A 53,568-nucleotide genomic window follows, 5' to 3' on the forward strand; every position below is an offset into this window, starting at 1 on the left:
GGAGCCGGCGTTGCCGGCGATGCGCCGCGCGGGCGGCGCTCGATCTCAAGGGCGCCAGAGAAGCCATGACAAGCCCCTGTCAGTCCTGATGCGATCTACTGACGGACCTTTTCGCGTCGTCAGTCATGCTCCAGCTGCACATACTCCAGCATCTTCTGACTCCCATCGAGAATATCCGCGCAGATGGCCTCACGAGCCGCCGCGCCGTCCTGATTCTTCAGGGCGGCGAGCACATCCCAATGGTGATCGATCGCCATGCGCTCGTTGAAGCTGCTGTAGGCCCGGGCAATCAAGGGGCCCGTGCGCATCCACAGGCCATCCAGCAGGCTCGACAGCACCGGCATGGCCGCAATCTCGGTCAGGGCGTAGTGGAATTCGTGGTTGTGGGTGAGGGCGGCGGCGAGGTTGTTGTCCTGGATCGCCGCGAGATTGTTGCGAATGCAGGCTTCCAGGCGCTCGAGCTGCTGCGGCGTCGCCAGCGATGCCGCCGTCTCGGCCGCCAGGCCTTCCAGGGCCAGGCGGATGCTGCGGATTTCCAGGTACTGCCGGGAGGTCAGCATGGGCACGCGGATGTCCCTGGGCGTCTGCAGCACCAGCGCCTGCTCCTTGGCCAACTGGAGAATGGCGTCGCGCACTGGCGTGACGCTGGTGCCCAGTTGCTCGGCCAGGTCGCGGATGCGCAGCCGGTCGTTAGGCTGAAAGCGGCCGGTGATCAGCGCTTCGCGCAGCAGACCGTAGATGCCACTGCCCAGATATGAGTGCTTCAGGTTCTCGATGGGGTAGTTCATTGCTTGCTCGTGTGCGGCACATGCCCGGCGGGGGGAGGGGATCCTTCCGCGCGGGATTATCGAACAACTCAGACATGTTGCCCACCATTGACGTGGATCTCCGCGCCGTTGACGTACGACGCCCCCTGGGTACAGAGGAAGTGGACCAGGGCGGCGACTTCCTCCGGCTTGCCCATGCGTTTCATGGGGATCTCCCGTTCGACGATCAGTTCGGTCCCGGCAGACAGGATCGAGGTGTCGATCTCGCCAGGGGCGATGGCGTTGACCCGCACCCCATGGGCGCCGAAATCATGGGCCATCTCCCGGGTCAGGGCCGATAGCGCCGCCTTGGAGCAGGCGTAGGCGACGCCGGCGAAAGGGTGGACCCGCGAGCCGGCGATGGAAGTGACGTTGATCACCGAGCCCTTTGCCGCTTTCAACTCCTCGAACAGGCCGCGAGCCAGCAGGGCGGTGGAGAACAGGTTGACGTTGAACACGTTCAGCCAGGTGGCGTAGTCGCTATCGAGCACGCCGAGGCGCTCGCCATCCCGGCCCTTGGGGGAGATCCCGGCGTTGTTCACCAGCGCGTCCAGGCGACCGCCGAGTTTTTCGCGAATTTCGGGAAGCCGGTCGTGCACTGCCTGCACGTTGCCCAGATCGAGATGAATGTGATTGGCCAAGCCTTCGGACCACGGACAGCCTTCGCCCAGATCCTGCCTTGACGCGGTGAACACCCGCCAGCCGGCGGCATTGAAGTGTTTCACGGTGGCGTGGCCAATGCCGCGGCTGGCGCCAGTGAGGAGCAAGGTGCGTTTGTCGGTCATGGTGCGATCCCTTTCATCTGGAGAGTAGAGCATAGCCCTAAAAACATGATGCATCATATCTCGAATGTGTTTAAATGCCCCCACCCCGAAGAGGGTTGACCAGCTTCCGCTCACAGGAAGGGTCAGGTTCGATCTGTTTGCTGCCACTACAACAACACTGCCATCCCTTGAAGCTGCCACTTCCCGTAGCGCACCTGGAGAGACGCATGAACAAGAAAATCGCAGCCGTACTGATGCTTGGAACACTTGCAGGATCGTTGAACGCCGCCGAAAAACTGACCGTGGTTTCCTTCGGTGGCAATAATCGCCAGGCCCAGGAAAAGGCCTTCTACCAACCCTTCACCGAGCAGAAGGCCACAAGCATCACCGCCGATGACTACAACGGCGAAATGGCCAAGATCAAGGTGATGGCCGATACCGGCAAGACCAGTTGGGACGTGGTGGAAGTCGAGTCGCCGGAACTCATTCGCGGCTGCAGCGAGGGGCTGTTCGAGCCGCTGGACTGGAAGCGGATCGGCAACAAGGACGATTTCATTCCCGCCGCCGTCAGTGACTGCGGGGTGGGCATCTTCATCTGGTCGACCGTACTCACCTACGACCCGAAAAAACTCGCCTCGGCCCCGCAAGGCTGGACCGATTTCTGGGATTTGAAGAAATTCCCGGGCAAGCGCGGCCTGCGCCGCGGCGCCAAGTTCACCATGGAATTCGCCCTGCTGGCCGACGGTGTGCCCAACCAGGACCTGTACCAGGTGCTCGGCACCGAAGCGGGGATCCAGCGGGCATTCAAGAAACTCGACGAGATCAAGTCCAGCGTGCAGTGGTGGGATTCCGGAGCACAGCCGCTGCAATGGCTGGCGGCCGGCGATGTGGTGATGACCTCGGCCTACAATGGCCGGGTGACCTCGGCGCAGGAAGAGGGGCAGTCCTTCGCGATGCAATGGAACGGCAGCCTCTACGACCTCGACCATTGGGCGATCGTCAAGGGCAGCAAGAAGAAGGAACTGGCCGAATCCTTTATTGCCTTTGCCAGCGAGCCGCTGCAGCAGAAGAACTTCGTCGAGGCCATTCCCTACGGGCCAAGCAACAAGCAGGCGATGGAACTGGTCGACAAGGCGGTCGGTGCAAAGCTGCCGACAGCGCCCGAAAACCTGAAGAACGCCCGCGCCACCGATGCCGAATTCTGGATCGATCATGGCGAGGACCTGGAAGAGCGTTTCAACGCGTGGGTCAACAAGTGATACCGGGCGCCCGCGCAGACGCGGGCGCCTTCAGCAAGTCTTGAGGAACCTGGCCTATGCCGCACGAAAAATCAGCTATCGACGACAGCCTGCTGGAAGTCGCACCCGCGCAGGTCAGTGACCTGCAGGCGGAGGCGGTGCTCCGGCAGTTCTTTGGTTTGAGCGGCAGGCTCGAAAGGATGGGTGGCGAACGCGACCTCAATTTCCGGGTGGTCCTGCCCGACGCCTCGTCCCGGCTGTTGAAACTGTCCCATCCGCTGGAAACCCCGCAGGTCGTCGACTTCCACAACCAGGCCATGCGCCGGATCGAGGTGCGTGATCCCGGGTTGCCGGTGCAGCGCGTGCATCCGGCGCTGGGCGGCGCCTACACGACCTGGGTCGAGATCGACGGGCAGCGCATGTTGGCCCGGTTGCTGTCCTTTGTAGACGGTCTGCCGCTGTATCGGGTGAAGTCCACCAGCCAGCCGTTGCGCCGGGATATCGGACGCTCCCTGGCCCGTCTCGATCGAGCGCTCGAAGGCTTCGTGCACCCGGCTGCGAGTCATACCCTGCTATGGGACATGCAGCACGCCGAGCGCCTGCGGCCGTTGCTGGTGCATATCGCCGAGGATGAAGGACGCGACCTGGTCGCGCAGGGCCTTGATCGCTTCGAATCGCAAGTGCTGCCAAGCATGCCGCGGCTGCGCAAGCAGGTGATTCATAACGATATGAACCCGCACAACATCATCGTCGATCCCGAGAATCCCGATGTGCTGCGCAATATCCTCGACTTCGGCGACATGGTGCATGCACCGCTGGTCAATGAAGTGGCGGTCGCGGCGTCCTACCATCTGGGGCAGGGCGACGACGTGCTGGAGCCAGCGCTGGACGTGATTGGCGCGTACCACCAGCTCACCCCCCTGGCCCGCGAGGAAATCGAACTGCTGCCGGAGCTGCTGACCACGCGCCTGGCCCTGGCCCTTTGCATCAACTCCTGGCGTGCAGTACTGCACCCGGACAATCGCCAGTACATCCATCGCAACTCCCAGCGTGCCTGGGCCAACCTGAGGGCGATGACCGCTCTTTCTCGATCGGAAATCCAGGACCGGATCACCCTGGCCTGCACCCGGGAGCTGACTGCATGAGCATGATCAATGGTTTCACCGCGCAAGACGCCGCGCGGCTTTCACCCAGCGAACGCCGCCTGATCGAGCGCCGCGAGCGTCTGCTCGGCCCGGCCTATCGGCTGTTCTACGAGCGTCCGCTGCATACCGTGCGCGGCGAGGACGTCTGGCTGTTCGATGAGCAGGGGCGCCGCTACCTGGATGCCTACAACAATGTCGCCTCCATCGGTCATTGCCATCCGCGGGTGGTGGAGGCCATGCATCGCCAGTCGCAGCAGCTCAATACCCATACCCGCTACCTGCAGGAGGGGATTCTCGACTACGCCGAACAGTTGCTGGCGTCCTTCGACGCGGACCTGGACCGGGTCATGTTCACCTGCACCGGCAGTGAAGCCAACGACCTCGCCCTGCGTATCGCCAGGCAGTACACCGGCGGTACCGGGGTGATCATCACCCGCTTCGCCTACCACGGCGTGACCGGGGATATCGCCGAGCTGTCGCCATCCCTCGGCCCGGCCATGGTCCTGCCCGGGCATGTGCGCACCGTGCGTGCACCGGATGCCTATCGCCTGGGCAGCGAGCAGGTGGCGTCGATATTCGCTGCCGATGTCCAGGCGGCGATCGACGACATGAAAGCGCATGGCATCCAGCCGGCGGCGATTCTGCTCGATGGCATCTTCTCCAGTGACGGTGTGTTGCCCGGGCCGGCGGGGTGCATTGCCGAGGGCATCGCCGTGGCCCAGGCAGCGGGCATGCTCTATATCGCCGACGAGGTCCAGCCGGGCTTTGCCCGTACCGGCCTGAATATGTGGGGCTTTGCACGGCACGGCGTGAAACCTGACATCGTCACCCTCGGCAAGCCCATGGGTAACGGCCAGCCCATCGCCGGCATCGTCGGGCGCTCCGAGGTGGTCGATCACTTCGGCAGGAACATGCGCTACTTCAATACCTACGGCGGCAACCCGGTGTCCTGCGCGGCGGGCAAGGCGGTGCTGGATGTGATTCAGGAGGAGAACCTGCAGCAGCGTTCCCATGCTATCGGTGGCTACCTGCTCGACGGCTTGTCCCGGCTGGCCCGGCGCCATGAGCTGATCGGCGATGTCCGGGGGGCTGGCATGTTCCTCGGCGTCGAGCTGGTCAGCGATCGGGCGACCCGCCAGCCGGCAGCCGAACAGGCGCGCACGGTGGTCAATACGATGCGTGAAAACGGCGTGCTGATCAGTGCCGCCGGCCCGCTGGAGAACGTACTGAAGATACGGCCGGTGCTGACCTTCACCGAGGAGCATGCCGATCTGCTGACTCAGGCGGTCGATACGGCGCTCGCTGATATCTGACTGCGATCCCCGCTTCATCCGCTTCGACTTTCCTTTCTCGCCCTCCGGCCACTTTTGTGGCCGGAAACGGGCGCCTGTACACCTCGCCAGCTACTTTTACCCACCCTGAACGGATATCAGATTTGATAAGTCGTGATTATTTCATCTTATATTTCAAGGATTTCATGTTTCATTATTGACTGAATTGGTATGTAAATACACAATACGTACCACATTATGAAATCGCAGGAAAACGCAACATGGCTCGTGGTGGCATCAACAAAGCGGTAGTGCACAAGGCCCGTCAGGCGATCCTGGCCCGGGGCGATCATCCGAGTATCGACGCGGTGCGTATTGAACTCGGAAATACCGGCTCGAAAACCACCATTCATCGCTATCTCAAGGAGCTGGACATCCAGCAGCCGCCGGCCACCACCAGCGTGCCGGACCTCAGCGAGTCCATCAGCGGGCTGGTGCGGCAGTTGGCTGAACAATTGAAGGAAGAAAGCGACAGCAAGATCGACGAGGCGCAGAAGTCCTTCGACCTGGAACTCGCTGCGCTCAAGGCCCAGTTGCAGGACAGCCAGCAGGCGTTGGCGGCAACCCAGCAGCAATTGCAGATCCAGGGCACGGCGCTGGCAGCGGAGTCGGCCGAACTGGCCACCACCCGCAGCACCCTGCAGAGCGAACACACGCGCAATGCAACGCTGAGCCAGGCCGTTGGCGAACTGAACCTGCGCCTGGCCGACAAGGACGAACAGATCGCCTCGCTGGAAGACAAGCACCAGCACGCCCGCGATGCCCTGGAGCACTACCGCGCCGCCAGCCGCGAACAGCGCGAGCAGGACCAGCGCCGTCACGAGGCGCAGGTGCAGCAGTTGCAGGTGGAACTGCGTCAGCTGCAACAGACCCTGATCGTCAAGCAGGACGAAACCACTCGCCTGAACCGCGACAACGAGCGCTTGCTGGTGGAAGCCCGGCATATTCAGCGCGAATCGCAGCAGCTCAAGGACCAGTGCGAGTTGCATGTGCTCGAAGGCCGCACCCTCAGCGCCAACCTGGCGCAGTCCCAGGGCGCGCGGGAAGAGCTGCAACGGCAAGGCCAGGCACTGGCGGCACAACTGGAGCAGGTCAGCGGCGAACGGCAGCAACTGGCCAAGCAGGTGAAGGAGCTGGAAGCGAGCGTCGACGCATTGCGTGCAGCGCAGCAGACTCCGGCGGCGGAGTAACGGCTACAAGACTTTGCCCATGGCGCATCGGTTTGGCAGGCCCAGTGCCTGCTCATGCCGCAGTTGTTCGCCAAGAAAGCGTTCCAGCGCCTGCTCATCCAGACGCTGGAAACCAAGGCGGGCGTAGAAGGGCGCGTTCCATGGCACATCGGCAAAGGTGGTCAGGGTCAGCGCCGTGAAGCCTTCGGCCCGGGCCCACCGCTCGACCTCGGCCAGCAACTTTCGCCCCAGTCCCAGCCCCTGATGGGACCGGGCGACCGACAACTCCTCGATGTGCAAAGCAGTTTCCTGCACGCTGGCGCATAGAAAGCCGCACGGCCGATCGTCGTCATCCAGCACCACCCAGTGCAGCCCGCTGGCGATAAAGCCCAAGTGCTGCTCGATGCTCAGAACATCGTGCCCGGCCAGCCAGGCCAGGTGCTCAATCGCGGCGAACGACTGCGCTGCCGATTGCTCGATGGCAGGCAACAGGGAGGCGTCGGAGGGGCGGGCAGGGCGGATGGTCATCGGTACCTCGGGGGACGTTGCCGGGAGCACACCTTAGCAGCAAGGCCAATGGTATTGGTCTACTCGATTCGGACGTTTCCCCATTCCCCCTTCGCAGTTATTGCTATCCCCCCAATAACCAGCGAGCCCGTCATGCCCGATATCCAGACCCACGAGGACTCCGGCGTCCTCCTTATCACCTTCAACCGTCCGGCCAGGAAAAACGCCATTACCGTCGCCATGTACCGGCAACTGACCGAAGCCTTGCAGCGGGCAGCGAGCGATCCGGATATCGCCGTGGTGCTGTTCCAGGGCGATGAGCAGGCCTTCTGCGCCGGTAACGACCTGAGCGATTTTCTCGCTGAACCGCCCGACGACCTGGATGCTCCGGTCTGGCAGTTCCTGCGGGTGCTGGCGGCGTTTCCCAAGCCGATGGTCGCGGCAGTCTGCGGTGTGGCCGTGGGTATCGGCGCGACCTTGCTGCTGCATTGCGACCTGGTCCTGTGTGGCAGCAATGCACGCTTCAGCCTGCCGTTCGTGAACCTCGGGCTGTGCCCGGAGGCGGGTTCGAGCCTGCTGCTGACTCGCCTTGTCGGTTACCCGCGAGCGGCCGAGATCCTGCTGCTGGGCGAACCCTTCGATGCCGCTGCGGCGGCGCAGGCTGGTTTGGTCAGTCAGGTACTGGAACCACGGGAGGTGCTGGAGCGAGCCCTGGCCCAGGCGCGCAAACTGGCAAGCAAGCCGCTCCAGGCCCTGATGGAGAGCAGGCGCCTGCTGAAAAGCACCGACCAGGCCGCCGTGTTGGCGCGTATAGATGAGGAAGCCCAGGTGTTCATCAGGCTGCTGAACAGTGAGGCGGCTCGCCAGGCAATCGCAGGTTTCGGAGGGAAGCGATAACGCAGCTCCTACCTGGACGGCACCGCATCCTTCACCTGCCGCGAAGTGCGCAACAGCAGTACCACCGCCCCCAGTACCGGCAGGCTGACCAGCAACAGCGCATAACGCAGCGAGTCCTGCCCGGCCAGGGGTAGCAGCAAGTCACTGAGCAGACCGGCCAGCAACGGGCCGACGCCGATGCCAAGCAGGGTGCTGACGATGGTTTGCAAGGCCATCGCGGCACCCCGGCGATTACCCGGTACCAGTTGGCTGACCAGGTTGTACGAAGGCGCTACCCACCACACCGCGAAGAAGCTGTACACGGCGCACCAGAGCATGGCCAGCGGCACCGGCAGGCTGCCGAGGCGAAGCAGCAGGGTATCTGGCCAAAGCAGATAGACGGCGAGGGCGGTCATGGCGGTGAGGTGGCCGATGATCGGGATGGAGAACTGCCAGTGCCCGGCGCGTCGGGCCAGGCGGTCGCTGAGCCAGCCGCTGAACAGCCCGCCGACCCCGGCGGCGCTGCCGCAGATCACCCCGGCCAGTAAACCGGCATGCTGCAGCGACAAGCCGTGGCTGCGGACCAGGAAACTGGTATTCCACATGGCGATGGCATAGGAGCTGAGGGTGGTCAGCCCGCCAGCCAGGATCAGTTGCCGATACGCCGGCAGCGTCCATAAGCCATGGGTTTCCCTGAACAGGCCGGGCGAGGGTGAGGACACCACAGGCGCCAGGTCCCAGCGCCCACGCTGTGGATCGCGGACCATGCAGGCCAGCACCACGGCAAACAGCAAACCCGGCACGCCAAGGGCGACAAAGGCGAAGCGCCAGCCATGCTGCTCGACCACCCAGGCCCCGATGCTCAGGCCGATGATCGAGGAAAAGGTCGGTGCGGCCGTAAAGCAACTGATGGCGAAGGAGCGTCGTTGCGGCGGGTACAGGTCGGCAATCAGCGACAGGGACGCCGAGGTGGTCGGCGATTCGCTGACCGCCACCAGCATCCGCGCCACGGCCAGCGCCACGAAACTGCCGGCGATGCCGCAAGCCATGGTCGCCAGCGCCCAGAGCAGGCAGGACGCCGCCAGCAGCCGGGTGCGCGACAGACGATCGACCAGGCGCCCGGCCGGCAACCCGGCCAGGGCGTAGACCGCAGCGAAGGCCAGCCCGGAAATCAGGCCCATGGCGGTATCGCCGACGCCGAACTCGGCTTTTATCGGCTCGATCATCACCGCGAGGATCTGCCGCCCGACGAAGTTGTCGGCGAACACCAGCGCCAGCAGCAACAACAGGCCATGACCGCGCCAGCCCACCGGGGTGACCGACAGCGCGGGCTCGGCGGCGCTCATCGCGGCGCCCAGAGATCGGGCAGGCCGGGGTCGCTGACCACGATCAGGCGCTTGAGCAGCACTTTCAGCGCCTGGGCATCGGCAGCACCGAGCTTGGCGGTGAGCTCCTGTTCCACCGCCTTGGCCAGGGCCACCTGTTGCAGCGACGTCTCGCGGCCCTTGGCGGTGAGGACGAAGCGCGGGTCGTCATCCTCGCCCTCGATCGCCACCAGTTGCTGGCGTTCGAGGAAGCGCATGCTGGCCAGGGTCACCACATGCCCGGTGTAGCTGACGAAGGTGTTGATCTCGTCGAGCCCGAGATTGTCGCGGATGCACAGCACCGCGAGGATGAAGAAGGCCTGTTCGTCCAGTTGCTGGTTGCACAGCAGTTGGCGCAGCAGATTGAGCACCTGGTAATGGCCGCGGCCCAGCAGGTAGCCGAGCAGATCCTCGGTATAGCTGCATTCCGGCGGTGGCGGGGTGGTCGCCAGGCGCAGTTCGTGACGCGGCTTGCGCGTGGCCAGGGCGTACTGGCCGCTCTGGAAGGCCAGCGGGGCGCGGTCGCTGTGGTCGAAGGCGAGCACCTCGCCGACGAAGATCACATGGTCGCCGCCTTCATACTGGAACGCCGTACGGCACTGGAAGCGGGCGGTACAGTCCTGCAGCAGCGGTGCTTCGCTGATGCCGCGATCCAGCTCGACCTCGGCGAACTTGTCTTCGCCCTGGGTGGCGAAACGCCCGGACAAACGCTCCTGTTCGGTGGACAGCACATGCACGTTCCAGTGCTTGCCATTGCTGAACACCGGCAGGCTGCGTGCCTGCTTGGACAGGCTCCAGAGCACCAGCGGCGGGTTCAGCGATACCGAGTTGAAGCTGTTGGCGGTAATGCCCACCGGCGCGCCGTCCTCGCCCTGGGTGGTGATGATGGTGACGCCGGTGGTGAAGGTGCCGAGCGCCGCGCGGAAGGCCTGGGGGTCGAAACCGAAGTGTGGTGTTGCCATGACTGGCCTCATGCAGTGGTTTTTACATGGGGCCAGTATTGGGCGCGGCATGGCCCGCAGCATCGTCTCAACGGACTAACGCTTTTGCCCGATCCTCGTCCGATCGGACGACGCGCAGCACTCGTTGCGGCGGCAACGTGGCGGCCAGGACACCGTCACTTGCCAGGGGAATCCCGATGAGTTCAGCCGTTTCTTCATTGCTTGCCGCCCAGAAAGCCGCGTTCAACGCCGCCGGCAAGGTCGATGCTGCCACCCGCCGCCAGCGCATCCAGCGGGTGATCGACCTGCTGGTGGCGCACCACGGCGCGTTGACCGAAGCCATGGGCCTGGATTTCGGTGGTCGCCCCGCCGGCTTCTCGCTGATGAACGATGTCCTCGGCGCCCTGGCGTCGCTCAAGCACGCCCGCGATCACCTCGAACAGTGGATGCAGGACGAGCCCCGCGCGCCGTTCCCGCCCTATGACCAACTGGGCGCCGATGCCTGGATCATGTACCAGCCCAAGGGCAGTGTCGGCATCATCGGCACCTGGAACGCGCCGCTGTACACCTTGTTCAGCCCGCTGGCTTCGGTGCTGGCGGCGGGCAACCGGGCCGTGCTCAAACCCTCGGAAGTGACCCCGCGCACCGCCGCCCTGGTGGCCCGGCTGTGCGCCGAACACCTCGACCCGCTGGAGGTGGCGGTGGTGACCGGCGATGCCGAGGTGGCCGCAGCCTTTACCGCGCAACCTTTCGACCACCTGGTGTTCACCGGCAGCACCGCTGTCGGTCAAGCGGTCATGGCCAATGCGGCACAGAACCTGGTGCCGCTGACCCTCGAACTGGGCGGCAAGTCGCCGGTGATCCTGTCGTCCAGCGCCGACCTGGACCAGGCCGCCTTCAGCATCGCCGTGGCCAAGGCCACCAATGGCGGGCAGATCTGCATCAACCCGGATACCGTCCATGTGCCGCGACACCTGCTGGAGCCCTTCGTCGCGGCGCTGCGCAGTGCCTATGCCAGCCTGCACCCGCGCATCGCCGGCAATGCCGATGTGGTGGCGGTGATCAACGAGCGGCATCTGGCCCGGGTCGAGGGCTATATCGATGAGGCACGCCAATTGGGCACGCGGGTCGAGAGTCTGCCGCAAGAGTTGCCGCTCAGCACTGAGGATCGCCGGCGTCCGCTGCGCCTGGTGATCGACCCGCCTGCCAGTAGCCGGATCATGACCGAAGAAATCTTCGGCCCGGCGATGGTGCTGCTCGGTTACGACGATCTCGACGCGGTCATTGCCGGGATCAACGCCGGGCCAAGGCCGCTGGCGCTGTACTGGTTCGGCCAGGATGCCGAAGAGCAGCGTCATGTCCTGCAGCACACCCATTCCGGCGGTGTCACCCTCAACGACGTGATGATGCATGCGGCCATGCATGATGCGCCTTTCGGCGGCATCGGCGCCTCCGGCATGGGTCATTACCATGGGCGCGAAGGCTTCCTCGAATTCAGCCACTTGCGCACGGTGTTCAAGGCCCCGGTCCATGACCCGCGTCGGGAATGGGGCTTGCTGCCGCCGTATGGCGAACACTACCTGGCGGCGATGCTGTCCATGGTCACCTGCGACTGAGCCTGGCGAGGATCTCCTGTGTTCAAGTCGATCACCATCGCCCAGCGCCTGTGGTCATGGGCGCTGCTGGCCACCTTGCTGTTCGTCGCTGCGGTGGGCTTTGGCGTCTACGGCCTGCACCAGGCTCGTGACAGCCTGCGGCGCATCAACGAAGACAACCTGGCGACCCTGCTGGCTTTCGGCGAAATCCAGCATCGCCTCGATGAAGGCCGGCGCCTGGCCTTGCTCGCCGTGCTCCACGACCCGGACGGGCCGCTGATGGCCGCGTTCGATCGTTCGGTGGAAATCACCCTCGGCACCATCGAAGCCAGCAACGCCGAGCTGGACCGGCACTGGCGTGCCTATCGCCAGCGTTCGCTGAGTGCCGAGGAGGAGCAGGTCGCTGACACCTTCGAGGGGCATTACGCGCGCTGGAACGAGGAACTGGCGATCTTGCTGGAGTCCTTGCGCGCCGGGGATTTCCGCCTGCCGGGGATCATCTCCTTCCTGCGCGTGGCCGAACCGGCCGGCAGTGCTGCCGGCGTCGAGTTGGGCAAGTTGCAGGTGCTCCAGCAAGCGGCAGCGGCACAGGCCTACGAGGTGGCGCAGCAACGCTACCGCGCCACGCTGCTGGCGTACCTGTTGCTGGCGGTGGTCGGTGTGCTGGTCGGCAGCGCAACGGCTGTTACCACCCTGACACGCCTGCGCCGCGCCTTCGGCCAGGCCGCCGAAGCCATGCGTGCGATTGCCGCCGGTGATCTGTCGCAGCAGGTACGGGTACAAGGGCGGGACGAATTCGCCCTGATGCTTGCCGACATCGCTGCCATGCGCGACAGCCTGCACGGGCTGATCTCGCAGATGCGCGATCTGGTCCGGCAGGTCGGTTGCGAGGCCACGCACCTGGCGGAGTCGGCGGAACTGGCCTCGCGGGCGAGCCAGCAGCAGGCCGAAGCGGTGCAGGGCATTTCCACTGCGGTGGAACATCTGTCCGGCTCGATCGGCGAGGTGGAGAACCACGTGGGGCTATCGCGGGATATCACCCAGCATTCGGCCGGGCGTTCGGGCCGCAGCGAGGGCTTTATCCGCGATATGGCCCAGGAAATGAACCGTATCAGCGATGTGATCAGCGACACCACCGTGCATATTCACCAGCTCGAAGGCTTCTCCGACGAGATCAGCGCGGTGCTGGGGGTGATCCGCAATATCGCCGAGCAGACCAACCTGCTGGCCCTCAATGCCGCCATCGAAGCGGCCAGGGCAGGGGAGCAGGGCCGGGGCTTTGCCGTGGTCGCCGACGAGGTGCGCCTGCTGGCCCAGCGCACCGGCCGTTCGATCGGCGAAATCGACCTGACCGTGCAGCGTCTCCAGGAAGGTACTCGTGCCGTGGTCGACGGCATGGGCCGGGTTGTGCTGCGGGTTCGCGAAGGCGTCAGCCTGGCCCATGAGGCCGGGGATTCCGTGGCGCAGATTCGCAGCGGCACGGATGATGTGATCCGCAGCGTGGACACCATCGCCACGGTGATCGAACAACAGGTCAGGGTGACCCGGGAGATGGTCGTACGGGTCGAGAATGTCTCGGCGGGCACCGGCGCCTTGTCTGCCAGTGCCGGGCGCAGCGCCATGGCGGCAGCCGACCTGGAGCAACTGGCGCGAGCGCTGGATCAACTGGCAGCGAGGTTCACCATGGCATGACACAGGGGCGGTATCGCGCCTCGAACACCACTCGATAACTATAAGGCTCAATTCCAAATGACCAGCCAATACCCCCGCCGCACCGTACTTAAAGCCACTGCCATTACTGCCGGAATCGGCCTGCTCGGGCGTTTCGCCCAGGCCGGCGAACTGTCCGCCGCCGACTACCAATCCCTCGATGCCTGGGCCATGGCCGAGGCCGTGCGCCGTGGCGAGCTGAGCCCGGAAGCGCTGCTCGATGCCGCGTTGGCGCGCAAGGCCCTGGTCGACCAGCAGGTCGGCTCGGTGAACATGCTCCACGAGGACTACGCCCGCACGCTTCTGGCCCGGCGCCGCGCCGCCGGCCAGCAGGCCATCGGCGCCCTGGCCGGGGTGCCGCTGCTGCTCAAGGATCTCAACACGTCCCTGCAAGGCACGATCACCAGCAATGGCAGCCGTCTGTTCAAGAATGCGCCGCCGGCCAGCCAGACCAGCACCCTGATCGCCCGCTACGAGCGCGCCGGTGCAGTGCCATTCGGCAAAACCACCTGCCCGGAGTTCGGCCTGACCACCACCACCGAATCCCTGGCCTGGGGCCAGACGCGCAATCCGTGGAATACGGCCCACAGCGCCGGCGGCTCCTCGGGCGGTGCGGCGGCGGCCGTGGCGGCAGGCATCGTGCCGGTGGCCCATGCCACCGACGGTGGCGGCTCGATTCGCATTCCGGCGTCCTATTGCGGGCTGGTGGGGCTCAAGCCCGGGCGCTATCGCACCCCTAGCGGCCCGGCACATTTCGAGGGCTGGTTCGGTGCCAGCGTGGGCAATGTGGTGTCCCGCAGCCTACGCGATACCGCCTTGTTCCTCGATGCCGGCCACGGCCACGAACCCGGCAGCGCCTACTGGACCCCGCCACCGGAACGCCCTTACAGCGAAGAGCTGAAGCGCGAACCCGGCAAGCTGCGCATCGCCGTGGTCCGCCAGTCGCTGACCGGAGCGCCCCTGGACCCGGCCATCGCCGCCACCCTGGAAAAGACCATCAAGCAACTCGGTGGCCTCGGTCACGAACTGGAAGAACTGAGTCTGGGCGTCGATCCACGGCAACTGTTCGGCGCCCACGGCATGGTCATCGGCACCGCCTTGCTCAGCCTGGTGCAAGAGCGTGAGCAGGCGTTGGGCCGGCCGGCGGATGCGGGTGACCTGGAACGCATCACCCGGGTGGTGCTGGAGCGCGCCCAGGGCACCAGGGGCCAGGATCTGTACCGAGCGCGACAGTCTTTCGAAAGCATCGGCGCGACCATGGAGCGGCATTTCGAACGCTTCGACCTGATCCTGTCGCCGGTCACCGCCAACCTGACGCCGCCGCTGGGCCTGCTTAGCCTCGACCAGGACTGGGACAGCTATGCCCGCCACGCCATGGGTAGTGCCAGTTTCACCGTGCTGGCCAACGTCAGCGGTCAGCCGGCGATCTCCCTGCCATTGGGCATGAGCGACAGCGGCTTGCCGGTGGGCATGATGTTGACTGCCCGGCTGGGCGGCGAGGGCGTGTTGCTGCGCCTGGCCAGCCAGATCGAGCAGGACACGCCATGGGCGGGAAGGCGGGCACGGATCTGAGTGTCAGCCAGCCTTGCGCAGGGTGAAGTTGATGCGTCGCGGGCCCAGCAGCGGATGGCGACCGTCCTTGAGCGGCAGGATGCCGTGGAAACGCAGACGGTCCTCGCCGCCCCAGACCATCACGTCACCATGCAGCAGGCCGACTTTCTGCGTCGCCTGCGCGCGCTCGTGGCCGCCAAGCAGGAAGGTGGCGGGCAGGCCGAGGGAAACCGAGACGATCGGCTGGCTGAAATCCCGTTCATTGCGATCCTGGTGCAGGGTCAAGCGATTGCCCGGCAGGTAGCTGTTGATCAGGCAGGCGTCCGGGGTGAAGTCCTTGAACCCGGCGGTGTCGGCTGCGGCCCTGGCCAGTTCGAGGAAAACCTCGGGCATGTCTGGCCATGGCAGGCCGCTCAACGGGTCGTTTGGGCTGTAGCGGTAGCCGCGCTGGTCACTGATCCAGCCCAGGTCGCCGCAGTTGGTGACGCGGACGGCAATGGTCCGTCCGCCTGGGGTGGTCATGTTGCGAAAGGGGGCGGCGAGAACGATCTGACGCAGCGCCGGGAGCAACTGCTCGACCCGATCCAGGGCGAAGCCGGGCAGGAGTACGACCTGCTGGCCGAGCCATTGCGCTTCGCGGGGTGCCGCTTGGGAGAAGAGGTCGATTTGCATTCGGGGATATTACCCCTGTTCCTGTGTGGATGCCGATGGCCCTATCGCTGGCAATGCCAGCTCCCACAGGGGGCGCGTCGATCACAAATATTGTGGCTGGGCCAGAACCCTGTGGGAGTCGGCGTTGCCGGCGATGAGGCCCTCGATTCATCCAGGAAAATCCAGGGCGGGCAGCTGCGCGATTAGAAAATCACCCAGCTTCTCTATCCCGGCCTCCCAAGCACTGCCTTGCGGCCACACCAGGTAATAGCCATCCCCGGTGGCCACGGCCTGGCTGAAGGGCAACGCCAGGCGCCCATCCCGCACATGCCTGCCGATCAAGGCCAGGTCACCGATGGAAATGCCATGCCCGGCCATGGCTGCCCCCATGCCCTGGTCCAGGGTGTCGAAACAGATGCCGCGGTTCAGGTCCGCTTCCAGACCACTGCCGTGCAGCCAGCGCTGCCAGTCCCGGCGGTCCGCGGAAGGATGCACCAGCGCTGCATCAGCAAGCTGTGCGGCATCCCAGGGGGCATCGCCCAGTAGCGCCGGGGCGCAGATCGGAATCAGCCACTCCTCGAACAACTTGCGGCACCTGACCTGCTCGCCGAAATGGCCGTTGCCGAGCAATACCGCGCAGTCATAGGGCTCGCTGGAGAAGTCGACACTGTCCTGGTCCATCCAGACGCTGGACAGTTGCACGCTGATCGCTGTCTGGGCCTGGCGAAAATCCTCCAGGCAGCCCAGCAGCCAGTGCATGGTCAAGGTCGAGGGGGCTTTCAGGCGCAGTTGCCGGCCACCGTCGCGAAACGGCTGGCAAGCCTGCTCGATCAGGCTGAAGGCGCCATTCAATTGCCTGGCCAGGCGCTGCCCGACATCGGTCAGGCGCAGGCGCGGGCCATGGCGTTCGAACAGACGACAGCCAAGATGATCTTCCAGGCTGCGGATATGTCGGCTGATGGCGCTCTGGGTCAGGGACAGCTCGTCGGCAGCGCGAGTAAAGGAGCAGGAGCGGGCGGCAACCTCGAAGGCGCGCAAGGCGTAGAGCGGGGGCAGGCGGTCGGCCATGGGCAGGGCTCATCATGAGTTGGAGTCATAGTAGGCCAGCGCATTTTGCGTTTTTCAAGGCGGCACCGGACAGGGACAATCCGCGTATTCAACGTACCGAGAGCCGAACATGAATACGCCGCTGCTGATCGCCTACCTGGGCACCGTTGTCCTGCTGATTGCCACCCCGGGGCCGGTGGTCCTGCTGGTGGTGGAGGCCGCCAGTCGTTCCGGCACGGCTGCTGCAGTACGTACCGCACTGGGCGCCAATGCGGCGTCGCTGGTACTGGTGGCTGCCGCCGCCGCCGTGCTGGCGGGTACCCTGGCCCTGAGCCCGCAGGTGTTGCAGTGGGGCGCGCTGTTCGGTTGCCTGTTCATTGGCTGGCTGGGGTTCAGTGGCTTGCGTGCTGGCGACGCCGGGGAGACTGCCACAAGGAGCAAAGCCAGTGGCTGGTGGCAGGGTTTTCTGATCGGGATTTCCAACCCCAAGGACATCCTGTTCTTCGTCGCCCTGTTTCCCCAGTTCATCCCGGTCACCGAGTCCTTCGGCAGCAGTATCGGGCTGTTGGCAACGCTTTGGCTGGTGGTCGACCTGGGCATCCTGGCCTTGTACATCGGCCTGATGCGCCACGCCCTGGCGCAGCGCTACAGGACGTGGGTGTCGCGGTTGTCGGCGTGGATGCTGTTGCTGCTGGCCGTGGTGGGGGTGGCCTATTGGTGTCGGGTGCTGCTGGCTTGAAGCAGCAGCAGGGTGCGCTCAGCGCGAAGCCACGGCCTTGGTGGTGTTGGTCTGCTGCAGCAGGACGGTCAACTGCGCGACCTGCTCCTGCAGGGCGTCGCGCTCCTGTTTCAGGCGCTGCAGTTCGTCGCGGCGAATCGAGACGTAGAGCGTCTGGGGCGGTGCTGCCGAGATCAGGGTTTGCATAGGGCACCTCACTAATGGCTTGTCACACAACTGAAGCGTAGACGCTTGACCGGGCGCGATTCTGAATTCTTTTTTTCATCGAGGGAACTTTTTTATTGGCTGCTGTCTCGCCGTTCGTCGTGAAACCATCGCTGCCGCGCACTGGACTAACCTTGTGCACTTCTTCCTTCGACTGGAGCATCGGCATGCAACTGGGAATCGTGGGACTGGGCCGCATGGGCGGCAATATTGCAAGACGCCTGATGCGCAACGGTCATCAAGTGGTAGTGAACGACCGCAATCAGGCAGCGATCGATGCACTGGTGGGCGAGGGCGCGCAAGGCGCTGCCGACCTGCCGGCGCTGGTCAGGCAGATGAACGCGCCACGGGCGATCTGGGTGATGCTGCCGGCCGGCGAGGCCACCGAGCAGACCCTGGCCAGGCTGGCCGACCTGCTGGAGCCCGATGATGTACTGATCGATGGCGGCAACAGCTTCTACAAGGACGACATCCGCCGCGCCGGCGAGCTGAAAAAACGCCAACTGCACTATGTCGATGTCGGCACCTCGGGCGGTGTGTGGGGCCTGGAGCGCGGCTACTGCATGATGATCGGCGGCGAGGAAACCGTGATCGAACGGCTCGATCCGCTGTTCGCCAGCCTGGCCCCGGGCGTTGGCAGCATCCCGCGCACCCGTGGCCGCGAAGGCGCGCCAAGCCGCGCCGAACAAGGCTACATCCACGCCGGCCCGGCGGGTTCCGGGCATTTCGTCAAGATGATCCACAACGGTATCGAATACGGCCTGATGCAGGCCTATGCCGAAGGCTTCGACATCCTGCGCGGCAAGGCCGGCGAGGCGCTGCCGGCGGAGCAGCGCTACGAGCTCGATCTGGCGCAGATCGCCGAGGTCTGGCGCCGTGGCAGCGTGGTCACCTCCTGGCTGCTGGACCTGACCGCCGACGCCCTGGCCGCCGACCCGGCGCTCAGCCGCTACAGCGGCGCGGTTGATGACAGTGGCGAAGGCCGCTGGACCATCGATGCCGCCGTGGAACAGGCGGTGCCGGTGCCGGTGTTGAGCAGCGCGCTGTTCGCTCGTTTCCGCTCCAGGGAGCAGCAGGGCACCTACGGCGACAAGCTGCTGTCGGCCATGCGTTTCGGTTTTGGCGGCCATGTCGAGCGTTCCGAATGAACAGATACAACGTCGAAACCGCTCCCCCTTGCACCCTGTTCCTGTTCGGCGCCAGCGGCGACCTGGTCAAGCGTCTGTTGATGCCAGCGCTGTACAACCTCAGCCGCGACGGCCTGCTGGACAACAACCTGCGCATCGTCGGCGTCGATCACAACGCAGCGACCGGCGCCGAGTTCGCCGAGCGCCTGGAAGCCTTCATGCGCGAGCGCGACAAGGGAGCCGCGGAAGGCGCGCAGTGCCTTGATCCGAAGCGCTGGGCACGCCTGGCCAGGCACATCGATTACCTGACCGGGGATTTTCTCGATGCCGCCACTTACCAGGCCATCGGCAAGCACATCGGCAAGTCGCGCAACGGTAATGCGATCTTCTACCTGGCCACCGCGCCACGCTTTTTCGCCGATGTGGTACAGCGCCTCGGCGCCGCCGGACTGCTCGACGAGGGCGAGGGCTTTCGCCGGGTAGTGATCGAGAAGCCGTTCGGCTCCGACCTGGCCAGCGCCGAGATGCTCAACGCCAGCCTGCTGCGGGTGATGAGCGAGAAGCAGATCTATCGGATCGACCATTACCTCGGTAAGGAGACGGTGCAGAACATCCTGGTCAGCCGTTTTTCCAACGGCCTGTTCGAGTCGTTCTGGAACAACCACTACATCGACCATGTGCAGATCACTGCAGCGGAAACCGTCGGGGTCGAGGAGCGCGCAGCGTTCTACGACCATACCGGTGCACTGCGCGACATGGTGCCCAATCACCTGTTCCAGTTGCTGGCGATGGTGGCCATGGAACCGCCGGCGGCCTTCGGCGCCGATGCGGTGCGCAGCGAGAAGGCCAAGGTGATCGGCGCGATCCGGCCCTGGTCCAAGGCCATGGCCCTGAAGAACTCGGTACGCGGCCAGTACACCGAGGGCAAGCAGGGACGGCGCAAGCTCAAGGGTTATCGCCAGGAACCGCGAGTGGCAGCGGACAGCCAGACGGAAACCTATGTGGCGCTCAAGGTGATGATCGACAACTGGCGCTGGGTCGGCGTGCCGTTCTACCTGCGTACCGGCAAGCGCATGAGCGTGCGCGATACCGAGATCGCCATCTGCTTCAAGCCAGCGCCCTACGCGCAGTTCCGCGACAGTGATGCGCAGCGGCCCAAGCCCAACTACCTGAAGATCCAGATCCAGCCCAACGAAGGCATGTGGTTCGACCTGCAGGCCAAGCGCCCCGGACCGGCCCTGGAAATGGAAACCATCGCCCTCGGTTTCGCCTACAAGGACTTCTTCAAGATGCAGCCGGCCACCGGCTACGAGACGTTGATCTACGACTGCCTGACCGGCGACCAGACCCTGTTCCAGCGTGCCGACAACATCGAAAACGGCTGGCGTGCGGTACAGCCGTTCCTCGATGCCTGGCAGGAGGGCGGCGAGGTGCATGAGTACGCCGCCGGGGAGGACGGTCCGGCGGCAGCGGACGAACTGCTCGGCAAGGACAAGCGCAGCTGGCATAGCCTGGGCTGAGCGCCCCACGAGTTTTTTCCTTTCTTGTGCAGGGCCCGTTGCAGACGGGCTTCCTGCCGTTTTCTGGCGCCATTTATTCGCCGCAATGGCATCTGGCTATATTTTTCGGAATGGGGCAATCTTGCGAAAAAACGGACCTGGTTCACATTTCGCGATATTTCATGTGACCTGAGTATTTACTTTTCGCGCAAACCAAAAAGGTCGTCCCATTGAACCGCATCCAGGCAGCGACCTCATCCGTTCGCAGGCGCCCGGCGCACCCGCTGCTGGCCAGGCAGAACAGAGTCCCGGGCTGGACTCGTTGCGCAGTAATCTGGCCTGTGAAGTCACTGACAACATCCTGTGCTGCCTGCCATTGTCCACGCACTACGGTCTGTATCAGATGCTCATGACCGTGGCCGCCGGGACCACCCCGGTAGTGGAGCAGGCTTTCAGCGGGCCTGCCTCTTGCAAGGACAGCATCGAGCGGCATCCGGTTGCCTACGGCACACCGGGATCACGCCGACAGATATCAAGGATGAGCAGCCTGTTTTTCAAATCCCATGCCTTTTCCCTGTACGGCCTGCCCGAAGGTGAGCGCTGCGCTTGCCTGATGGCGGAAAACAGGGCAGCGGCGGCCCATGGCCACCGCGCGATGGAAGTGGTGGATCCCAACCAGCGGACAGCGGATGTCGGCGAGCTGCTGGAGCACTGCCCGGATGGCCTTGCCACCTGGCCGGTCCCGGTGGGAGTCACTGTCAAACCGATGATGCCCGGCACGGGTAGCGGGCGAGTGGATCTCGTCTCGCTACGGGACCTGGCACGCAATGAGCAAGCCGCGGTGGCTGCATGAGCACCGCACGAGAGACGCTTATGGAAGAACCGACCTTCGATTTCGACAGAATGCTGTGCTTCACCCTGTATTCCACCGCCAATGCCATGGTCCGCGACTATGGCGAGCCGCTGCGCCGGCATGGCGTGACCTACCCGCAGTTGCTGGTGCTGATCGGCCTGTGGGGCGAGGACGACATGTCCATCAGCTCCCTCAGCGCAGTGACCCTGTTCGACCTCGGCACCCTGACGCCGATCATCCGCCGCCTGAGTGATGCGGGCTTTATCAGCGTCTACCTCGACCCCGGCGACCGGCGCCGGCGCAAGGTCCTGCTGACCGACAAGGGCAAGGCCCTCAAGCTCGAAGCCGCGCAACTGTTCGACTGCATGAACGGCAAGCTCGGCCTGGAGCCCGGCAATCGCCAGCAGATGCTCGACACCTGCAAGCAGATCCGCTCGCGATTACGTTGAGGTTTACGGATCGAGCGACTCCGGGGTATTGAAATTGGCCAGCCGGGGATCGTCTTCGGCGCACTCCAGCGCCAGCAAGGGCCCGCCACGCAACACCCACGACAGACTGCGTTCGCCACTTTCCCAGGCGGCTGAAAGTGTGGGTGTGAGTGCGCGCGGGACCAGGCTGAACATGGGTTGCCAATGTTGGCCCTGGCGGACCATCACTGGGGTTTGTGGGTCGCTGGCCAGGCTCAGCAACGCCTCGACCAGGGCCTGGTCGACGCGCGGTGCATCGCAGGCCAGGACCAGCAGCCAGTCATGCCGGGCGACCGCCAGGCCGGCGAGCACCCCGGCGAAGGGGCCGGGAAAATCGCCTTCGGCGTCCTGCACCAAGGTATCGGCGTAGGGGCGATAGGCATCCTGGTTGCGATTGCAGGAGATGATCAGGTCGTCGCTCAGAGGCCGCAGCGTCTTGTGCAGATGGGCGACCAGGGGCTCGCCACGCCATTCCAGCAAGCCCTTGTCCCGCCCGCCCATGCGCTGGCCGCGGCCGCCGGCGAGGATGAGGATGGAGCAGGGGGGGAGGTGGGTAGTCATGGGGCGGGGTTCCGGTTCACAAGGCGGTCACCTTCCCATGTGCAGCAGGCAGGTTTCAACTTTGTTGTGTTCAAGTGCCTCATCGCTGGCAAGGCCAGCTCCCACAGTGACCGCGTTCGGCCTGGATCCTGAGGTAAACCGAGATCCTTGTGGGAGTCGGCATTGCCGACGATGAGGCCAGCAAGCCCAACGGATATCCTCAGGAGCTCGCCTCGCCCGCAGGCAAAACAGCTCCGGCTTTCTTTTTCTGATACCCACTCACCCGCATCACCACCACAAAGAACACCGGCACGAACACCACCGCCAGGGTCGCACTGAGCATGCCGCCGACCACCCCGGTGCCGATCGCCTGCTGGCTCGCCGAACTGGCACCGGTGGCGATGGCCAGTGGCACCACGCCGAGGATGAACGCCAGCGAGGTCATCACGATCGGCCGCAAGCGCAGGCGCGCCGCGCGGACCGTGGCGTCGACCAGATCATGCCCGTCGTCCACCAGGCTCTTGGCGAATTCGATGATGAGGATGGCGTTCTTCGCCGACAGGCCGATCAGGGTGATCAAGCCGACCTTGAAGAACACATCGTTGGGCAGCCCACGCAGGGTCACCGCCAGCACCGCGCCGAGAATACCCAGCGGTACCACCAGCAACACCGAGGTCGGAATCGACCAGCTTTCGTACAGCGCCGCCAGGCACAGGAACACCACCAGCAGCGACAGCGCCATCAACAGCGGCGCCTGGCTACCGGACAAACGCTCCTGCAACGACAGCCCGGTCCATTCCAGACCGAAGCCCAGCGGCAGTTCGCTGACCAGGCGCTCGATCTCTGCCATGGCTTCGCCCGAACTGTGCCCCGGTGCCGGTTCGCCGCTAACGGCAATCGCCGGATAACCGTTGTAGCGGGTCAACTGCACCGGCCCGGAGACCCATTGCGCCTTGGCGAATGCGGCCAGGGGCACCATCTTGCCGCTGCTGTTGCGTACATGGATCTGCAGCAGGTCCTCGACCTGGCTGCGGCTGTCGCCCTCAGCCTGCACCACCACCCGCTGCATGCGGCCCTGGTTGGGGAAGTCGTTGACGTAGCTGGAACCCACCGCGGTATTGAGCACCGTGCCGATATCGGCGAAGGACACGCCGAGGGCATTGGCCTGCTTGCGGTCGATTTCCAGCTGTACCTGGGGGCTTTCCGCCAGCGCGCTTTCACGCACGTTGACCAGCACCGGGCTCTTTTCCGCCGCGGCGAGCAACTGGTCGCGGGCCGCCATCAGCCGGGCGTAGCCCAGGCCGCCACGGTCCTGCAGACGGAACTCGAAGCCGGTGGAGGTGCCCAGGCCGTCGATCGGTGGCGGCAATACCGAATAGGCAATGGCGTTCTTGAACTGGCTGAAGGCGATGGTGGCGCGCTCGGCGATGGCCGCCGCAGCGTCATCGGCGGCGCGCTCCGACCAGTCCTTGAGGGTGGTGAACACCAGCGCGGCGTTCTGCCCGTTGCCGGAGAAACTGAAGCCAAGGATCACCGTGGTATTGCCGACGCCCGGCTCGCCGGCATTGTGCGCCTCGATCTGCGCCGCCACCTGTTCGGTGCGCTCGCGACTGGCCCCCGGCGGCAATTGCACGTCAGTGATGGTGTAGCCCTGGTCTTCGGTGGGCAGGAAGGACGACGGCAACTGGCTGAAGCTGAACACCAGGGCGCCGAACAGCAGGGCGTAGACCAGCAGATAGCGCCCGGTACGGGCCAGGGCATGCACCACCCAGCGCTGGTAGCCATTGCTCATGGCGTCGAAGCGCCGGTTGAACCAGCCATACAGGCCGCGTCGTTCATGGTGTTCGCCCTTGGCCACCGGCTTGAGCAGGGTGGCGCACAGGGCCGGGGTCAGGCTCAGGGCAAGGAACGCCGAGAACAGGATCGACACCGCCATGGACATGGAGAACTGCTGGTAGATCACCCCCACCGAACCGCTCATGAAAGCCATCGGCAGGAACACCGCCACCAGCACCACGGTGATGCCGACGATGGCGCCACTGATCTGGCCCATGGCCTTGCGCGTCGCCTCCTTCGGCGGCAGACCTTCTTCCATCATGATCCGTTCGACGTTTTCCACCACGACGATGGCGTCGTCCACCAGGATGCCGATGGCCAGGACCATGCCGAACAGGGTCAGGACGTTGATCGAGAAGCCCAGGGCGAGCATGGCGGCGAACGTACCCATCAGCGCCACCGGCACCACCAGGGTCGGGATCAGGGTGTAGCGGATGTTCTGCAGGAACAGCAGCATCACCAGGAACACCAGGACCATGGCTTCGCCCAGGGTGTGGATCACCTGGGTGATCGAGACCTTGACGAAGGGCGAGGTGTCGTAGGGGATGTCGTACCGGGCGCCCGGCGGGAAGTAGCGCGACAGTTCGTCCATCTTCTCGCGGACCAGGGTCGCGGTCTGCATGGCGTTGGCGCCGGGCGCCAGTTGCACGCTGAAGGCGGTGGCGGGCTTGCCGTTGAGGCGGGTACCGAACTGGTATTCCTGGGCGCCGATCTCGACCCGGGCGACATCGCCGATGGTCACGCTGGAGCCGTCCTGGTTGGCGCGCAGGACGATGGCGGCGAACTCTTCCGGGCTCGACAACTGGCCCTTGACCAGCACGTTGGCGGTGATCTCCTGGCCACGACGGCCGGGCAGGTCGCCGATGCTGCCGGGGGCGACCTGGGCGTTCTGCGCGGCGATGGCGGTGTTGACGTCCTCGGGGGTGAGGTTGAAGGCAATCAGCTTCGCCGGATCGATCCAGATGCGCATGGCCCGCTCGGAACCGTACAGCTGCGCCTTGCCCACACCGGGCAGGCGACGGATCTCGTTCATCACGTTGCGCGCAAGAAAGTCGCTCAGCGCGGTTTCATCGAGACGCGGATCCTCGGCACTGAGGGTCACCAGCAGGAGGAAGCCGGTGGACACCTTTTCCACCTGCAGGCCTTGCTGGGTCACCGCCCGCGGCAGGCGCGACTCGACGATCTTCAGGCGGTTCTGTACATCGACCTGGGCAAGCTCCGGGTTGGTCCCGGGCTCGAAGGTGGCGGTGATGGTGGCGCTGCCCAGGCTGCTCTGGGACTGGAAATACAGCAGGTGGTCGGCGCCGTTGAGCTCCTGTTCGATCAGGCTGACCACGCTGTCGTCCATGGTCTGCGCCGAGGCACCAGGGTAGACCGCGTAGATCTCCACCTGCGGCGGGGCGACGTTGGGGTACTGGGCCACCGGCAGCTTGGGCAGGGCCAGGGCGCCGGCGAGGAGAATGAACAGCGCGACCACCCAGGCGAAAATCGGGCGATCAATGAAAAACCGTGGCATGGATCAGGCCCTCACTGGCCGGAAGTCTGGACGATGGGCTGGCTGGCGATGGCGGCAGGGGTGACCTGCACCTGGTCACCGGCCTTGACGTGTTGCAGGCCTTCGGTGACCACGCGCTCGCCCGGGGTCAGTCCATCGCTGACGATCCAGCGGTTGTTCTGCGCCGCGCCCAGCACCACCGCGCGTTCGACGATGCGCTGCTCGCCATCGACCACCAGCACCCGTGGCTGGCCGGCGCTGTCGCGCAGGATGGCCTGCTGCGGCACGCTGATGCCCTTGGGCTGTACGGCCTGCTCGACGCGCACGCGGATAAAGCTGCCCGGCAGCAGGTCGAGGTCGGGGTTGGGGAACTCGCTGCGCAGGGTGATCTGGCCGGTGCTCTGGTCCACGGCGATATCCGAGAACAGCAGCTTGCCGGGGAGCGGGTAGGGCGTGCCGTCATCCTGGATCAGGGTGACCCGGGCCTGATCCTGGCCGACCTGCTGCAATTCGCCGGCCCGCAGCGAGCGGCGCAGGGCGTTGATTTCGCGGGTCGACTGGGTGACGTCGGCATGGATCGGGTCAAGCTGCTGGATGGTCGCCAGGGCAGTGCTTTCGTTCTGCCCGACCAGCGCGCCCTCGGTGACCAGGGCACGGCCGATACGTCCGGAAATCGGCGCGGTGACCGTGGCATAGCCGAGATTGAGCCTGGCCCGTTCGACCGCCGCCTTGGCTGCGGCCACATCGGCATCCGCCTGCATCGCGGCGGCGCGGGCGTTGTCGTGGTCCTGGCGGCTGACGGCGTTGATGGCGATCAGTTCGGCGTAGCGCTCATCCTGCAACTTCGCCTGGTAGCGGGTCGCCTCGGCCTTGGCCAGAGTCGCCCGGGCGCTGTCGTAGTCGGCCTGGAACGGCGCCGGGTCGATGCGGAACAGCACATCGCCCTGTTTCACGTCGCTGCCTTCGCGGTATTCGCGCTTGAGCACCACACCGGCGACCCGCGCCCGCACTTCGGCGACCCGGGGCGCCTGGATGCGTCCGGACAGTTCGCTGCTGATCGCCAGCGCCTGGACCTGCACGGTTTCCACCGAAACGTTGGGCGTGGGCATTTGCGCTTCTTCGCCGGCTTTTTCATCGCCGCAGGCGGCAAGCAGGAGGAAGGTGGCGGCGAGGGGAAGAAGGCGCAGACGGGCGGGGCTTGAAGGAAACATAGGGATCTTCCATAAATGACCAGCGCATGGTACGCAGGCGCGCCGCCAGCGGCTGTGAAGCTCTGTAGAACGTCTGTTAAAAAGTGTGAAGAAATAACTTCTTACCTTTCCCGGTTCTATATCCTGCCGACTTTTCCTGCCCACCAGATCAAGCCGAGCCATGCCCAACATTCTCCTGGTCGAAGACGACTGCGCCCTGTCCGAGCTGATTGCCAGCTACCTGCAACGCAACGGTTTTACCGTCAGCGTCATCGCCCGTGGCGACCGGGTGCTGGAGCAGGTCAGGCGGGACAAGCCGGACCTGGTGATCCTCGACCTGATGCTGCCCGGCCTCGACGGTCTCCAGGTATGCCGCTTGCTGCGCGGCGAATCGCAGACCCTGCCGATCCTCATGCTCACCGCCCGCGACGACAGCCATGACCAGGTCCTCGGCCTGGAAATGGGCGCCGACGACTATGTCGCCAAGCCCTGCGAACCACGGGTGCTGCTGGCCCGGGTGCGTACCTTGCTGCGCCGCAGCAGCATCGCCGAGCCGCATCTGGAGAGCGACCGCCTGCTGATCGGCGGCCTGTGCATCGACCTGGCCGAGCGCACCGTGACCTGGCGCGGCCTGCCGGTGGAGTTGTCCAGCGGCGAGTTCAACCTGCTGGTGGTGCTGGCACGCAATGCCGGCACGGTGCTCAGCCGCGACCATATCCTCCAGCACCTGCGCGGCATCGAGTTCAACGGCACCGACCGCTCGGTGGACGTGGCGATCTCCAAGCTGCGGCGCAAGTTCGACGACAACGCCGGCGAGGCACGCAAGATCAAGACGGTGTGGGGCAAGGGCTACCTGTTCAGCCGCGTGGAATGGGAGGTCTGAGGCCGGGCCATGCTGAAGATCCTGATTCGCCTGTACCTGCTGACCATCATTGCCTACGCCGGGGGCATCTTCCTGATCCCGGACGCCATCCTGCACCTGTTCTACGACCGCTACATCGCCTACAACCTCGACCAGGCCCGGGGCGTGCAGAGCCTGATCGTCAAGCAGTTCCGCCAGGCGCCCGAGAGCGAGTGGCCGCAGGTAGCACGGGAACTGGCGGCGGATTTCGCACCGCTGTCGATCGAGCTGCGCAGCCGCGACCAGCTTGATCTGGGGGCTGAAGAGCGCAGCCGCCTCGATTCCGGGCAGAACGTGGTGCGCCTGGGCGACTGGGGCTATTACGAAACCGCCATCGCGCCACTGGACGGCAACTGGGTCGTCGCTCTGCGCAACCCGCCGGATCCGTTCGACATCAACCTGCTGTCGTGGGGCATCACCGTGCTGATCGGTGCCACCTTGCTCGGTTGCCTGTTGCTCTGGCTGTGGCCGCACTGGCGCGACCTGCAACGGCTCCAGGCCACCGCGCAGCGGCTCGGTCAGGGGCAGCTCTCCGAACGCACGCTGATTTCCCCGCGCTCGAACATCGGCGCTCTGGCGGCAGTGTTCGACACCATGGCCCAGGACCTGGAGCAACTGCTGACCCAGCAGCGCGAACTGCTCAACGCGGTTTCCCATGAACTGCGTACGCCGCTGACCCGCCTGGACTTCGGCCTGGTGCTGCTCTACGACGAGCTGCCGGCGGCCAGCCGCAAGCGCCTGATGCAACTGGTCGGGCATGTCCGCGAACTGGATGAGCTGGTGCTCGAACTGCTGTCCTATAGCCGTCTGCAGACGCCGGGGCAGCCGGTGGAGCAGGTCGAGGTGTCGCTGCTGGAGTTCGTCGACAGCATTCTCGGCAGCTTTGCCGAAGAGCTGGACAGCCGGGATATCTGCTGGGAAGTGCGGGGTGGGGCCGAGCAACGCTTCGCCCTCGACCCGCGCATGACCGCCCGGGCGATCCAGAACCTGATCCGCAATGCCATGCGCTATTGCCATCGACGCTTGCTGCTGGACCTGAGCCTGGACGAACAGGGCAATTGCCTGATTACCGTGGAGGATGACGGCATCGGTATTCCCGAGCAGGAGCGCGAGCAGATCTTCCAGCCGTTCTATCGCCTCGACCGCAGCCGCGACCGGGCTACCGGCGGCTTCGGCCTGGGTCTGGCGATCAGTCGGCGAGTGATCGAGAGTCAGGGCGGCAGACTCTGGGTGGAGCAATCGCCGCTGGGCGGAGCGCGGTTCAGCATCTTCCTGCCAGGGAATCCGGGCTGAAAGCTGTGTTCTAGACGTATTGACGACCTGGATCAGTGGCTATTGCCACAGGTCCTACTGCCCCTCGGGTAGTCCCGTGCCACCTTTCGGTGCAGTCCGGTGGGAAATTTCCTCGTCTCGCTGGGATATGTCTGATGTAAGCCATTTACCTTGCTGGCGAATAATCCGCCTCGTCCTGCGAGACATCGCACAGTCGACAGAGACTGATCGATGTCGCGCAGGGCATCCGGAATATTTGCCTCCCAACAAGGAAATTGGTCATGAAATACAGCGTTCTCGCCCTCCCACTGGCACTGATGATCGCGGCCGGTACCGCCGTCGCCGCCGACCCGATCGAGAAACAGGTCACCGTAACCGCCACCATCCCCACCGAAAGCTTCTACGTCGAGCCGGTAGGCGGCAACTGGATGAACGAGCCCCAGGACATGGCCTGGAACTCGTTCCAGCAAACCCTGCAACCGATCCGCAAGCAACTTCAGGTACGCAGCACCACCGGACCGATCTCGGCCTACCTGCTCAACCCGGCAACCATTACCAGCGGCGCCGATACCATCGGTCTTGATGTCAGCGTTGCCGGCAAGGCCCTGACCCTGACCTCCGCCGAGGTGATCAGCGAGGAGCAGGCCGCTCCCGGTGCCATCGTCGGCTTCGAAGTGGCGGCCAAGGCCGCAGGTACCGGGGGCTACACCCCGGGCAACTACCTCGGCGTGGTCAACATGATGTTCGAGACCACCACCGAGTAAACCCGGCTCACGTCCGTTCTCCCTTTCCAATCGTCCCCGGGCCGGCGCTCCCCATGTCGGGCCGGGGGTGGTTGGTGTTGCCTCCATCCGCTACGAGCAATCACACATGTCTCTTGCGACATCCATACGAATGGCGGTGGGCTGCTGCGTGGCCGCCGTCTGGCTGACCGACGTCAGCGCCAGGGAAGAGACGGGGAATACCAGTCAGCTTGGCATCCTGCGGCAGGCCGAAGGATTGCCGAAGGAATTCGACGAACACTTTTTCGACGTACCCCTGGCCGTGCGGGTCGACCTTGACGGTCGTCTGCTCGGCGAAGCCATGGTGGTACTCAGCCGTGACGAGCGGGTTCAGTTGCTGGAATTCACCGACACCCACGAAAGCCATGAACCGGAAACCGTGCGCCAGCGCTGGAGCGAGGCGCTGCAGGCCGGACAGGCCCTGGGCAACTGCGTCAAGGCCTGCCCCCTGGACCTGGTGGCCGTGCACTACAGCCTGGTGAACTCGCAGTTATCGATCCTGACCCGCAACGTCGAACGCGACCAGCAGGCCGCCTGGCACCAGTTGCCGGAGCAGGGCAGCCGCGGCGCGCTCCTGCGCAACCAGCTCAACCTCAGCCGTGATGGCCAGGAAACCGTCGGCCGCTACGCCTTGCGTGGGCAGGGCAGCGTCGGCAACTGGACCACCGTGGCCGAAGCCCAGGTCGATCGCAGCAACGAAGACCGCCCGCAAACCCGTCACCGGGTCGACGAACTGTTCGCCGAACAGGTGCACGAGGACACTTTCTTCCGCCTGGGCTATTTCACCCCGGGCGCCCAGGCCATGAGCCGCCAGCCACGCTTGCTGGGCAACAGCCCTGACACCACCCTCGGCCTGATGCTCGGCAGCAGCGACAGCCTGGCAATCGACAACGGCAAGGCCAGCGCCACGCCGATCCATGTCACCCCCAACCGCCCGGGGATCGTCGAGATCTACCGCAACGGCCAGTTGATCAACAGCCAGCCGGTGCAACCCGGCCTGCAAACCGTTGACACTCGGGTGCTGCCAGGCGGCATCTATGAAGTGGAAGTGCGCCTGATCGAGGACGGCCAGGTCACCTCGCGCAACCAGGAATTCATCTACAAGCCCAACAACTGGAGCAACAGCACCTCGCCGTGGCGCTACAACCTGTACCTGGGCAAGCAGAGCGAACTGCTGAGCAACTGGGACGACGAGGAGTACGGTGGCTTTGCCGCCGGGGTCATCACCAACTACCTGCTGCATCCGCGCATGGTGGTCGGCGGGTCGGCGCAGCGCATCGACGGGCAGATGCAGTACGGCACCTCGCTGGACTGGGATGTGATGGACCGCTTCAAGATCTTCGGCAACCTGTTCCATACCGACGAGCAAGGCAATGGCTACGATCTGCAGGGAGTCTGGCACCACGAGTCGGGCAGCGTGGTCGTCAGTCACAACCGCTCCTGGCTGGATTATCCGCGCCAGCGTCGCTTCGACGACTTCGGCTACCCGTATGACCGCGAGCAGCCCCGCACCCGAGAGTTGCGCCAGTCATCGCTGTCCATCAGCCAGCGCGTCACGCGCCGCAGTACCGCGACCCTGCGCCTGAGCCAGAGCGACGGAGGCTACAGCAACAGCGGCATGGCCCTGGACCTGGGCTGGTCGCAATATGGCCAACTGATGGGCTCGGACGCCAACTGGCGCGTCGCGCTGTTCGACCGGCCAGGCAATCCCAGCAGCGGCAACCAACGCAACCGCGGCGTCACCTTCAGCCTGAGCATGAGCCTCGGCGGCCCGGGCAAGCGCATCTCCGGCAGCATCGGCTCGCGCACCTCGCGCGATGGCGGACGTGACCTGACCAGTTCCGTGACCTATCAGCAGGACCTCGACGGCAGCACCCTGCGCAGCGTGGGCGGGACGGTCAACGGCGATCGCTACGGCGCGTCGTTCGCAGCCAATGCGCAATTCGAGAACAGTGCCCTGTATGGCGATGCCTATGTGCAGAATTCCTCGTACAACAACCAGGTCAGCGCCGGCCTCAACCTGGAAAGCACGCTGGCCGTGGGCGGCGGCAAGTTTGCCCTGAGCGGCCAATACGTTCCCTACGATGCCGGGCTGATCGTCGATGTCGAATCGGACTTCCCCGACCTCAAACTGCGCGTCGACGACCTCGACGGCCATGCCAGCGTGCTGCGCCCGGGGCGCAACGTGATTCCGGTAAGCGCCTACAAGTCCGGCAGCGTGCAGCTGGACTTCGAGGACGGCAGCGTGCCCGCGGCGGTGATCCAGCCGTCGTCGCTGACCTATCACCTCAACCGTGGCGGGGTCGATTACCGCGTGCTGCGGGTGATGCGCACGGTGACCGTGCTCGGCCGCCTGCTCGACCACCACGGCCAGCCGTTGCGCGGGGCCATGGTCATCAACCACGCCAGTCGCAGCGTCAGCGAGGCCGACGGTTTCTTCGCCGTGGAAATGAGCGAATCGACGCCGACCCTGGAGATCCGCCAGGGTGGCCAGCGTCTGTGCCTGCTCAGCTTGAACACCGGCATCCAGCGCCAGGACGATGTCCTGCTGGTGGGCGACCAGGTCTGCTCGCCGGATAGCCTGGCTGCTTCTCCCAACCCTGCAAACGGAGGCGAAGCGTGATGCTGCGCAACTCTTATCTGTTCCGCGCGGCATTGGTGGCCCTGGTCCTGTACTGGGCGCCGCCCGTGCAGGCGACGGAGGTGACCATCACCGCCCAGTACCGCAATGGCAACGAATTCACCAACACCACGCCCCAGGCGGCCTTCTGTCGACAATGGCCACACTACTGCAACGGCGTGGAAACCGTCGGGCTACCGATCACCTACGACAAGAAAACCACCCACAGTGCCCCCGATCACCGCGATCTGTTCTACATCAAGGTGCCCGCCCGGCGCACGATCACGGTCAGCCATGAACTGACCGGCGAGTCGTATCAGCTGACGTTCGAAATCTTCGCCATCAGCCAGCACGTCGATGCGCCCAACAACAACCCGGTATTCACTTTGTACGTGAGGGGTGGTTGCGGCTATCTGTTTACCCTGGGAGCCGGTAGCTGGGCTTCCTATCTATGGAGCGTGAGAAACCCGGCAAGTCCGGATTATTGCTACCCGATCGGCAGCCCCGGCTCTCCCGGGCTGGTGCGTAATGTCCAGATTCGCGACTTCGGCGTGGCCTACCGCCTGGTCACCCCGTCGCCGTTGCGCATGAAGCAGGGCCTGTATCGCGGCCAGACCAGCTACCAGGTCGGTCCGGGCGCCGACTTCGACTTTGGCAACGACGTTACCAACCTCAACACCAGCGAACTGACCATCAATTTCGAGCTGGACGTGGTCCATGCCTTCGTCATCGATTTCCCCGCCGGTTCCGACCGGGTGGTGCTGGAGCCACCAGGCGGCTGGACCCGCTGGCTGAACCACAAGCAACTGCCCGAGCGTCTGTACCGCGACCTGCCACTGCGCATCTGGTCGTCCGGACCGTTCACCGTGCACACCCGCTGCGAATACCCATTGGCCGGGCAGTGCGCGATCCGCAACGACGCCAACGACCACCAGGTGCCGGTGCAGGTCGCGCTGACCCTGCCCAACGTGATCCTGCACAACGGCCAGCAGGTCAGCCGCCTGCCGCTACCGGTGGGCGAAGCCACGGCCATCGAGATGGAGGCCACGCAACCGGCGATCAGCCGTGGCGGCAGCCTGCACTTCCAGGTGGACAAGGCGGCGGTCGGCGAAATGACCCGTTACCCCGGCGCGCGATACGAAGGCGATGTCACCGTCGTCTTCGATGCCGATTTCTAGATGTTAAGGAGCTGCACCATGAAAACCCTGCTGTTCTGTGTCTTCCTGACGTTGCTGGCGGGCACCGCGCAGGCCGGCCCGCAGATCAACGTCGGCGGCCTCTACGATTACCTCGACGACGGCTCCAGCACCCTGCTCAAGCGCGTGCGCAACCTCGGTGACACCACGGCCTTCGTCAAGGTCAGCGTGGTCGAACTGGTCTATGACGGGCAGGGCGCGCCGCGCGAGGTGTCCCACGACAACCAGCCGGTGGGCGACCGGCCACTGATCGCCAGCCCGGCCCGGCTGATCGTGCCGGCTGGCGGCATGCAGGCGGTGCGCCTGCTGTACCGCGGCGAACGCGAGCGGGAGCGCTATTTCCGCCTGCGCTTCGTCCCGGTGCTGCCGGAACACGGCGACGGGTTTGCCATCACTGATGAAGAAGCCCAGCGCTACGAGCAGGAGCTCAAGGCCGGGGTGAACATCCTCGCCGGCTACGGCTCGCTACTGTTCATTCGTCCGCAGCAGACCCAATACCGCACCGACATCAGCGAGCTGGACGGCCAGTTCCGGGTCAGCAACCAGGGCAGTGCCACCGTGGTCCTCGACCATTTCAACGACTGCGATCGCAGTGGCAAGCAGTGCGCGGTGGCCACCAAGCACCATATCCGCCCTGGCCTGGAGCGCTCGTTCGCGCGGGTAGCGGGGCGGGTTTATCGCTTCGAACTGATCGAGGGAGGAGAGCGGCGCCGCGTAGAGATCAAGGGCTGAATTGCACGTTCGGAAATTTCCGTCGCTATCGCAGGAATTGTCCGGTGCACATGCACCGGTCTGGCGACCGATACTTCTGCTGCCAAAGGTAGTGGCACTTTGCTGCTATCGAGAGCGTTTGCCATTCAGCCCATGACGGCAGGTATGCCATCGAGAAGTGAGGGATTCATGTACAGAGCCATGATCGTGGATGATCACCCGTTCATTCGCGCCAGCGTCAGGATGCTGTTGCGCCAGGAGCAGTTCGAAATCGTCGCCGAAGCCGACAATGGCGTCGACGCCTTGCGCCTGATCCGCGAGCACGAACCGGACATCGCCATCCTCGACATCTCCATTCCACGCATGGACGGCCTGGAGATCATCACCCGGGTCAAGACGGCGAACATGGCCATGAAGATGCTGGTGCTGACCTCCCAGGTGCCGGGTTATTTCTCCATGCGCTGCATGCGCCTTGGCGCTTCGGGCTTCGTTTCGAAGAACGACGACCTCAACGAACTGCGCAAGGGCATCATGGCGGTGATGTCCGGCTATACCTATTTCCCCGAGGTGTCGCTGAGCTCGGTGAACCGCTACGACTGCCAGGCGACCGAGGTGCAACGCATCGAACGCCTGACCGATCGCGAACTGCTGATTCTCCAGCAACTGGCCCGCGGCCTGAGCAACAAGTCGATCGGCGAGGCCATGCTGCTGAGCAACAAGACCATCAGTACCTACAAGACCCGATTGCTGGAAAAGCTCAGGGTCGACTCCCAGGTGGACCTGGCCGACCTGGCCAGGCGTCATGACCTTATCTGATGACGATAAAACGCCTCGCCGGATTTCTGCTGCTACTCATGTTGTGCCTGTGGCTGGGGGCTGCCCATGGTTGGGGCGAAGCGCCCAGCCTGCTGGCCCGTTCCAGCCTCGATGAGGGCCTGCGCCTGCAACTGGACGACGACGACCGTCATTGGCTGTGGGCACGCCGCACTTTGTGGCTGGGGGTGAGCCGTCCGGACCGGGTGCCGTTCGATATCACTACCACCGGGCGTGACTACGAGGGCCTGACCGCCGACTACGCCGGCCTGCTCGGCGAACTGCTCGGGGTACAGGTGCGCGTGCGTCGCTACGCCACCCGCAGTGGCGCCCTGGATGCGCTCAATCGCGGTGAAATCGACCTGCTCGGCACTGCCAACGCCGACGAGGCGGCACGCAGCGGCTTGCTGCTGTCGCGGCCCTATGCGGAGAATCGCCCGCTGCTGGCCAGCCGCAACGACCGCAGCGTCCCTCCGGACCCGCGGCAACCCGGGGTGCGCCTGGCCCTGCGCAAGGGCTATCTGTCCGAGGAGCATGTGCACCAACTGTTTCCCCATGCCCGGCCGATCTTCTATCCATCGGTGCTCAATGCTCTCGGCGCCGTGGCCTTCGGCCAGGCCGACCTGTTTCTCGGTGACGCCCTGGGCACCCAGTACCTGTTGCACAAGAGCTACCTGACCCAACTGCAGCTGTGGCCCACCGAGCCGTTCCAGGACGGTCACTACGGTTTCGCCCTGAGCCCCGCCAATCGCCGCCTGAAGGCGCTGGTCAACCAGGCGCTGCAGCGCATTCCGGAGCAAACCCGCCTGGATATCCTGCAGCGCTGGAACGCCGGCACCAGCGAATTCGCCGAGCGCCAGCAACTGGACCTGAGCCCGACGGAACAGGACTGGCTGCAGCGCCATCCGCGGGTCAGGGTGGCCATCGACGAGCAGTTCCTGCCCATCAGCTATCGCGACGATCGTGGCGAGTTCCGCGGGATCAGCGCCGACCTTCTGGAACTGATCACCCAGCGCAGCGGCATGGCCTTCGACATCGTCCAGGGCGGCGGATTCGGCGACATGGTACGGCGCCTGGAAGACAACGAGGTCGATCTGCTCTCGGCAGTGCCGTTCAGCCAGCGGCGCCAGCAGCAGGTCGGTTTTACCCGCTCCTGGCTGAGTAACAGCCTGGTGCTGGTCACCCGCGACAACGCCACCGTCGACAGCCTCGATGAACTCGCCGGCAAGCGCCTGGCCCTGGTCGAGGGCAGCGTGCTGGAGGACTATCTGCGCGAGCAGCATCCGCGCATCCGGCCGCTGTGGAGCGATGGTCCGCTGCAGGCGCTGGAGCGGGTCGCCAACGGCGAGGCCCAGGGTGCGGTGGTCAGCCTGATCGGCGCGCGCTACACCATCGCCCGGCATTACCGCGAACAACTGCGCATCAGCTCCGCGCTACCGGTCCCGGCAATGCACTTCGCCTTTGCCAGCCGCCGTGATGCCAGCGAACTGCTGTCGATCATGAACAAGGCGCTGCTGAGCATTACCCCGCAGGAAATGGACGAACTGACCAACCGCTGGCGCAGCGAGGTGATCGTCGCCGACAGCTATTGGCGCAAATACCGCGGCATGATCCTGCAGGGCTTCCTCATGACCGGCGCCTTGTTGTTCTTTGCCGTGTACTGGATTCGCGGCCTGCGCCGCCAGGTGCGCCGGCGCCAGGAGGCGGAAAAGGCCCTGTGCGACCAGGTCGAGTTCATGCGGGTGATGATCGACGGCACGCCGAATCCGATCTATGTGCGCGACCGCAAGGGCCATCTGATCACCTGCAATGTCAGCTACCTGGAAGCCCTCGGCGTGCCGTTCGAGGCGGTGATCGACCAGGCCCTGCCGGAATGGCTGATCGGCGCGGAGCAGGCGCGGCAATGCCGCGAGGCCTATCGCCAGGTCATCGCCCTTGGCGAGGCGGTGGTGGAGGACCGCGAACTGGTCCTGGCCGGGCGTCGGGTCACCATCTACCACTGGATGCTGCCGTACCGCGGCAGCAACGGCGAGGTCAACGGACTGATCGGCGGCTGGCTCGACATCTCCGAACGCCAGCAGTTGTACCAGGCGCTGGAAATGGCCAAGGACGACGCCGAGGCGGCCAACCGGGCCAAGACCAACTTCCTCGCGACCATGAGCCATGAGATCCGCAACCCGCTCAATGCCTTGCTTGGCATGCTCGAACTGGCCTTGCGCAAGTCCGATGAAGGCCTGCTCGACCGCCTGGCCCTGGAGGTCGCGTCCGGCGCGGCGCGGGGGCTGCGCGACCTGGTCGGCGACATTCTCGATATCACCCGCATCGAGTCCGGCCACCTGACCCTGTCGCCGCAGCAGGTCGACCTGCACCGCGAGGTGGAAAGCACGGTGCGCCTGTTCGAGGGCCAGGCGCGGCAAAAGCGCCTGCAACTGAAGCTGGACATGGAGGGCCACGGTCCGGTGCAGGTGCTGCTCGATCCGCTGCGTTTCAAGCAGGTGCTGTCCAACCTGATCAGCAACGCGATCAAGTTCACCGACGAGGGCATGGTCTGCGTGACCCTGGCCCTGGACATCGGCCGCGAGCGGGTCGGCCTGCACCTGTCGGTGGAGGACACCGGGGTGGGTATTCCCGCCGACGAACTGGCGCAGTTGGGTAATCCGTTCCGCCAGGCCAGCAACAATCACCAGGGCGCCCGCAGCGGCGCCGGTCTGGGACTGAGCATCAGCCAGGCGCTGTGCGCGATGATGGGCGGCGACGTCCAGCTGGACAGCATCCTCGGGGTCGGCACCCGCGCCCAGGTGCGCCTGGACCTGCCGCGCCTGACACCCTCCGAGGCGGTGCTGGCCAGCCTGCCGCAGCCAGAAGCGGGTGAGGTGGCCTCGCTGGATATCCTGGTGGTGGACGATTACCCGGCCAATCGCCTGCTGCTTCAGCAGCAACTGAGTTACCTCGGCCATCGCGTGGTCACCGCAGCCAACGGCCATGAAGGTCTGCGCACCTGGGTGCGCCAGCGCTTCGATGTACTGATCACCGACTGCAACATGCCCGGCATGAACGGCTACGACTTGACCCGCGCGGTGCGCGAGGACGAGCGGCGCAAGGGCAAGCCTTCGGTGCTGCTGCTCGGCTGCACCGCCAATGCCCAGCCGGAAGAGCGGGTGCGCTGCCTGCAGGCGGGGATGGACGACTGCCTGTTCAAACCCCTCAATCTCAAGGAACTGGCTGGCAAGCTGGCGCCCTGTGCGCAAGGCCGGCGGGCCGGCGGGCCGGCGAACCGGGTGCCGATGCCGAGCTGGGCGAGGGCCACGATCTGTCCAGCCTGCGTCAGTTGACCGGCGGCGACGGCAAGGCGATCAAGGACCTGTTGCGCGACCTGCTGACCAGCAACCGCGACGACCTGACCCGCCTGGCCCAGCTCGATCCCAATGACCTGCGCGGGCTGGCCGACCTGGCCCACCGGGTCAAGGGCGGCGCACGGATCATCAAGGCGCGCTGGCTGCTGCGGGCGTGTGAAAACCTTGAACAGGCGGTTCACGGGCATCGTTCGGCAGAGCGCATCGATCCGCTGGTGGAAGATCTGCGCCAGGCCATGGCCGCGCTGACCCAGCGCCTGGAGCAGGTCTGCCAGGCCTGAGCGGTGACCGTTGGTACACGTCGGAGATTTCCGCCGTCGGCTGGGAAGCCTCCTGATTCATCTATGGCGAAGCAGTAGCACCATGAGGCTTCGACCTTTGCGAGGGAAGTGGATGTGCCTGCCAAGTCTTTGCGTGTGTTGATCCTTGAAAACCAGTCGTTCCAGCGCGCCATCGCGGTGAAGATCCTCGGTCAGCTCGGCTGTCGGGAGGTCTTCGAGGCCTCCGGCGGCAGCGAGGCGCTGGCCTTGCTCGAACGTATCGGTCCGGTGGACGTAGCGGTGTGCGATGTACGGATGGAGGGCATGGACGGCCTCGAATTCATCCACCGCGCCGCCCAGGCCGCGCTGATCGGCGGCGTTATCGTCAGCAGCGGCCTGCATTCCGAGGTGCGCCGGGCAATCACCCAACTGGTCACGGGCCTGGGCGTCGCCTTTCTAGGCGATGTCGGCAAGCCGCTGCACCTGGACAGCATGCGCCAGGCGCTCGATCGCAGTCGCCAGCCGCTGGTGCTGTCGTTGCCGGCGCCGATGGCCGCGGCGCAGATCACCGAAGCGGATATCCGTCGTGGCCTGTCGTACAAGGAGTTCATTGCCCACTATCTGCCGCGCTGCGACCTCGGCAACGGCGAGATCCGCGGTGTCGATGTGATCGCCCAATGGCAGCACCCGGTGTTCGGTGCCCTCGGGCAAAACCAGTTCATGCCGCTGCTGGCCCGCTGCGGTTTGCTCGACGACATGCTGGTGGTGTTGCTCGAACAGGGGCTGGAGTTGCAGCGCACGCTGATGTCCGCAGGCCAGGTGGTGCGCATGTCCTTTGCCCTGCACCTGGCGCAACTGGGCGGCCGTGGCCTGACCCGGCGGATCAAGTCGCTGATGCAGTTCCATCGCTCGGTGGGGCAGGGCATCGGCTTCGAATTGATCTTCGATGGCCCGGGCGAGCCTTCGGTCATGCACCTGGAAAGCCTGGTGCGCTTGCGCCTGCTCGGCTGCGGGCTGGGCCTTGGCGAGTTCGGTGCCCATGCCGGGTCGTTGCAGCGCCTGTGCCAATTGCCGTTCAACGAGGTCAAGACCTCCGCCCAGTTCATGCACGAGCTGGAAAACCAGCCGCGTCATCGTGCCGTCCTGCGCGCTTGCCTGGGGATTGCCGGCGGGCTCGGCCTGGGCATCACCGTGACCGGGGTGGAAAGCGCCGAACAGCATCTGCTGCTGATGGACATGGGCTGCACTCTGGGCCAGGGGCGCTATTTCGCCTCGCTGCTGAGCCAGGAAGAGCTGGTCAGGCGGCTTGATGCCAATGCACGTAACGGATGAACGGTGCCAACAAGAAGGTTTGCGTACGCGCTATACCGACTACTATCAATGTGCTACAAAATTTGCCTTGTAGTTCAAACCATTACTGCACAAGGAAGTAGATTCATGACTGAAGCCACGCTGATCGAATTCGTCACCGCCGATTCCATGACCACCCTGCTGCAAGATGCAGGCTGCCGCGTCAATCGCATCGAACAGAATCAGGTGGTCCAGCTGCAGACCGCCAGCCAGGGCATTGGCTACGCCGTGCGCTTCGGCAACGCCGCCAAGGAACTGGGCCAATTCCTCGATTTCACCTACAGCTGCACCCTGCGCGTGCAGGGCGACATTCCGGCAAACCTGGTCAACCAGTGGAACATCTCCCGGCGTTTCTCGCGCCTGTCGTCCCAGGGCGAGTTCCTGGTACTGGAGCAGGACGTGGTGGTCGCCGACGGCGTAAGCCAGAAAAACCTGCTGGGCTCGCTGGTGCTGTGGGACCGCGTGCTGCAGGAATTCATCATCTACCTGCGTGACTTCAGCCGTAACCTTGCCGCCGAGCAGGCTGCCGCAGAGGCCCGCGCCTCGTGAGTCGCAAGCTCTGGGCCGGCGCCGGTGCGCTGGCCGTCCTGGCGCTTGCAGTAGGTCTGGCGCTGCGTCCGGGTGCCGACCCGGTCGCGGCCAGCCGTGCGGTGCCGGAGTCCACTGAAAGCGGCACTGCACTGGCCAGCCTTGGCGAGCAGAAGGTCGATGCCGATGAACTGAAGGCCCTGTTCGCGCAACTGCCGGTGCAGGCCCGCCAGCAACTGCGCAACGACCGTCCCGCCCTGGAAACCTGGATTCGTGCCCGTCTCGCGGAAAAGGCCCTGTACCAGCAGGCCGAAGCCAAGGGCTGGTCGAAGCGTCCGGACGTGGAGGCCCAGACCCGGGCGGCCACCGAGCAGATCGTCCTGCGCAGCTACCTGAACAGCGTCACCGCCGTACCTGCGGACTTCCCCAGCGACGAAGAGCTGAAACAGGCCTACGAGAACGGCAAGGCGTCCTTCCAGGTGCCGGCGCTGTATCGGGTCAGCCAGATCTTCCTCAACGTGCCGGACGAAAGCGCGCTTGAATCGGTACGCAAGCAGGCCCAGACCCTGGCCAAGCGTGCCCAGTCCGGCGATGCGGACTTCGCCGAGATGGCGCGGACCTATTCGCAGGACAACGGCAGCGCCACCCGTGGCGGCGATACCGGCCTGCAGCCGCTGAACCAGTTACTGCCGGAAGTACGCGGCACCGTGTCGAAGATGAAGGTGGGTAGCGTCAGCGAGCCGCTGCAAAGCTCGCTGGGGCTGCACGTCATCAAGCTGACCGAGTTGCAACCGGCGCGTGTCGCGACCTTCGAGGAGATGCGCGGGCAACTGCGCGACGCCTTGCGCAGCCAGCGCCAGGAGCAGGCGGCCAAGACCTACGTCGAGGGCATGTTCAACAGTGCCACGCTGAGTATCGACGGGGCGGTGCTGAACCAGGTGATCGAAGCCGAGCGTTGAGTTTCACCGGGGGCCGCTTTGCGGCCCTTTCGCCGGCAACGCCGGCTCCCACAGGATCGCGGTGCACCGCCGGACCTTGTGGGAGTCGGCGTTGCCGACGATGAGGCCATCAGCTACACACGGGAACGATCTGACCCTCCTGGGCATTCCCGGCCTGCAACTGCCGCCGATAACGCGGCAGTGCCATCCCCAGGAACCCCGCCGCCAGCACCAGCAGCATCACCGATGCCGCCAGGGCATAGCGCAACGACTCGCCCCTCAGCGTCGCGCCGAACCAATCACTCAAGACCCCGATCAGCAACGGCCCCAGGCCGACCCCGAGCAGGGTCATGGCCATGACGAAGATCGCCGTGGCCTGGGCCAGGCGCGTCGCCGGGAACAGGTGACTAATGGCACCGAGGCACGGCGTCGCCCACCACACCCCGAAAAAGCCAAACGCACTGTAGAACAGGAACGCCTGCGGCACCGGCACGCTGTCGATATGGAAGGCAATGCCCTGTGGCCAGAGAAAGTAGGCGAGGGCAAAGGGAATGCTGAGCAGGGTCCCAAGCAAGGGGACGCCGATCTGCCAGCCCACGTCCCGGCGCACCAGGCGGTCGGTGAGCAGGCCGCAGGCGAGGGTGCCCAGGGTCGAACCGCTACCACCGATCACCCCCACCAGAAAGCCCGCTTCCTGAAGGTTCAAACCATGGGAGCGAATCAGGAAACTCGGGCTCCAGGTGCCAATGGCATAGCCGGCGATCGCTGCGGCACCACCGGTCAGTACCAACCAGGTGAATGACGGCATGCGCAGCAGTTCAAGCAAGGTCTCCAGCCAGCCCGCCTCGGGGGCCGAGCGCTGTTGCACCGGTGCCGGCTTCGGTGCCCGTACCGTCAGCAACAGCACCAGCCCAAGCAGGATCCCCGGCGCACCGATCAGCAGGAAGGCATAGCGCCAACCATGCTGCTGAGCGATCCAGCCGCCCAGGCCCAGTCCGACGATCGCCCCCAGGCTCGACCCCAGCATCAGCACTGCCAGCGCCGTGGAGCGGCGATTGGCCGGATACAGGTCGGAGACCATCGCCACCGACGGCGCCGTGCCGCCAGCTTCGCCCACCGCCACGCCGATGCGGGCCAGGACCAGGGTGAGGAAGTTGCCAGCCATGCCGCAGAGCATGGTCATCAGGCTCCAGGCCATGCAACTGAAGGCAATCACCGGCTTGCGCCCAACACGGTCGGAGAGCCTCCCGAGGGGAAAACCGAAGACCGTATAAAACACCGCGAAGGTCACCCCCGAGAGCAGGCCGATGCCGGTGTCGGAAATGCCGAATTCGAGCTTCACCGGCTCGATCAGGATCGCCATCAGCTGGCGGTCGATGTAGTTGAAGACGTAGATGCTGGCGAGCACCAGCAGGGCGTAATGCGTGCGCCAGGTAACGGGCGGGGATGGGTTCACGGCAAGGTTCCTGTTCTTGTTTTATCGAGCCCGATCGTCGACGCAGCGGGCTGCCGTTTCATCGTCCGTTCAGACCAGTTTTCGCTGTATCCGCAAGGCGCCAACGACCTTGTCCGAAGACACGAAACTAGTCTTCTCGGACGATGTTTCACCCCCGTTCGCCGTCAATCATGCAGCCATCTCCGAGGCTGCGGCAGGCCGGTCAGCCCGGAACACAACAAGAATCGAGGAGCTGACATGAGCATTCTGTTCGAGCCGGTGCGCCTGGGCGAACTGCGCCTGGCCAACCGTATCGTCATGGCCCCCATGACCCGCAGCCGGGCCGACCAGCAGGCGGTGCCTGGGCGCGAGATGGTCGACTACTATCGCCAGCGCGCCGGAGCCGGGCTGATCGTTGCCGAAGGCACCGCACCCTCCGTCAGCGGCCTGGGCTATTGCCGTACGCCGGCGATCTACAACGCCGAACAGATTGGCGCATGGCACCGGGTGACCGAGGCCGTGCATGACCAGGGCGGACAGATCGTCCTGCAACTGATGCATGTCGGCCGCGCCGCCAGCCGCTTCAACAAGCCGGACGGCGCCGCCACCGTGGCGCCTTCGCCGATCCGCGCGCGGACCCAGGTGTTCAGTGACGCCCAGGGCATGGTCGATACCGAAGAGCCGCAGGCGCTGAGCCTGGAAGGCATCGCCACGGTGATTGGCGAGTACCGCCAGGCCGCACTGAATGCCCGCGAGGCCGGGTTCGACGGGGTCGAGCTGCATTGCACCAGCGGCTACCTGCCGATGCAGTTCCTCGCCTCGGGCAGCAACCTGCGCGAGGACGCCTACGGTGGCAGCGTGCACAACCGTGTGCGTTTCGTCGCCGAGACCGTGCAGGCCATGGCCGACGCCATTGGCGCCGGGCGCGTGGCGCTGCGCATGTGCCCGGGCAATCCGTACAACGACATCCATGACGACGACCCGGCTGCAACCGCCATCGCCCTGTGCCAGGCGGTGGCCGGGTTGCCACTGGCCTACCTGCATGTGATGCGCTCGCCGATTCCGGGACTGGATGCCTTCGCCCTGGCCCGTGAGCATGCGCGCCAGAACCTGATCCTCAACGACGGCTTCGACGGCGCCTCGGCACGCCTTGCCCTGGAAGCGGGCGAGGGCGCGGCGGTGTCCTTCGGCCGGCACTTCATCGGCAATCCGGATCTGGTCGAACGCCTGCGTCACGGCCAGCCGCTGTCCGGCTTCGAGCGCAAGACGCTCTATACCGCCGGTGCCAAGGGCTACAGCGACTACCCGACGTTCAGCGGCGAACTGGAGGTGAGCCCATGAGCCCGGTGGTTTCCCGCGAGCAGACCCAGGCCTTGCTCGACCGCCGTTCCGTCGCCAGCGGCCGGATCAAGCCGGCCGACCTGTACACCCTGGCCGACCGCCTCGAACAGCAGGCCCGACAACATGGCCAGCGTCCGCTGCTGATCTACGGCGAAGAGGTGCTCAGCTACGCCGAGGTGGATGCCCGCGCCAACCAGATGGCCCATACCTTCCATGCCCGCGGCCTGCGTGCCGGGGATGTCTGCGCCCTGGCCATGGAAAATCGCCCGGCGTTCTTCGCCAGCTGGTTCGGCCTGGTCAAGCTCGGCGTGGTGGTGGCGTTCATCAATACCCAGGTCAGCGGCAAGCCGTTGCTGCATGCGCTGGCCACCACCGGCGCCAAGGCCCTGGTGGTCGGGGAGGAGTGCGTCGGCAACCTGCTGGCCACGGCGGATCTGCCGGCGCTGGCCTATTGGCTGGTGGCCGACGCGGAAAACCCGTGGAAAGGCGATCTGCCGAGCTTTATCGAGCGCCAGTTCGCCAGCCGCCTGGACAGCGCGCCGCGCACTGCCTTCCCCCGTGAAGCCCGGGCCCGGGTGCAGGCGCAGACGCCGACCCTGCTGATCTTCACCTCCGGCACCACCGGCTTGCCCAAGGCCGCGCGCTACAGCCATATGCGCTGGCTGTCCTCCGGGGATGTGATGCAGGTGACCCTCGACGCGAGCTGCGAGGACGTCTTCTATTGCTGCCTGCCGCTGTACCACGGCGCCGCCGCCACTTCGGTGACCTCCTCCGCGCTGTGCGCCGGGGCGGCCATCGTGGTGCGGCGCAAATTCAGCGTCAGCGAGTTCTGGAACGATGTGAACCGCCACGGCATCACCGTGTTCCAGTACATCGGCGAGATCTGCCGCTACCTGCTCAACCGCCCGGTGCAGCCCGGCGAGGGCGAACACAGCCTGCGCTGCATGCTCGGTGCGGGCCTGAGTCCGGAATCCTGGCAACGCTGGATCGAACGCTTCGGCCAGATCCAGGTATTCGAAGGCTGGGGCGCGACCGAGGCCAACACCAACCTGATCAATGTCGACAACCGCCTGGGTTCCTGCGGCCGGGTGCCGGACTGGAGCCGTACCAACCTGCGCCTGGTCCGCTACGACGTCGAGAACGACTGCCACCCACGGGACGAGAACGGTTTCTACCAGTTGGCCGAGGTGGGCGAGATCGGCGAGGCCATGGGCTTTATCGTCGATCACCCGGAGATCGGCGGCGGGCGCTTCGAGGGCTACACCTCGGCCGAGGCCACCGAAAGCAAGATCCGCCGCAATGTATTGCGCGAAGGCGATGCCTGGTGGAGCTCCGGCGACCTGCTGCGTGAAGACGCCGATGGCTACTGCTGGTTCGTCGATCGCATCGGCGACACCTTCCGCTGGAAAAGCGAAAACGTCTCGACCCAGGAAGTGGCCGATGCCCTGGGCGATCTGGCCGGGCTGGAGCTGATCAATATCTATGGCGTGCAGGTTCCGGGGCATGAAGGCCGCGCCGGTATGGCGGCGGTGCTGATGCAGCCCGGCCAGGCTTTCGAGCCGGCGGCGCTGTACGAGCTGAGCGAGGCGCGCCTGCCGCGCTATGCCGTGCCGCTGTTCGTGCGGGTCAGCGCAGCGGCGGACCTGACCAGCACCTTCAAGCTGCGCAAGGTCGATCTGCAGCGCCAGGGCTACAGCCCGGAGGCCTGCGGCGATCCCCTGTATATCCGCGACGAGCGCACGCGCACCTACCAGCCGTACTCGCTGGAGCTGCTGCAGCGCCTGGAACTGGCACCTTTCGCGGTCGCCGATCATGGATGAACTGCGCGACGGCCTGCGCTATCCCTGGCCCGAGGCGCCGGCCAGCGGCGAAGTGCGCGAGGTGGCGGACGGCGTGCTGTGGCTGCGCATGCCGCTGCCGTTCCGCCTCGACCATATCAACCTGTACCTGCTGCGCGACGCTGACGGCTGGGTAGCGGTGGACACCGGGATGAACACCGAGCGCACCCGCGAGGTGTGGGACGCGGTACTGGCCGGTCCCTGCGCCGGCCGGCCGTTGCACGGGGTGATCTGTACCCACTTCCATTCCGACCATGCCGGCGTCGCGGGCTGGCTGGCCGAGCGGTTTCGCTGCCCGGTGCGGATGAGCGAGGCGGAATACCACGCGCTGTACGTCAAGGTGCCGAGCGGCGCCACGCCGGGTTGGGATTTTCTCCAGCACTACGCCAGGGCCGGTTTCACTGCCGAGCAGACCGGCGAGGTGTACCAGAACATCCAGAACGGCCATTTCTGCCCGCTGCATTTCAACAGCTACCAGCGCCTGCGGGAAAACCAGGTACTGCGCATCGGGTCCCGGGACTGGCGGGTAATAGTGGGGCGCGGGCATTCGCCGGAGCACGTGTGCCTGTATTCGGCGGCAGATGGCCTGCTGATTTCCGGCGACCAGGTGCTGCCACGCATCACCTCGACCGTGGGTGTCCACGCCATCGAGCCGGAGGCCGATCCGCTGCGCGACTGGCTGGCCTCGATCGAACACCTGCGCAGCGTGCCCGACACCGTACTGGTGTTGCCGGCCCATGAACGGCCGTTCCGCAACCTGCATGTGCGCCTCGACCAGCTCGCCGCCCATCACCAGGCCCATCTGGCGCGGGTGCTGGAGCACTGCCGCGAACCGCGCAGCGCCCTCGACCTGATGGGCGTGCTGTTCCCACGTTTGTCAGGCCGTTTCGACGAACTCATGGCCCTGGGCGAAACCCTGGCCCACCTCAATTACCTGATGGCCGAAGGGCTGCTGTGCCGCACGCTGGAGGGCGGCCTGTATCGCTATCGGACTGTGCAGAAGGTTGTTCAAACCCGGCAGCCGCAAGGCCGCCAAACAGGAGAGTCAGTGTGATCGATAACAACAAGAAAACGCCTGGCCTTGGCTTGCGGCGGCTGCAGCTCGGTGGCCTGGCCACCGCCATCGCCCTGGCGGCGACCCAGGCTTCAGCCGGGGAAACCATCGAGCTGGACGACGGCACCACCATCGACTGGTCGGTGACCACCAGCTACGGCGTGGGCGTGCGCCTGGGCAAGCCGAGCGACCGCCTGGTGGGGGCCAACGCCGACGACGCCAACCGCAACTTCAACCAGGGCAGCCTGACCACCAACCGCATCGGCGCCCTCGGCGAGATGATCCTGCGCAAGGACAACTACGGTGCTGTGGTCCGCGCCAGTACCTTCTATGACGATGTCTACCACAAGGGCAACGACAACGACTCGCCGGCCACGGTGAACAAGGGCGGCGACAACGACGAGTTCACCAGCCGTACCCGCTATTACAGCGGCGGCCGCACCCGCCTGCTGGATGCCTATGTGTTCGGCGGCTGGCGCTTCGACAACGACACCATGCTCGACGTCAAGGCCGGGCGGCATATCGAGTCCTGGGGCGAGAGCCTGTACTACCCGGGGGTCAACGGCGTGCAGAACCCGTCGGATGCGGTAAAGGCCTCGCAACCCGGGGTCGAGGTCAAGGAAGTGCTGTTGCCGGTGGGCCAGGTCTCGGCCTCGTTCCGCCTCAACCCGCAGATCACCTTCGGCGCCTACGTGCAGTACGAATGGAAGGGCACCGAACTGCCGCCGGTGGGCAGCTACCTGTCGAGCAGCGATGTGATCGGCCCGGGTCGCGAGTTCCTCTACAGCGGCAGCAGCCGCATTGCCTATCGCGGCACCGACGAACCCCGCGATAGCGGCCAGTGGGGCGTGCAGGTGCGCTTCCGTCCGGTGCCGGCCATCGAGATGTCGCTGTTCCACGTCAACTACCACGACAAGAACCCGGCCACCGCACTGGTCGGCTACAACCCGGTGCCGGTCGGTGGCGGCCTCTACGCCTTTGCCGCCAACGGCTACAAGGTCAAGTACTTCGAAGACATCAAACTCACCGGGATCAGCGCCTCGACCAAGCTCGGCGAAACCCAGGTCGGCGCCGAATGGTCGTACCGCGACGGCGCGCCAATCATGGTCAATACCGGCCTCGGCCCGGTACCGGCGCGGGGCAAGGGCCAGCAGATGCAACTCTCGGCGATGCGCGTGCTGGGCGACCGGCCGTGGGCCAGCCAGACCACCCTGACCGGGGAAATCATCCATGTACGCGCCGACAGCGTCGACGCCACCTCGGCGGCGCCCAACCTGCAAGGCGTCAACCTGTTGCCGTCGTTGAGCGGCATGGTGAGTGAATCCGATGACTACAGCTACAAGACCGCATCTGCCTGGCGCAGCCGCACGGCCAGCGCCTACACCCTGGGCGCATCGTTCAGTTATCCGGGGGTTTTCCAGGGCTGGGATCTGGAAGTGCCGCTGCGCTTCTCCAACGTGTTCAGCGGCTCCACGCCCATGTCCGGGAGCATCTCCGGGGTGCAGGGTGACCGACGCATCAGCGTAGGTACCACCTTCAAGTACCTGGGCAACCTGGAAGTCGGCCTCAACTACACCGGCTACCTGGGCTCGCCGGACCCGATCAAGCGGCCATTCGCCGACCGCGACTACGCCACCTTCTCGATGAAATACAGCTTCTGAATCCAACGACACGCGTCCCGGGCCACAGGCCCGGGCAGGGAGGAGTTATGGGCCTGAAAGGGCATGCGGCCATTGTTGGCAGCGCGCAGTACAAGCCGGAGAAATACGCCACGGCGCCGAAAATGTTCCACCTCGAGCAGGTCGCCGACCTGGCCGCCCGCGCCTTGCGCGATGCCGGGCTGAAGGCCGAGGACCTCGACGGGCTGGTGATCAACGGCCCGCAATTCCACGAGGCCTCGGTGTTCGTCCCGGCCATGGCCGCCGAGTACCTGGGCCTGCGCCTGAACTTCGCCGAGGTGGTCGATCTCGGTGGCTGTACCTCGGTGGGCATGGTCTGGCGCGCCGCCGCCGCCATCGAACTGGGCCTGTGCCAGGCGGTGCTGTGCGTGCTGCCGGCACGCATGGCGCCAATGGGTCCGGACGAAGACCCGAGCTGGATGGCCCGGGCCATGCGTTTTGGCGGGCACAGCACGGCCTTTGGCGCGCCGGAAGCGGAATTCGACCTGCCTTACGGGCATATGGGGCAGAACACCGGCTACGCCATGATCGCCCAGCGCTACGCCGCGCAATATGGCTACGACCCGCTGGCGCTGGCGAAGATCGCCGTGGACCAGCGCAGCAACGCCCAGGCCAACCCGGAGGCGATGTTCTTCGGCCAACCGCTGACGGCGGAGCAGGTGTTGGCCAGTCGCATGGTTGCCGATCCGCTGCACGTACTGGAGATCGTCATGCCGGTGGCTGGCGGCGCGGCGTTGATCGTCGCGTCGAAGGAGGTGGCGGCGCGGGCGCGCAAGCGGCCGGCCTTCATCACCGGCTTCGGCGAACACCTGGCGTTCAAGTCGCCGTCCTATGCCGAGGACATGCTGCACACGCCGATCGGCCCAGCCTCGCAGCGGGCCTTCGCCATGGCCGGACTCAAGCCTGCGGACATGCACGCGGCGCAGATCTACGACTGCTACACCATCACCGCCTTGCTCACCCTGGAAGACGCCGGGTTCTGCGCCAAGGGCGAGGGCATGGCCTTCGTTCGCGAGCATGACCTGACCTTCCGCGGCGATTTCCCGATGAACACCCATGGCGGCCAGCTCAGTTTCGGCCAGGCCGGTTCGGCCGGGGGCATGTCCCAGGTGATCGAGGCGGTGACGCAGATCAGCGGCAGCGCAGGCGAGCGCCAGTTGCAGCGCTGCGACAACGTCTATGTCTCCGGCACCGGCGGGGTGATGAGCGAGCAGGGCGCATTGATACTTCAGGGAGCATAAGAGCATGTCCAACAACAAACCGATGCCGGTGGCCACGGAGATTTCCGCGCCGTTCTGGGAAGGGCTCAAGGCCCGGCGCCTGCTGATCCAGCAGTGCAATGCCTGCAACCACTGGGTGTTCTACCCACGCCGGCATTGCCCGCAGTGCCTGGCCCATGACCTGGCCTGGCGCGAAGTGTCCGGGGCGGCGACCCTGTACAGCTTCACCCTGGCGCGGATCCCGACGCTGCCGGACTTCGCCGATGAGATGCCGCAGAAACTGGCGGTGGTCGAACTGGCCGAGGGCGTACGGATCAACACCAGCCTGAGCGGTCTGGCGGAAGAACAGATCCGCGTCGGCATGGCCTTGCAGCCGGTGTTTGCCGAGGTGGATGGCAAGGGCAACCGGCTGCTGCGCTTTACCGGCGTGGACCAGGATGCCAGCGCGCTGGAAGCGCTGCCGGGGCTGGAGCCGCAGGTGGAAGTGGCGGCAAGCGATGTGCGCCGGATCGACTTCAACGATGCCGCAGCCTTGCAGGCGCTGGTCAGCGAGGACTTCAGTGGCTGGAGCAATGTGGTGCTGGTCGACCAGGCGCTGATCGATGCCTTTGCCGAGCTGTCCGGGGATGACTACTGGATTCACACCGATCCGCAGCGGGCGCGGCTGCAAAGCCCGTTTGGCGGCACCATCGCCCATGGTGCGCTGGTCCAGGTACTGCAGTCGCGGATGAAGCTGGACCTGGGCTTCGAGATCACTGGCTTCGCCACCCAGATCAACTATGGCTCCGATCGCCTGCGCTTCCCGGCGCCGGTACCGGCGGGCTCGCGGATTCATGCACGGGCGCGGGTCAAGAGTGTCGAGTTGCTGGGGCGCGGGACCCAGCTGACCCTGGAGATCAACACCCATGTGCTGGGGCAGGAGCGGCCGTCGGTGATCAATGACCTGGTGATTCTGTATCGGGGTTGAGTCAGTATTGGGGACCTATTTTTCCCGAGGTCCCCATGTCCCCGCATTTCCAGCCCGTCGACCTGAAAAAAGCCTACCGCCTGCTCAACCACGGCCCGACCGTGCTGGTCTCGGCCAGCCACGCCGGCGTCGACAACGTCATGGCCGCCGCTTGGGCCTGTGCCCTGGACTTCGACCCGCCGAAGGTCACGGTGGTCATCGACAAGATCACCCGCACCCGTGCGCTGGTGGAAAACAGCGGCTGGATGGCGCTGCAGGTGCCCAATGCCGGGCAGTTGCAGCTTACCCACCGGGTCGGCAGCCACAGCCTGGCCGAACAATCGGACAAGCTGGTGCAGGCGGGCGTCGAACTGTTCCGCGTCGATGACTATCCGGCGCCGCTGGTGGCCGGTTGCTCGGCCTGGCTGATGTGCCGGGTGATCGACGAGCCGCATAACCAGCAGACCTATGACTTGTTCATCGCCGAAGTGGTTGCGGCCTGGGCCGATGACCGGGTGTTCCAGGACGGGCACTGGGTCTTCGAAAAGGCCGATCCAGCGCTACGTAGCCTGCACTATGTGGCGGGCGGACATTTCTATGCGATTGGCGAGGCGCTGGATGTAGAACAGGCGTAAGCCCAGCGCAGCCCTTGTGGGAGCGGGGTTACCCGCGATTGCTGAAGTGAAGCCACCTCTGTAATCGCGGGTGAACCCGCTCCCACAGGGTTTGCATTGCACTTGCCCGGGTGTAGATAGCCATGCTGAAGATTTCTGTGATTTGTTGAAAATTCAACTCTACGTTGATATTTTCCCTGTCCGCCCCCTACGGACAGCTTCCCCATGGCCCACGAACGCCAACTGGTCCTGGATGTGCTCCAGGCCACCGTGCGCATGCTTGGCACGGTGCTCGGCCGCAACACCGAGGTGGTCCTGCATGACCTGACCCGCCCGGAACACTCGGTGCTGGCCATCGTCAACGGCCATATCAGCGGCCGCCAGGTCGGCAGTCCGATCCTCGCCGGGCCACGCCATGACCGTGGCTTCGACGCGGTACTGCATGCAGCCCTGGAAAAAGGCAGCCAGGCCCCGGTGGTGATCGGCAACTACCCGACCCAGGGCCATGACGGCAAGACCTTCCGCAGTGCCACCGCAGTGTTCCGCGACAGCGCCGGTGAACCCTTTGCCAGCCTCTGCGTCAATACCGATCTCAGCGGTATCGCCGCTGCCCAGGCCTGCCTGGAGCAGTTGCTGGCCACTGCCGAGGAGCCGGCACCCGCGCCACAGCAAACCCCGGACCTGGAACAACTGATGACCCGCATCATCGACGGCGCGCTACAGGACGCCCGCGCTCGCGGTCTGCGCTTTGGCAAGGTGCAAAAGCTCGAAGCCGTGCGGCAGATGCACGACGGCGGCCTGTTCATCGTCAAGGGCGCCGTGGAGAAGGCCGCCGCCGCCCTCGGGGTGAGCCGCTACACGGTCTACAACTATCTCGAAGAAATCCGCAACGGTTGAGGAATCCCCATGCAGCTCCCCATCTATCAAGTCGATGCCTTCAGCACCGGCATCTTTGGCGGTAACCCGGCGGCGGTGTGCCCGCTGGAGGCCTGGCTGGACGACGCGACCCTGCAGCGCATCGCCGAAGAGAACAATCTCTCGGAAACCGCCTATTTCGTTCCGGAAGGCGAGGGCTACCGCTTGCGCTGGTTCACCCCGGGCATGGAAGTGGACCTGTGCGGCCATGCCACCCTGGCTTCGGCCTGGGTGCTGTTCAACGAGCTGGGGGCGAGCGAGCAGACCCTGCGCTTCTTCACCCGCAGCGGCGAATTGCGGGTCAGCCGCGATGGCCAGCGCCTGGCCCTGGACTTCCCGCTCAAGCACCCGCAGCCGGTGCCTGTACCGGCCGGCCTGGCCGAGGCGCTGGGGTGCGAGATTGTTGAATTGCAGCGCAGTGACGATTACATCGCCGTAGTGGCGAGCGCCGAGGTGGTGGAAGGGTTGAAGCCGGACTTTGCCGCGCTGAGTCAGTTCGACGTGCGCGGTGTCGCGGTGACTGCGCCGGGCACGGGCGAATTCGACTTCGTCTCGCGCTGGTTCGGGCCGCAGGTCGGGGTCAACGAGGACCCGGTGACCGGTTCGGCGCATACCTCGCTGGCCACCTACTGGTCTGAGCGGCTGGGCAAGACCCTTCTGAATGCCCGCCAGGGTGGCGCGCGTCGCGGCCAGTTGCAGTGCGAACTGCCGGGCAATGGCCGGGTGATCATCAGCGGTCATGGTGCCTTGTACATGCGCGGCACGCTGTATCTGGGAGACGGCGCATGAGCATGCATCTGAATACCCCGCTGCTGGAGTCGCGGCCGCTGGGCCTGGCCACCGGGCAGGAGATCTGGCTGAAGATGGAGGCCCTGCAGCCGTGTGGGTCGTTCAAGCTGCGCGGTGTCGGCCTGGCCTGCGAGCACCATGCCCGCCTGGGCAAGCGCCGTTTCGTTTCTTCGTCCGGCGGCAATGCCGGTATCGCCTCGGCCTATGCCGGACGCAAGCTCGGCCTGCCGGTTACCGTGGTGGTGCCGGAGACCACCACCGAACCAAAGATGTGTAGATACCTATGCAGCGATGAGGTCAGCAAGAACAGCCCCCAGCAAGATTGATGTCGAGGCTGATGGCCTCATCGCCGGCAACGCCGGCTCCCA

General features: G+C 65.2%; 46 protein-coding genes and 1 pseudogene. 35 read left to right on the forward strand and 12 right to left on the reverse strand.

The window, feature by feature from the left end; genetic code table 11:
• Nucleotides 1-119: 119 nt before the first annotated feature.
• Nucleotides 120-788, reverse strand: coding sequence for a GntR family transcriptional regulator (locus ACODSK_RS20670; RefSeq protein WP_489018758.1), 669 nt, complete (start codon nt 786-788; stop codon nt 120-122).
• A gap of 68 nt (nt 789-856) precedes the next feature.
• Nucleotides 857-1,591 carry an SDR family NAD(P)-dependent oxidoreductase gene (locus ACODSK_RS20675; RefSeq protein WP_489018760.1) on the reverse strand — a complete coding sequence of 245 codons (735 nt, stop codon included), beginning with the start codon at nt 1,589-1,591 and terminating at the stop codon, nt 857-859.
• Between the two features lie 206 nt (nt 1,592-1,797).
• Here ACODSK_RS20675 and ACODSK_RS20680 point away from each other — a divergent pair, with 206 nt between their 5' ends.
• The 4 genes from ACODSK_RS20680 (at nt 1,798) to ACODSK_RS20695 (ending at nt 6,474) form a co-directional block, all read left to right on the forward strand.
• Nucleotides 1,798-2,829 carry an ABC transporter substrate-binding protein gene (locus ACODSK_RS20680; RefSeq protein ID WP_489018761.1) on the forward strand — a complete coding sequence of 344 codons (1,032 nt, stop codon included), beginning with the start codon at nt 1,798-1,800 and terminating at the stop codon, nt 2,827-2,829.
• A 56-nt stretch (nt 2,830-2,885) separates the two neighbouring features.
• The gene (locus ACODSK_RS20685; protein WP_489018762.1) at nt 2,886-3,953 is read left to right on the forward strand and encodes a phosphotransferase; all 1,068 of its coding nucleotides are present in this window, start codon (nt 2,886-2,888) and stop codon (nt 3,951-3,953) included.
• On the forward strand, nt 3,950-5,266 hold the full coding sequence (locus ACODSK_RS20690; RefSeq protein ID WP_489018763.1) for an aspartate aminotransferase family protein: 1,317 nt from the start codon (nt 3,950-3,952) through the stop codon (nt 5,264-5,266). The genes ACODSK_RS20685 and ACODSK_RS20690 overlap by 4 nt, the downstream gene beginning before the upstream one ends.
• Nucleotides 5,267-5,505: 239 nt before the next feature.
• Nucleotides 5,506-6,474 carry a DNA-binding protein gene (locus tag ACODSK_RS20695; protein ID WP_489018765.1) on the forward strand — a complete coding sequence of 323 codons (969 nt, stop codon included), beginning with the start codon at nt 5,506-5,508 and terminating at the stop codon, nt 6,472-6,474.
• A gap of 3 nt (nt 6,475-6,477) precedes the next feature.
• On the opposite strand, the gene ACODSK_RS20700 is transcribed toward ACODSK_RS20695, so the two are convergent.
• The gene (locus ACODSK_RS20700) at nt 6,478-6,981 is read right to left on the reverse strand and encodes a GNAT family N-acetyltransferase (RefSeq protein WP_489018766.1); all 504 of its coding nucleotides are present in this window, start codon (nt 6,979-6,981) and stop codon (nt 6,478-6,480) included.
• 132 nt (nt 6,982-7,113) lie between these two features.
• Here ACODSK_RS20700 and ACODSK_RS20705 point away from each other — a divergent pair, with 132 nt between their 5' ends.
• Nucleotides 7,114-7,857 (forward strand): enoyl-CoA hydratase, encoded by a 744-nt coding sequence (locus ACODSK_RS20705; protein WP_489018767.1) that lies wholly within the window; start codon nt 7,114-7,116, stop codon nt 7,855-7,857.
• An 8-nt stretch (nt 7,858-7,865) separates the two neighbouring features.
• Here ACODSK_RS20705 and ACODSK_RS20710 read toward each other — a convergent pair whose 3' ends face one another.
• Nucleotides 7,866-9,182, reverse strand: coding sequence for a spinster family MFS transporter (locus ACODSK_RS20710; protein ID WP_489018769.1), 1,317 nt, complete (start codon nt 9,180-9,182; stop codon nt 7,866-7,868).
• Nucleotides 9,179-10,162: a flavin reductase gene (locus ACODSK_RS20715; RefSeq protein ID WP_489018771.1), complete on the reverse strand. Its 984-nt coding sequence runs from the start codon at nt 10,160-10,162 to the stop codon at nt 9,179-9,181. The genes ACODSK_RS20710 and ACODSK_RS20715 overlap by 4 nt, the downstream gene beginning before the upstream one ends.
• A 176-nt stretch (nt 10,163-10,338) precedes the next feature.
• On the opposite strand from ACODSK_RS20715, the gene ACODSK_RS20720 reads away from it, so the two are divergent.
• The 3 genes from ACODSK_RS20720 to ACODSK_RS20730 are packed head-to-tail and all read left to right on the forward strand — an operon-like array spanning nt 10,339 to nt 15,018.
• On the forward strand, nt 10,339-11,757 hold the full coding sequence (locus tag ACODSK_RS20720; protein WP_489018772.1) for a coniferyl aldehyde dehydrogenase: 1,419 nt from the start codon (nt 10,339-10,341) through the stop codon (nt 11,755-11,757).
• Nucleotides 11,758-11,775: 18 nt separating this feature from the next.
• Nucleotides 11,776-13,428: a methyl-accepting chemotaxis protein gene (locus ACODSK_RS20725; RefSeq protein ID WP_489018774.1), complete on the forward strand. Its 1,653-nt coding sequence runs from the start codon at nt 11,776-11,778 to the stop codon at nt 13,426-13,428.
• A gap of 57 nt (nt 13,429-13,485) precedes the next feature.
• Nucleotides 13,486-15,018: an amidase gene (locus ACODSK_RS20730; protein ID WP_489018776.1), complete on the forward strand. Its 1,533-nt coding sequence runs from the start codon at nt 13,486-13,488 to the stop codon at nt 15,016-15,018.
• 3 nt (nt 15,019-15,021) lie between these two features.
• Here the strand turns inward: ACODSK_RS20730 and alkB are convergent, their stop codons facing one another.
• Both alkB and ACODSK_RS20740 read right to left on the reverse strand, forming a co-directional pair.
• The gene (alkB, locus tag ACODSK_RS20735) at nt 15,022-15,669 is read right to left on the reverse strand and encodes a DNA oxidative demethylase AlkB (RefSeq protein ID WP_489018777.1); all 648 of its coding nucleotides are present in this window, start codon (nt 15,667-15,669) and stop codon (nt 15,022-15,024) included.
• A gap of 147 nt (nt 15,670-15,816) precedes the next feature.
• A complete protein-coding gene (locus ACODSK_RS20740; RefSeq protein ID WP_489018779.1) occupies nt 15,817-16,716 on the reverse strand; it encodes a LysR substrate-binding domain-containing protein in 900 nt (299 codons plus the stop codon).
• Between the two features lie 109 nt (nt 16,717-16,825).
• Here ACODSK_RS20740 and ACODSK_RS20745 point away from each other — a divergent pair, with 109 nt between their 5' ends.
• Nucleotides 16,826-17,434: a LysE family translocator gene (locus ACODSK_RS20745; RefSeq protein WP_489018780.1), complete on the forward strand. Its 609-nt coding sequence runs from the start codon at nt 16,826-16,828 to the stop codon at nt 17,432-17,434.
• A gap of 18 nt (nt 17,435-17,452) precedes the next feature.
• Here ACODSK_RS20745 and ACODSK_RS20750 read toward each other — a convergent pair whose 3' ends face one another.
• Complete coding sequence (locus ACODSK_RS20750; RefSeq protein WP_489018782.1) at nt 17,453-17,620, reverse strand: DUF6026 family protein; 168 nt, start codon at nt 17,618-17,620, stop codon at nt 17,453-17,455.
• A gap of 185 nt (nt 17,621-17,805) precedes the next feature.
• On the opposite strand from ACODSK_RS20750, the gene gnd reads away from it, so the two are divergent.
• From gnd to ACODSK_RS20770, 4 genes are all read left to right on the forward strand, one after another.
• Nucleotides 17,806-18,786, forward strand: coding sequence for a phosphogluconate dehydrogenase (NAD(+)-dependent, decarboxylating) (gnd, locus tag ACODSK_RS20755; RefSeq protein ID WP_489018784.1), 981 nt, complete (start codon nt 17,806-17,808; stop codon nt 18,784-18,786).
• On the forward strand, nt 18,783-20,285 hold the full coding sequence (gene zwf, locus ACODSK_RS20760) for a glucose-6-phosphate dehydrogenase (RefSeq protein ID WP_489018785.1): 1,503 nt from the start codon (nt 18,783-18,785) through the stop codon (nt 20,283-20,285). Before gnd ends, zwf begins: the two co-directional genes overlap by 4 nt.
• Nucleotides 20,286-20,586: 301 nt before the next feature.
• Nucleotides 20,587-21,117 carry a hypothetical protein gene (locus tag ACODSK_RS20765; RefSeq protein WP_489018787.1) on the forward strand — a complete coding sequence of 177 codons (531 nt, stop codon included), beginning with the start codon at nt 20,587-20,589 and terminating at the stop codon, nt 21,115-21,117.
• Nucleotides 21,114-21,566: a MarR family winged helix-turn-helix transcriptional regulator gene (locus tag ACODSK_RS20770; RefSeq protein ID WP_489018788.1), complete on the forward strand. Its 453-nt coding sequence runs from the start codon at nt 21,114-21,116 to the stop codon at nt 21,564-21,566. Before ACODSK_RS20765 ends, ACODSK_RS20770 begins: the two co-directional genes overlap by 4 nt.
• 3 nt (nt 21,567-21,569) lie before the next feature.
• Here the strand turns inward: ACODSK_RS20770 and mobA are convergent, their stop codons facing one another.
• The 3 genes from mobA to ACODSK_RS20785 form a co-directional block, all read right to left on the reverse strand.
• Nucleotides 21,570-22,145: a molybdenum cofactor guanylyltransferase MobA gene (mobA, locus tag ACODSK_RS20775; protein WP_489018790.1), complete on the reverse strand. Its 576-nt coding sequence runs from the start codon at nt 22,143-22,145 to the stop codon at nt 21,570-21,572.
• 199 nt (nt 22,146-22,344) lie between these two features.
• Nucleotides 22,345-25,476: a multidrug efflux RND transporter permease subunit gene (locus ACODSK_RS20780; protein ID WP_489018792.1), complete on the reverse strand. Its 3,132-nt coding sequence runs from the start codon at nt 25,474-25,476 to the stop codon at nt 22,345-22,347.
• Nucleotides 25,477-25,487: 11 nt separating this feature from the next.
• Nucleotides 25,488-26,666: an efflux RND transporter periplasmic adaptor subunit gene (locus ACODSK_RS20785; RefSeq protein ID WP_489018793.1), complete on the reverse strand. Its 1,179-nt coding sequence runs from the start codon at nt 26,664-26,666 to the stop codon at nt 25,488-25,490.
• Nucleotides 26,667-26,826: 160 nt separating this feature from the next.
• Between ACODSK_RS20785 and ACODSK_RS20790 the strand changes: the two genes are divergently transcribed.
• The 12 genes from ACODSK_RS20790 (at nt 26,827) to ACODSK_RS20845 (ending at nt 41,390) form a co-directional block, all read left to right on the forward strand.
• Nucleotides 26,827-27,528, forward strand: coding sequence for a response regulator (locus ACODSK_RS20790; protein ID WP_489018795.1), 702 nt, complete (start codon nt 26,827-26,829; stop codon nt 27,526-27,528).
• A 9-nt stretch (nt 27,529-27,537) separates the two neighbouring features.
• Nucleotides 27,538-28,839 (forward strand): ATP-binding protein, encoded by a 1,302-nt coding sequence (locus ACODSK_RS20795; protein ID WP_489018797.1) that lies wholly within the window; start codon nt 27,538-27,540, stop codon nt 28,837-28,839.
• Nucleotides 28,840-29,099: 260 nt separating this feature from the next.
• Nucleotides 29,100-29,582 carry a CS1 type fimbrial major subunit gene (locus tag ACODSK_RS20800; protein ID WP_489018799.1) on the forward strand — a complete coding sequence of 161 codons (483 nt, stop codon included), beginning with the start codon at nt 29,100-29,102 and terminating at the stop codon, nt 29,580-29,582.
• Nucleotides 29,583-29,712: 130 nt separating this feature from the next.
• The gene (locus ACODSK_RS20805) at nt 29,713-32,223 is read left to right on the forward strand and encodes a TcfC E-set like domain-containing protein (protein ID WP_489018830.1); all 2,511 of its coding nucleotides are present in this window, start codon (nt 29,713-29,715) and stop codon (nt 32,221-32,223) included.
• Nucleotides 32,223-33,398: a hypothetical protein gene (locus ACODSK_RS20810; protein ID WP_489018801.1), complete on the forward strand. Its 1,176-nt coding sequence runs from the start codon at nt 32,223-32,225 to the stop codon at nt 33,396-33,398. Before ACODSK_RS20805 ends, ACODSK_RS20810 begins: the two co-directional genes overlap by 1 nt.
• Before the next feature lie 18 nt (nt 33,399-33,416).
• Nucleotides 33,417-34,148, forward strand: coding sequence for a fimbrial biogenesis chaperone (locus ACODSK_RS20815; protein ID WP_489018802.1), 732 nt, complete (start codon nt 33,417-33,419; stop codon nt 34,146-34,148).
• A 168-nt stretch (nt 34,149-34,316) separates the two neighbouring features.
• On the forward strand, nt 34,317-34,943 hold the full coding sequence (locus ACODSK_RS20820; protein ID WP_489018804.1) for a response regulator: 627 nt from the start codon (nt 34,317-34,319) through the stop codon (nt 34,941-34,943).
• Nucleotides 34,943-38,272 carry a transporter substrate-binding domain-containing protein gene (locus ACODSK_RS20825; RefSeq protein WP_489018806.1) on the forward strand — a complete coding sequence of 1,110 codons (3,330 nt, stop codon included), beginning with the start codon at nt 34,943-34,945 and terminating at the stop codon, nt 38,270-38,272. Before ACODSK_RS20820 ends, ACODSK_RS20825 begins: the two co-directional genes overlap by 1 nt.
• Nucleotides 38,269-38,574 carry an Hpt domain-containing protein gene (locus tag ACODSK_RS20830; RefSeq protein ID WP_489018808.1) on the forward strand — a complete coding sequence of 102 codons (306 nt, stop codon included), beginning with the start codon at nt 38,269-38,271 and terminating at the stop codon, nt 38,572-38,574. Before ACODSK_RS20825 ends, ACODSK_RS20830 begins: the two co-directional genes overlap by 4 nt.
• A 114-nt stretch (nt 38,575-38,688) precedes the next feature.
• The gene (locus ACODSK_RS20835) at nt 38,689-39,885 is read left to right on the forward strand and encodes an EAL domain-containing protein (RefSeq protein ID WP_489018809.1); all 1,197 of its coding nucleotides are present in this window, start codon (nt 38,689-38,691) and stop codon (nt 39,883-39,885) included.
• A gap of 105 nt (nt 39,886-39,990) precedes the next feature.
• Nucleotides 39,991-40,452 (forward strand): YbjN domain-containing protein, encoded by a 462-nt coding sequence (locus tag ACODSK_RS20840; RefSeq protein ID WP_489018810.1) that lies wholly within the window; start codon nt 39,991-39,993, stop codon nt 40,450-40,452.
• Nucleotides 40,449-41,390, forward strand: coding sequence for a peptidylprolyl isomerase (locus ACODSK_RS20845; protein WP_489018812.1), 942 nt, complete (start codon nt 40,449-40,451; stop codon nt 41,388-41,390). Before ACODSK_RS20840 ends, ACODSK_RS20845 begins: the two co-directional genes overlap by 4 nt.
• Before the next feature lie 109 nt (nt 41,391-41,499).
• Here ACODSK_RS20845 and ACODSK_RS20850 read toward each other — a convergent pair whose 3' ends face one another.
• On the reverse strand, nt 41,500-42,825 hold the full coding sequence (locus tag ACODSK_RS20850; RefSeq protein WP_489018814.1) for a spinster family MFS transporter: 1,326 nt from the start codon (nt 42,823-42,825) through the stop codon (nt 41,500-41,502).
• A 237-nt stretch (nt 42,826-43,062) separates the two neighbouring features.
• On the opposite strand from ACODSK_RS20850, the gene ACODSK_RS20855 reads away from it, so the two are divergent.
• From ACODSK_RS20855 to ACODSK_RS20900, 10 genes and pseudogenes are all read left to right on the forward strand, one after another.
• Entirely contained in the window at nt 43,063-44,145 is a 1,083-nt protein-coding gene (locus ACODSK_RS20855) for an alkene reductase (protein WP_489018815.1), read from the forward strand.
• Nucleotides 44,142-45,965, forward strand: a complete 1,824-nt coding sequence (locus tag ACODSK_RS20860) for a long-chain-acyl-CoA synthetase (RefSeq protein ID WP_489018817.1) — start codon at nt 44,142-44,144, stop codon at nt 45,963-45,965. Before ACODSK_RS20855 ends, ACODSK_RS20860 begins: the two co-directional genes overlap by 4 nt.
• On the forward strand, nt 45,958-47,037 hold the full coding sequence (locus tag ACODSK_RS20865; RefSeq protein WP_489018818.1) for an MBL fold metallo-hydrolase: 1,080 nt from the start codon (nt 45,958-45,960) through the stop codon (nt 47,035-47,037). The genes ACODSK_RS20860 and ACODSK_RS20865 overlap by 8 nt, the downstream gene beginning before the upstream one ends.
• Nucleotides 47,034-48,698, forward strand: a complete 1,665-nt coding sequence (locus ACODSK_RS20870) for a DUF1302 domain-containing protein (protein ID WP_489018820.1) — start codon at nt 47,034-47,036, stop codon at nt 48,696-48,698. Before ACODSK_RS20865 ends, ACODSK_RS20870 begins: the two co-directional genes overlap by 4 nt.
• Before the next feature lie 47 nt (nt 48,699-48,745).
• Nucleotides 48,746-49,957: a thiolase family protein gene (locus ACODSK_RS20875; RefSeq protein ID WP_489018822.1), complete on the forward strand. Its 1,212-nt coding sequence runs from the start codon at nt 48,746-48,748 to the stop codon at nt 49,955-49,957.
• 4 nt (nt 49,958-49,961) lie between these two features.
• On the forward strand, nt 49,962-50,903 hold the full coding sequence (locus ACODSK_RS20880) for a bifunctional OB-fold nucleic acid binding domain-containing protein/MaoC family dehydratase (RefSeq protein WP_489018823.1): 942 nt from the start codon (nt 49,962-49,964) through the stop codon (nt 50,901-50,903).
• A 35-nt stretch (nt 50,904-50,938) separates the two neighbouring features.
• Nucleotides 50,939-51,517, forward strand: coding sequence for a flavin reductase family protein (locus ACODSK_RS20885; protein ID WP_489018825.1), 579 nt, complete (start codon nt 50,939-50,941; stop codon nt 51,515-51,517).
• A 204-nt stretch (nt 51,518-51,721) separates the two neighbouring features.
• A complete protein-coding gene (locus ACODSK_RS20890; RefSeq protein ID WP_489018826.1) occupies nt 51,722-52,393 on the forward strand; it encodes a helix-turn-helix transcriptional regulator in 672 nt (223 codons plus the stop codon).
• A 9-nt stretch (nt 52,394-52,402) separates the two neighbouring features.
• Nucleotides 52,403-53,200, forward strand: coding sequence for a PhzF family phenazine biosynthesis protein (locus ACODSK_RS20895; RefSeq protein ID WP_489018828.1), 798 nt, complete (start codon nt 52,403-52,405; stop codon nt 53,198-53,200).
• A pseudogene (locus ACODSK_RS20900) lies at nt 53,197-53,463 on the forward strand (pyridoxal-phosphate dependent enzyme); the annotation flags it as partial. The gene ACODSK_RS20895 and the pseudogene ACODSK_RS20900, both read left to right, overlap by 4 nt.
• Nucleotides 53,464-53,568: the final 105 nt, after the last annotated feature.

It is taken from the genome of Pseudomonas sp. FG98, assembly GCF_057808595.1.

Excerpts from the sequence above, each read along its gene's own strand:
- ACODSK_RS20670 (WP_489018758.1), bottom strand. The coding sequence starts at position 788 with ATGAACTACCCCATCGAGAACCTGAAGCACTCATATCTGGGCAGTGGC.
- ACODSK_RS20675 (WP_489018760.1), bottom strand. The coding sequence starts at position 1,591 with ATGACCGACAAACGCACCTTGCTCCTCACTGGCGCCAGCCGCGGCATT.
- ACODSK_RS20680 (WP_489018761.1), top strand. The coding sequence starts at position 1,798 with ATGAACAAGAAAATCGCAGCCGTACTGATGCTTGGAACACTTGCAGGA.
- ACODSK_RS20685 (WP_489018762.1), top strand. The coding sequence starts at position 2,886 with ATGCCGCACGAAAAATCAGCTATCGACGACAGCCTGCTGGAAGTCGCA.
- ACODSK_RS20690 (WP_489018763.1), top strand. The coding sequence starts at position 3,950 with ATGAGCATGATCAATGGTTTCACCGCGCAAGACGCCGCGCGGCTTTCA.
- ACODSK_RS20695 (WP_489018765.1), top strand. The coding sequence starts at position 5,506 with ATGGCTCGTGGTGGCATCAACAAAGCGGTAGTGCACAAGGCCCGTCAG.
- ACODSK_RS20700 (WP_489018766.1), bottom strand. The coding sequence starts at position 6,981 with ATGACCATCCGCCCTGCCCGCCCCTCCGACGCCTCCCTGTTGCCTGCC.
- ACODSK_RS20705 (WP_489018767.1), top strand. The coding sequence starts at position 7,114 with ATGCCCGATATCCAGACCCACGAGGACTCCGGCGTCCTCCTTATCACC.
- ACODSK_RS20710 (WP_489018769.1), bottom strand. The coding sequence starts at position 9,182 with ATGAGCGCCGCCGAGCCCGCGCTGTCGGTCACCCCGGTGGGCTGGCGC.
- ACODSK_RS20715 (WP_489018771.1), bottom strand. The coding sequence starts at position 10,162 with ATGGCAACACCACACTTCGGTTTCGACCCCCAGGCCTTCCGCGCGGCG.
- ACODSK_RS20720 (WP_489018772.1), top strand. The coding sequence starts at position 10,339 with ATGAGTTCAGCCGTTTCTTCATTGCTTGCCGCCCAGAAAGCCGCGTTC.
- ACODSK_RS20730 (WP_489018776.1), top strand. The coding sequence starts at position 13,486 with ATGACCAGCCAATACCCCCGCCGCACCGTACTTAAAGCCACTGCCATT.
- alkB (WP_489018777.1), bottom strand. The coding sequence starts at position 15,669 with ATGCAAATCGACCTCTTCTCCCAAGCGGCACCCCGCGAAGCGCAATGG.
- ACODSK_RS20740 (WP_489018779.1), bottom strand. The coding sequence starts at position 16,716 with ATGGCCGACCGCCTGCCCCCGCTCTACGCCTTGCGCGCCTTCGAGGTT.
- ACODSK_RS20745 (WP_489018780.1), top strand. The coding sequence starts at position 16,826 with ATGAATACGCCGCTGCTGATCGCCTACCTGGGCACCGTTGTCCTGCTG.
- ACODSK_RS20750 (WP_489018782.1), bottom strand. The coding sequence starts at position 17,620 with ATGCAAACCCTGATCTCGGCAGCACCGCCCCAGACGCTCTACGTCTCG.
- gnd (WP_489018784.1), top strand. The coding sequence starts at position 17,806 with ATGCAACTGGGAATCGTGGGACTGGGCCGCATGGGCGGCAATATTGCA.
- zwf (WP_489018785.1), top strand. The coding sequence starts at position 18,783 with ATGAACAGATACAACGTCGAAACCGCTCCCCCTTGCACCCTGTTCCTG.
- ACODSK_RS20770 (WP_489018788.1), top strand. The coding sequence starts at position 21,114 with ATGAGCACCGCACGAGAGACGCTTATGGAAGAACCGACCTTCGATTTC.
- mobA (WP_489018790.1), bottom strand. The coding sequence starts at position 22,145 with ATGACTACCCACCTCCCCCCCTGCTCCATCCTCATCCTCGCCGGCGGC.
- ACODSK_RS20780 (WP_489018792.1), bottom strand. The coding sequence starts at position 25,476 with ATGCCACGGTTTTTCATTGATCGCCCGATTTTCGCCTGGGTGGTCGCG.
- ACODSK_RS20785 (WP_489018793.1), bottom strand. The coding sequence starts at position 26,666 with ATGTTTCCTTCAAGCCCCGCCCGTCTGCGCCTTCTTCCCCTCGCCGCC.
- ACODSK_RS20790 (WP_489018795.1), top strand. The coding sequence starts at position 26,827 with ATGCCCAACATTCTCCTGGTCGAAGACGACTGCGCCCTGTCCGAGCTG.
- ACODSK_RS20795 (WP_489018797.1), top strand. The coding sequence starts at position 27,538 with ATGCTGAAGATCCTGATTCGCCTGTACCTGCTGACCATCATTGCCTAC.
- ACODSK_RS20800 (WP_489018799.1), top strand. The coding sequence starts at position 29,100 with ATGAAATACAGCGTTCTCGCCCTCCCACTGGCACTGATGATCGCGGCC.
- ACODSK_RS20805 (WP_489018830.1), top strand. The coding sequence starts at position 29,713 with ATGGCGGTGGGCTGCTGCGTGGCCGCCGTCTGGCTGACCGACGTCAGC.
- ACODSK_RS20810 (WP_489018801.1), top strand. The coding sequence starts at position 32,223 with ATGCTGCGCAACTCTTATCTGTTCCGCGCGGCATTGGTGGCCCTGGTC.
- ACODSK_RS20815 (WP_489018802.1), top strand. The coding sequence starts at position 33,417 with ATGAAAACCCTGCTGTTCTGTGTCTTCCTGACGTTGCTGGCGGGCACC.
- ACODSK_RS20820 (WP_489018804.1), top strand. The coding sequence starts at position 34,317 with ATGTACAGAGCCATGATCGTGGATGATCACCCGTTCATTCGCGCCAGC.
- ACODSK_RS20825 (WP_489018806.1), top strand. The coding sequence starts at position 34,943 with ATGACGATAAAACGCCTCGCCGGATTTCTGCTGCTACTCATGTTGTGC.
- ACODSK_RS20840 (WP_489018810.1), top strand. The coding sequence starts at position 39,991 with ATGACTGAAGCCACGCTGATCGAATTCGTCACCGCCGATTCCATGACC.
- ACODSK_RS20855 (WP_489018815.1), top strand. The coding sequence starts at position 43,063 with ATGAGCATTCTGTTCGAGCCGGTGCGCCTGGGCGAACTGCGCCTGGCC.
- ACODSK_RS20860 (WP_489018817.1), top strand. The coding sequence starts at position 44,142 with ATGAGCCCGGTGGTTTCCCGCGAGCAGACCCAGGCCTTGCTCGACCGC.
- ACODSK_RS20865 (WP_489018818.1), top strand. The coding sequence starts at position 45,958 with ATGGATGAACTGCGCGACGGCCTGCGCTATCCCTGGCCCGAGGCGCCG.
- ACODSK_RS20875 (WP_489018822.1), top strand. The coding sequence starts at position 48,746 with ATGGGCCTGAAAGGGCATGCGGCCATTGTTGGCAGCGCGCAGTACAAG.
- ACODSK_RS20880 (WP_489018823.1), top strand. The coding sequence starts at position 49,962 with ATGTCCAACAACAAACCGATGCCGGTGGCCACGGAGATTTCCGCGCCG.
- ACODSK_RS20885 (WP_489018825.1), top strand. The coding sequence starts at position 50,939 with ATGTCCCCGCATTTCCAGCCCGTCGACCTGAAAAAAGCCTACCGCCTG.
- ACODSK_RS20890 (WP_489018826.1), top strand. The coding sequence starts at position 51,722 with ATGGCCCACGAACGCCAACTGGTCCTGGATGTGCTCCAGGCCACCGTG.
- ACODSK_RS20895 (WP_489018828.1), top strand. The coding sequence starts at position 52,403 with ATGCAGCTCCCCATCTATCAAGTCGATGCCTTCAGCACCGGCATCTTT.